Genomic DNA, 57188 nt, shown 5'->3' with positions numbered 1-57188 from the left:
ATCCGGCTACCTGCGCCGGATGACGCCGGGCTGACGGTGGGGCCGGTCCTGTCGGTGGAGGAGCGGATTCTGATCGTGGCGAAGGACCATCCGCTCGCCGGACGGGAGCCGGTGACCTACAACGATGTCGCGGACTATGCGACGCTTGATGTGCCGACCGCGCCGAGGGAGGTGCTCGACGAACTCTTCCCTCCGCGGGCGCCGGACGGGCGGCCGATTCGACGGATCGTCACGGTGAACACGGTCGGCGAGGCGTTGACGCACGTCGCCATGGGCACGGTGGTGTATCCGAGCGTCGAGTCGATCCTGCGTTACTACCAGCATCCTGACGTGGTGTTCGTGCCGATCGCCGGGGCCCCTCCGTCGAGGGCGGGGCTGGTGTGGCGGACGGGGCGGCTCTCCCTTGCCGCGCAGGCATTTGCCGACGTCGCGGCCGAGGAGTTGCCTCGGCTCCTCGGCGACGACGCCTGACCTATCCGCCGGCGCCGGTTCCGGCACCAGGCAGGCGGTCACGGCACGGACTACCAGTACACCGGCTACGCCAAAACGGCTGAAGAATCATGACACTCGATGTCGGGTTTCTGGTCGAGCATGGTTTCACCGGTCGGCGTCGACCGGGTCCCACGAACAGACAAGGACCTCCATGCGCGAAACGGCAGAAGATCTCAAGCAGCTCCAGGCTCTCCTTGACGCCTCGCTCTCCGCTCCACTTCGCACCTCCGCTCGATCATCAACGCCGAGCGCACACTGACCGCCGAGCAGCTCGTCCGGGTCCTCACCGGTATGTGCACCCTCGCCCTGGCCACCGTGACGGCCAAGGGCGAACCGCGGATCAGCGGTGTGGACGGGCACTTCCTGCACGGAAGGTGGCACTTCGGCACGGCGCGCGGCGCTGCCAAGGCTCGCCATCTCGCCACGCGGTCTGCCGTCAGCGCCGCGCACATGCGCGGTGAGGACCTGGGCGTGTTCACGCACGGCACGGTCGAGATTCTCAACCCTCGGGGCGGCGAACCGGCCGCGGATTGGCCGGACCTGCTCGCCTACCTCAAAGACTTCTACGGTGACGACTCCTTCGACTGGGACAAGGAGGTGGTCTACTACCGGCTGCATCCGCACTGGATGACCGTCTACGCCTCCGATGTCGCGAAGCTCACCGCGGCGTCCCGGTCCTGATCCACGTCAGCTCACGCGGGTTTACAGCGCCCCGTTCTTCCGAAAGGTGCGTGTCCGGGTGTAGGGGCGGAAGCCCATGCTCCGGTAGAGGATCTGCGGCACGGGATAGGCGTTGTCGCCGCGGGGGTAGACGATGGCGGTTTCGCCGCCTTCCTTGGCCAGCGCGTGGAGGGCAGCGGTGCAGACGGCCCGGGCCAGGCCGAGGCGGCGGAAGCCGGGATGGGTGCCGACAGGTTCGATGAGGCCGACCCGGTGGAGATCGTCATGCCAGATCAAGCAGTTGGCGGCGAAACGGCCGTCGGGGGCCTCGATGACCCAGTCCAGTTCGGACCGATAGGGCCAGGCGGCCATCACATCGCGGTAGGACTCGAGTGTCGCGCGGGTGGAGTTCCACGCTGCCCGGTGGACCGCGACCCGCCTGTCCAGATCCTCCTCGCCGCGCACGGCGCGTGCGGTGAATCCCTCCGGCAGCACCGGCTGGGGCAGGCCGGTCAGGTCGCGGGAGTGGTAGGCGAAGAAGGGGGCTTCGTCCTGGGGCTCGTACCCGTGCCGCAGCAGGGCGGTGCGCAGGGCGGATTGGGTGTCCAACGGGTTGATCTCGCGGGGGCGGTCACCGGCCAGGTGGTCGAACCAGTTCAAGATCTCCGATAGCAACGGAGAATGCGCCGGGTCGACTTCGAGCCGTAGGCCGTCGGGGAGTTGGGCCCAGGCCCAGGCGACCACCTTGCCCTGGGATTCCCAGAGCGCGATGGGCCAGCCGGCCTGCTGTGTCGTGTGCAACCGATCCCAGGCCAGGTCACCGACGTGGTGTGCGCTGGAGGTCGACCACAGGCTTTGTGTCAGGTCCTGCATCGCACGCAGGTCGGCGGGCCCTGTGTAGCGGCGCATGATGATGGTCATGGTTGCCCTCACGTGCAAGTCGATGTGGCGTCCACGTTCTGGCAAGCAGACCTAGGGCATCGACGAACTGGATGTCCACCGAATTACGTACGCGCTTCGAGCCGGCAGGCGAGGCTGGGGTGGGCGCCGAGGTAGCCGCCTAGGTAGCCGCCGGCCAGATCGGCGAGCGTCTGGGCTTTCCGTACCACGGGGTGATGTCAGGAGCTGCGCGGGGCTACCAGGCCGGATTCGTAGGCGAGGACCACGAGTTGGGCGCGGTCACGGGCATGGAGTTTGGCCATGGCCCGGTTGATGTGGGTTTTCGCGGTCAGTGAGCTGATCACCATACGGTCGGCGATCTGGTTGTTGGACAGGCCGTGCGCGACCAGGGCGACGGCCTCGCGTTCCCGGGTGGTCAGCTCTTCCAGCCCCGTGCCGGCGCCGGTGTGCGGCGGCTGGGTGACGTACCGGTCGATGAGCTTGCGGGTGATCGACGGTGCGAGCAGGGCGTCGCCACGTGCGGCGACGCGTACGGCGTGCAGGAAGTCTTCCGGCACGATGTCCTTGACGAGGAATCCGGCCGCGCCGGCGCGCAGCGCGTTGAAGACGTATTCGTCCAGGCCGTAGTTGGTCAGGATGACGACGTGCACCCCGGCCAGGGCCGGGTCCGCGGCGATGCGCCGGGTCAGCTCGATGCCGTCGATGACCGGCATCTGGATGTCGATGAGCGCGACATCGGGCCGGTGCTCCCTGGCCAGAGCCAGGCCCTCCCTCCCGTCGCCGGCCTCGGCCACCACCTCGATGTCGTCCTCGAGGTCGAGGAGTGCGCGGAATCCGCTGCGCAGGAGCGGCTGGTCGTCCACCAGCAGGACCCGGATCATGACGTCCGGTCCACGGGAAGCTCGGCCTGGACGGTGAAGCCGCCCCCGGCGCGCGGTGCCGCCCGGAGGCGACCGCCGAGGGCGGTGACGCGTTCGTGCATTCCGAGCAGTCCGACGCCGGGCGCAGGAACGGTGTGCGGTGCGGCTTCGCCGTCGTCGTCGATGCGTATCGCGAGGACGTCGGAACGGTAGTCGATCAGGACGGACGCCGTCTCGGCGGCGGCGTGACGGGTGATGTTGGTGAGCGACTCCTGAACGATCCGGTAGACGGTCCGGTCCACCGCGGCCGGCACGTCATGTCGTCGCCCTTCGATGGTCAGCGTCGCGTCCAGGCCGGTCGTCCGAGCCCGTTCCACCAGTTCCGCAACGTCGTCGAGCCCACGCGGCAGGATCGTGTCGTCGTCGCGCAACGCCTCCAGGGTGGCCCGCAGTTCCCGGGCCGCCTCACGACCGGCCTCCCGGATCGTCAGCAGCGCCTCCGGCACCTGTTCGCCCCGTTTGCGGGCCACGTGTACCGCGACTTCGGCCTGCACCTTGATGACCGAGATCTGGTGGGTGAGCGAATCGTGCAACTCCCGCGCGATGTGCAGCCGCTCTTCGGCGGCGCGGTGCCGCGCGGTCTCCTCCCTGGTCCGCTCGGCTTCCTCCGCCCGCCGCTCGGCCTGCCGCAACGCCTCACCCGCGGCGCCGGCGGCGATCAACCAGGCCAGCTCAAGGGCGCCTCGGGCCTGCGCGAACGCCTCGCCGGGGTCGTGCAGGCCCGAGACCAGGGCCGCGAGGGGGAGAACGGCCAGCATCGTCACGCTCGCCACCACCGTGATGGTGCGGTGTCCCGCCCGCACGGCCGCGTACACCGCGAACAGGTACGCGACGGCAGGCACGTCGAAACCGGCCGCCTGGTACCCCACCGCGCACAGTCCGGTGACGGCCAGGACGGGAACCGGAGCCCGGCGGCGCGCGGCCAGCCCCAGGCCGCCGGCCGTCAGAAGCGCGTAGCCGAGCAGGTCGAGGTTGGTGGTGGCGTGCTGTCCGGACAGTCCGGTGACCAGCAGCGTCGCCGCCACGCCGACGGCGATCGCCCAGTCTGTGACACCCGCCCGGACAGTGAACCGTCCTGTCCTCATGGGCGCACCCTAGCCGGATGCGCGCGCGGGCGACTCCTGCGCGAGGATGATCGGCCGCCTACCGCACACGCAGTACCTTCGCGGCTCCTACGGCGGCCGTGGCAACCGACTACGGCATCGGCGGTGGTGCGAATTGTCTGCCTCCGCCGGACGACCGGCGGCGGGTCCGGCGGACATGATCGGGCGACGTCCAGTCGTCAGAGGAGAAGGAGCACCCTCGTGTCAGTCCGATCTGTGCTTGCCGTGGCCGCAGCCGTCCTGCTCGGAGGTGTCGTGCTCGGAGGTGTCGTGCTCGCCACACCGGCGGCCGCGCATGTCTTGGTCCAGCCGGATCCCGCCAGTGCTTACGCCTTGACCGCCGGGCGTGCGTGGTCCTTGGTGGCCGCGCTGGTGGGGCTGGCCGGCGTGGTCATCGGCGGGCTGGCTCTGGCCCGCTCCGCCGGGCGTACCGGCACCGGCACCGGGAGAAGGGGAGCCATCGTGGCCCTGGTGGCGGGGCTGGCCGGCGCGGTCGGCGGCGGGCTGGTGGTGGCCGCCGCCGACGGTGGCCCCGGCACCGGCTACGGGATAGTCGGGGGCTACGTGGCCCTGGTGGTAGGGCTGCTCGCCATGGTCCTGGGCGGGCTCGTGCTGACCCGCTCCCGCCGCACCGGCTGAGCGACCCTGCTCCGGAAATGGACTGTGATACGTCGATCACACAGACCGGGGTGGGGTTGGTTGATCTCGGTTTGGGGCTTGCCGCGCCCGTACGGAGTGGTGACGTAGGCGAGCGCGGCATCCAGTTCGCCGGCGATGCCGATCAGGTGCCGCCTCTCGATCGACGCCGGCAGGAACGCGGCCTGCCCGCAGAAGGCGGCGACTCTCAGGATGACACTGCGTAGCGGGCGGCGATCGCGGCGGCGCGGTCGCGCAGGGAGTTGCGCAACCACTGCGGGGCCAGCGCTTCCGCGTTCGTGGTGAGTTGCCACAGTGCCCATTCGGCGTGTCTCGGATCTTGGAAGGTCACCTCCAGCCGCAGCCAGCCGTCTGGGTCGGCTTCTTCGGCGTGGACGGCCAGCGCGGTGCCCACCAGGTCCTCCCGCCGCGCCGGGTCCACCCGTACCAGCACGGAGACTTGGTCGCCGCCGGTCCGAAACCGCGTGCTGCGCTCCTGCCAGGCCCGGTCCAGATCGACCCGGTCTGGTCGCTGTGCGGGTTCGGCGAGTTTCTCGGCGGCCAAGACCCGGGACAGGCGGTAGGTGCGGTCCGCGCCAGCCCTCGTGGCCAGCAGGTAGCCCCGGTCGCGTACGGTGACCAGGCCGATCGGGTCCACCGTGCGCCACTGCGGGGCCTGGTCCACCGCCGCGTAGTGGATGCGCAGCTTGTGTCCGGCGAACACCGCACGCAGGATCTCGGCGACTATGGCGTCAGGCACCTCCTCAGCGACCAGCCGGCGCGAGAGGAGGTCGGTCTCCGGGTCGATGAGCAATCGCTCGGCCGCGCCCGCCGCGGTGTCCCGATAGCTTTCGGGTAACGCGTCAACCACCTTGAGCATCGCCGAAGCGAGCGCCGAGCCGAGGCCGAATGCCTGCGCGCCGCGCCGCGACCCGGCGACCAGCAGGGCAAGGGCCTCGTCGTGGTTCAGCCCGGTGAGCTCGGTCCGGAAACCGGGCAACAACGTGAAACCGCCGTGCCGGCCGCGTTCGGCGTAGACCGGGACGCCGGCTGCGGACAGCGCCTCGATGTCGCGCAGCACGGTGCGGGTGGATACCTCCAGCTCGCGGGCCAGCGCCGCCGCGGACAGCCGGCCGTGCTGCCGCAGCAGCAGCACCAGCGAGACCAACCGGTCGGCGCGCATACGAAAACTCTACAGAGATATACGACACAGGATGTCGTCATTTCCCGGGAGGCTTGTCCACATCACCGAACAGATGGCGGCTACCGAGCCGGTACGTGATGTCGACGAATCGAATGGAGCTGATGTGGCAATGGAGCGAACGGCGGTCAACCCGTGGGCGTGGTCGGTGGAGATGGGGTACAACCAGGGTGAGATCGTCTCCGAGCACACCCGGACCCTGTACTGCGCCGGGCAGACCGCGATGAGCGACGACGGCAAGCCCCAGCATGCCGATGACATGGCGGCGCAGTTGGCGCTGAGCCTCGACAACCTGGAGGCCGTGCTCGGCGAGGCCGGCATGTCCCTCGCGAACCTCGTCCGGCTCAACGTCTACACCACCGACGTCGATCGGCTCTTCGAGCACTACGGCGTGCTGGCGTCGCGGTTGGGCGCCGCCGGGGTGGCGCCGTCCACCACGATGCTCGGGGTGACACGACTGGCGATCCCCGACCTGATGGTCGAGCTTGAGGGGACCGCCGTCGCTTGATGCGACCCGCTGCCGATCGAACCGGCACGAGTAGTCGGCAGCCCTCGCCCGAGCCCGGATCGCCTGCGAGCACCACCCCGAGCTCGCCCCGACCACCGAGCTACGCCAGCTCCAGTACGCCGAGGATGACCGCCAAGGGGTCGGCAAGCGCTCGCGCCGCGAACTCGCCGCCGAGTACGCCCGCCGCTACACCACCGAGATCCTCGACCGCGCCGACCGCACGCCGATCGTGTCGGAGCTGCCGAGCAGCGGAACCGCAGCGTTGCTGTGTCGAACGCGACTTCGACGCCTGCCACCGCTCGTTGATCGCCCAGCGGCTGACCGAGCAGCACCACGTCACGATCGAGCGCTGTTGACGGCGATGTCGATGCGCCCGTGCCGGTTCACGCAGGCGTCGGCGAAGGACTTGACCTCGTTCTCCTTCGACACGTCCGCAGCCTCTCCCCCAGGGGCAGGAGAGGTTCGATAGGGCGTCCTTCGAAATGGCGGCTTAATGGATTGAGTTTTCCGTTCCACCTGGCCGCCGGCCGGCGGTTCGATGCCGTGCTCCGGCACCGAACCGCCGGTCAGGCGCTCCCAGTTCGTCCCGGCCGGTCGGATCGGCGACGTGAGCCGAGGTCAGATCCGGGTCATGGTGGATTCGTAGCCGCCTCCGCCGGGGTAGACCCAGGCGCCGGTGACGGTGGTGCCGTCGGCGCTGAACATGCCTTCGTAGTAGGCGGGGCTGCCCTTCGCGCCGCCCCAGATGGTCAACTTGTCGCCGGTCAGCTCGTACACGTAGTCGAGGGTGTTTCCGGTCGAGTCGTAGAAGCGCGACACCACGTCCGCGCCGGCCGGCTCGCCGAACGGGCGCAGGTTGCCGATCACTTCCAGACCGGTGACAGGCTGGCCGAACTGGGTGAGCTCGACGTGCTGGAGCAGGAAGAAGCCACCGGGCATCCACTCGTACCGCACGGTTCCCTCGGCGCCGCCGGTGACCGCCCAGGTGCCGACCAGGCGATCCAGGGCCTTCACATCGGCGCTCGGCTGGTAGGTCTCCGTCATCTCGGACATCTCATTCTCCTTGTCGCTTTGGTGACTGCTTGCAGGTACCTCGGAGCCCGCTTGCGAGCTTCGACACGATCCGGGTGTGTTTCAGATCACATCGCGGCCGTGTCGAGAGCCCAGATTCGGCTCCGAGGTAGCGGCAGGAACCCACCCCTCAAGGAGGAAGTCATGGCCACCACCGCAGCCACCACCCCGGACACCACCGGCGTCCCCGCCGTCCGCCGCTCGACCGGCCACCTGTTGCTCGCCGGCGCTCTGGCCGGGCCGGTGTTCTTCACCTCGGCGACCATCCAGATGCTCACCCGCGAGGGCTTCGACATCACCCGCCATCCGATCAGCCAGCTCTCCACCGGCGACCTCGGCTGGATCCAGATCGCCACGTTCGTGCTCGCCGGCCTCGGCGGCCTGGCACTGGCGGGCGGTGTCAGGCGCACCGTCACCGAGGGGATCGGCCGGCGGGCGCTGCCCATCCTCGTCGGGATCTTCGGGGCCGGGATGATCGCCGCGGGCGTGTTCATCATGGATCCGGAAAAGGGCTTTCCCGCCGGAACTCCCGACACGCCGGTGGCTCAGATGTCCTGGCACAGCATCACGCACTCGGCCGCGGCCGCCGTCTCCTTCACCGCGCTGGCCATCGCCGCCATCGTGCTGGCCGTCCGATGCGCCCGCCGCCGGGCCGTGCCGGCGGCCATCGGCAACGGCGCCGCCGCGCTCGTCCTGCTGCTGCCCATGTCGCCCGATCACATGAGCATCCAGATCGCCGTCAACGGGCTGGTCGCCTTCACCTGGACGACCGTCCTGGCCCTGTCCCTGCGCCGCTCCGCCTGACTTCGCGTACGCTGTCCCGAACGTCCGGAAGAGGGTCCACCATGAAGTACTTGCTGCTCAGCCACACCCCGGCCGCGGCCTGGGACGCCGCGACCGCTGACACCCCGTCGGAGGAGGCGCTGGCGGCGTTCGCCGCCTACCAGAAGTTCGAGCAGGAACTGATCGCCACCGGCGAGTTCGTCAGCAGCGAGGGTCTCGGCCACCCCGCGGTCACCACCACGGTCCGCAGGACCGCTGACGGCGTGGTGGCGACCGACGGGCCGTTCGCCGAACTGAAGGAGGTCCTGGCCAGCTTCGCCGTCATCGACGTGGCCAGCCAGGAACGAGCCGTGGAGATCGTCTCGCGGATCGTCGAGGTGCTGGGTGAGCCGATCGAGATCCGGCCGATCATGGGCGAGGACTTCACGGGGTGACCGATCATGCCGAACCGGCGGCCAGCTGGGCGGCGGGAAAGGCGCACGCGAGCATGAACGCCGACATCGAGCACCTGCTGCGCGTCGAGGCGCCACAGGTGCTCGGCGCGCTGGTACGGCGTTTCGGCCGCTTCGACGTCGCCGAGGACGCCGTACAGGAGGCATTGCTCACCGCGAGCCGCGTCTGGCCGGCCGACGGCGTGCCGGACAACCCACGCAGCTGGCTGATTCGCATCGGCTATCGGCGGATGGTCGATCTGCTCCGCGCCGACCAGTCCCGGCGCCGGCGTGAGCAGGAGGCCGGCGTCGCCGAGCTGGCCATGTGGGAACCGGGTCGGGGGCCAGGCGCCGCTCGGGAGACCGACGACAGCCTCGCCCTGCTGCTGCTCTGCTGCCACCCGGCACTGAGCGCCGCCTCCCAGGTGGCGCTCACGCTGCGGGCCGTGGGCGGCCTCACGACCGCCGAGATCGCGCATGCCCATGGAATCCCGGAGAACACCATGGGCACCCGGATCAGCCGCGCCAAGCAGCGGCTGGCCCGCGCCGGCGCCCGCTTCACCCCGCCGACCGACGCCGACCGCGACAGCCGGATGGCCGCCGCGATGCAGGTGCTCTACCTGATCTTCAACGAGGGCTACACCGCCTCCACCGGCGACTGGCTCGTCCGCGTCGACCTGACCAGCGAGGCCATCCGGCTGACCCGCATGCTCCACGCCTCCGTGCCCGCCGACGTCGAGGTCACCGGCCTGCTCGCGCTGATGCTGCTCACCGAGGCCCGTCGTCCCGCCCGCACCAGCGGCCACGACGAGCTGGTGCCGTTGGATGAGCAGGACCGGACGCGATGGGACCGCGACCTCATCCGCGAGGGCACCGAGCTGATCGACAGCGTCTGGGACCGCCGCGAGGTCGGCCCTTACCAGCTGCAGGCGGCGATCGCGGCCGTGCACGCCGCGGCGACCTCGCCGCAACAGACCGACTGGCCGCAGATCGCGGCGCTCTACCTGTGGCTCGAACGGCTCAACCCCATCCCGCCGGTACGGCTGAGCCGGGTGGTCGCCGTGGCCAAGGCGTACGGGCCGGTTCGAGGACTGGCCCTGCTCGACGATCTCAACCGCCGCTTCCAGCTCGGCCGGGACCCGCTGATCCGGCAACGCGAACGCGCGGTGCGCGCGCACCTGCTCCGGATGACCGGCGACGCGGCCGGCGCGGCAAGTCTGTACCGTGAGGCGGCTTCCCTGACCGGCAACCTGGTCGAGCAGCGATATCTCCTCGACCAGGCCGACCGTCTGGGCTGAGAACGCGGGCGTGGTGCGCTCGGCTTGCCCCTGTCGCCGACGACGGCCTCTCGCCGGCCCCTCGGCACCGCCTCGACTCCCGAACGACGGCGGCAAGTGGAAGAAAGTCAACCATTCCCCGCCGGTGAGCCGCACCTCACGGGTGAAGTCGTGCAGATGGCACCAGCGCGACGAACAACTCCTGGGTGCGCGCGTCCCGGCAGCCGTCGAAGGTTCTCTGCACCGCCTTGGTGATCGAGTCTCGGTCAGGTCGATCGACATGACCTCCCCCTCTCTCCGGTGGTGACGGCCGGCCCCGTCGCGGCGAGACGCCAGGGCTGCAGGTCGAGATCCAGCGCTCGGTCGGTGCCTGGTCCGCGGCGGGGCTGGCGGCGTTCGGCCAGGTCGACAACATCGTGGCCCGGCTGCGGCGCGGGTTGACACCGCTGTTCCGACAGCACGTCCAGCCCTACGGCGAGGTACGGCTGGACGTCGCCAAGCGTCTGCCGCTGGGCGGCGGCGCGGCTGCTGCGCAGTTGGGCGGACCGGAGTAGTTCACGATCGTGTCGTTGTCCGATGCTGATGCGCTGCCACGCTGCCGCATCTGGTGGCTGGAGTTCGGTCCCCGGGGGTCGCCCAGTGCGGCGGGTCGACGCAGCGCAGGCTCTTGGTACAGCGGCCGTAGTCAGGCCTTCTCACGACTCCCTCTCCGCTGCCAGGCTTTGGAGTGCCAGGACGGCGATGTCGTCACCGAACGCCACGATCAGCCGACCACCCGACGCGACGGCGACGTGCGACACCGCGCCCGGCAGGTCCGCTTGCTGTAGTTGACGGCCGCTGTCCGGGTCCCAGACCCGGACGGTGCGATCCGCTCCCCCGGTCACCACGACCGGGCGGCCGTCCAGTTCTGCCACGACCACGGCCAGCACTGCCGCCGTGTGTCCCATGAGGGGATCGCGGACCAGTCGTCCGCTGTTCAGGTCCCAGACCCGGACGGTGCGATCCGCGCTGCCGGTCACCACGACCGGGACGCCGTCCAGGGTGCCGAGCGCGGCAGCGTTCACCGCCCCGTTGTGACCGGTGTTCACCGCTCCGCTGTGACCGGTGTCCGGCTGGCAGACCTTGCGGCCGCTGGACAGCCACCACACCCGTAACTCGGGTGTGTCGAATCCGTGTCCGGCGGTGACCGCTACCGGGCGGCCTCGTAGCGAGCCGACGGCTACGGCGGTGACATGGGTGTAATCATCACCTCGCCCGGTGACGGACGTGCACATGGAGCCGTTGTCCAGGAACCACACGCGCGCTTCGTTGTACCCTCCTCCGGTCACCACCACGGGGCGGTCGTCCAGGTGGCCGGTGGCGACTGCGGTGATGTGGCCGTGGTGGTCCTGCTTGTAGTGCGGGGTCCGGAAGGTGATGTCCACGTCCTGACCGCCGGGCAGGCGCAGCAGCCGCGGCTGGAACCGCCGGTTACAGTTGATCACCGCGACGGGGGTGCCGTGGAGGTCGGCCAGGGCGAGCCGGATCTGTCCTTTCCCGGTGGGGATGGCGGGTCCTACCGGAGTGCCGTCGGCCAGGTCGGTGACGCACACATAGCCCTCGCCCCGTCTGGCGTCTTTGGTGGGGTCGTCGTGGTGAGCCGTGACGATGACCTCGCGGCCGTTGACCTTCCCGACCGTCAGGGTGGTGATGTCGCCAGGCAGGCTGCGTGGCCGCTCGGCAACGGGTGCGGCACACGCGGCGGCCAGGTCCCAGGCCTGCACCACGGGCGAGTGGAAGCCGCTGGTGACGGCGATCGGACGGCCGTCGGCCTCGGCCACGCGAACAGCATCGGGTCTTCCGCGCCCCGGCGGCAAGGGGGCGCACAACGGCTCACCCGTGGACGGGTCCAGCACGCGCAGGCGCCCATCACGGCCGAGGGCGACCAGGATCGGGCGGCCATGAAGTTCAGCGGCCGCGAGCGACCGGCCGCGCCAGGCCAGCACGCCATCGGGCAGCAGTTCGCGGATGAGTGTTCCATCGCGTAGGTCCCGGACTTCGACCGGGCCGTCGTAGCCGCCGCCACCGCAGACCACGACGGGGCGACCGTCGAGGGACAGGGCGAGCAGGCTTTCCGGCTTGCCGGACGTCTCGATCGGTGCCGCGACCTCCGTCCCGTCGAGGGGATCCCACACCCGCACGAGGCCGTCGTCGTCACCGGTGACCGCGACCGCGCGGCCGTCCAGGGTCGTCGAGGCGATCGAGATCACCCTCGTGCCGTTGTGCGCCTCAAACGGGCTGCCCAGCGGGCGCCCCGCGAGCAGGTCCCAGACCCTCGCCGCCGATCCGCCGGAGATCGCGACCGGACGCCCCGCCACCGTGGTGACAGCGAGAGGATCGCTCTTGCTTCCTTCGGTGACGAACGGCGAGCCGACGCGCCGCCCGGAGTCGAGGTCCATCACCCACACACTCACCCGCACGAGGCCGCCGACGATGCTGTACCCGCTGACGATCAGCGATCGACGACCGTCGAGCACCCCGGTCTCCAGGGCTTCGACCCCTCCGTCGTCGAATGCGGGCCTGCCGACGCATCTGCCCGACAGCAGATCCCAGGTCCAACCCTCACTGCCCCGGGACGCGACGGTCACCATGGCCTGGCCCGGCGGCCCGCCGGCGGCCATCGCCCAGACGCCGGCCGACCCCAGTTTTTCGTGGTCCGGCAGATCGGCCGACCACAGCAGCGCGCCCTCCAGCGACGTGCCCGTTGCCCACTCGACCCGGTACGGAGCCTCCGCGCCGCACTCGTCCGGTACCTCAGCGAGCCGTCGGCACAAGTCACCGGCCTGCCACCGTGCGGCGTCCACGACCAGAACCTGGCGCCGCGCGGCGGGCGGCAGGTCACGATGCCGGCCAACGGACGTGCGGTAAACCGCCGCAGCCAACCGCGCCTCGGTCCCCACTGCTCGCGACGCGAGCGCCAGCACCTCATCCGGGTCAGCGTGGATCAAGAAACGTGCATCACCCAGCATCTCCTCAGCTGATGCTTCCTCCGAGGAATCCCTACCACCATGGCCAGGTAAGCGATGATCATCAACAGACACGGCCAGCAGGCTAACACCGCCCTGCGCACACAGCGGCTTCATCTGTTGGGGTTGAGGTGGCGGTAGATGGTGGCGCGGCTGATTCTGTACAAGATCACGATCATCGTGAGCCCACTCGGGCATCTGCGCACTGTCCGGCTAAGACCATGAGCACGCCGAGCGGCCCGCCTGCAAGCCGTCAGGCCCCCCGGAAGAACTGCCTGCCTGTCCATCAACAAAGGGGACCGCGGACTTGGCCGCCGGTCCCCCTTGTTGGGTGAGATCCACTCCACTGGACTCACCGGTCGCCCCGCTGCCTGTCCGTGTCACAAGATCAAGCCGCAGGAACCACGTGTGATAACGACTCCGCTATTACAACGCGTTACCCTCAACATTAGCGAACTGCGATTCCATTTCTGGACAGCTCTGTACGATGGTTTACGTTTTTTTACAATCCTCAACAGAGTTAGACGGTTTTGCGTCACGAGATCTTGCATAGAGCTGCACCCTGTTCTCCCAGGGGTCTCTGGTGCGTTGTAGTCGCGTGGCAACAGCGCGTCCGATGAGGCATGATACGGACTATCGCTTTGCTTCACGTTGGGCTCCACCCCGACGGAAGGCGATGAAAAGTCCTGTCCGTGTCACCCCGGGGGTTTTCGCAACCCCCGGGGCCAGAAGATTTCGAGAGGAACTCCGTGCCCGACGCCGGCCTTGCCGCGCCCAGAGGAGAGCCCGACTCTCCACGCCCAGGCTATGAATACCGCCTGGGCCTGTTCTCGATCTTCACCACCACATTCGTGGGCCTGGTCGGTCATGGTAATGACCCCCACCATGCGCTCGCCATGACCATCATCGTCTGCGCCGCGGGGGCAGAAATCATCCGGCGCCTTCCCGGCCCCGATGACGATGACAGAGGGGGGCCGCGGTGGGCATGACCCCCTCCCCAGAGCGGGACGGAGAGAACCGCAGCGTGTCAGAGGAGTACCTGTCTCTGAGCTCCGCAACCATCGCCTCCTACAGTGCTGAAATTCTCGCCGAGAAAATTGCGGAGGCATCACGCAGACGGTTGGAGATGCGCGCCCGCCTCGCTATGGAACTGGCGGGCATCGCCAACCAAGCAGGCTCGCTGCCCATGCTTGCGGAGCGGATGGGGGTGAGCGAGGTCGAGCTGGCCCGAGTCATCACCCTCCAGTTAGTCAGAGACAACAATGCCTTCCTCGTGTCGTTCCTTCTCTTGTGCGGCACCGAAAAGCGCACCATCGACGCGATCCTCGCCCAGTTCCAGGCGCTTGATCTGACAGAGAAGGCGCATGTGCGTCTTGTCAATGAACGCTACAAGCGCAAAGATCGCGCGCTTGAGCAGGAACGTGAGAAGGAACGCGAGGAGCAGGCTCGGATATTCGCCAAACGAGTAAGGGCTCGGGCGGTCGTTGAGCCCGCGATCGCTGATGTTGCTGGGCGCGATTCCAAGCCGAACCCCCTTGACGCGCAGACCGAGGAGGAATTCGTCGACACGATGAGGCGCTACCGGGTGTGGGCCAAAAACCCGAGCCTCAGGGAGATGTCTCAGTCGTGCGGGCAGAAGATCTCGCACTCCACTTTCCGGAACATGCTTAACGCCCAGACTGTGCCCCGAAAGTTGGACCTCGTGGACACCTTCGTCACAGTCCTTGGCGGAACCCAAGAAGACAGGATGCGCTGGGCCACGGCCTGGCGTCACTTCACTGTCCCCGCTCCCCAACAGGTGAACGTCGAGCCACCAGTCCTCCGCCTCACCGGAAGCTGATCCCCTCGCAGCCAGGGTCTCGCTCCACTGGCTGGTGCGAGGCCCTGGCTGTGGCGCAGGTCTACAGCACTATGGCCCGGAGGAGGACCCGGACAGAATCAACGCACGTCAGGTGTGCTGGGCGGCCCCACCCGGAGGTGAGGGCCACCCAGCACGGCGGGCCGTACCCGCCGGGGGAAGATTCAGGAGCCACCCCGGGTGCCTACCTGGCGGCTGGGGACATGTTCGGGAGTGGAGGGCCGTCGAGGTGCGTGATGACCCCTGGAAGTCGACGTCGTGGAGCTATGACCGATCGTCGATGTCCCACATCTGCGCCGTCTTGTCGTAACTCTGACCGTGGCGAGTAGGTGGCAGCGGTTCCGTCTCTGCTTAACGCCCTCGTCGCAGGCCGGCTCCGGGGGCGCACGCCACCACCTGGGACTTCCGCTTATTAGTGCCGGGCGGCCTTGTGCGGGGCAGCCTGGGTTCGGGAGCCGTGTAAGGCATCTGACCGGCGACTAAACTCGTGGTGTGTTCGATTCGCCTGACTTCGACACTTCGGCTTATGCAGATTTCGACACAGCGGTGTATGTGCGGCATACGTACAACAGCTGGGACAACGCCGGTTGGCGGTCGCTGCTGGTACAGAGTTTCGACCACGCGTCCGAAGCCGAGCATCTTCCGCTGCCCGCGGTGTCTGACCTGCATATTGTGTTGTGCCTGGCGGGGAACGCGGACGCTCGGCTGTACGCCGGTGGCAGGCCCGCCCAGCGGCGGTGGGTGCCGGGCCACCTGGAGCTCATGGTTCCCGGGCGCGCCACTTCCTTCACTTATCGGGCGACGTCCAAGTTGCGGACCGTTCAGGTGCACGTTCCCTCATCGGCCGTCCGGGAGGCTGCCAGGGGGCTAGGTGGTCGTGAGCCTGACTTCGAGGGGCTGTCCGCCGCCCTACGAGCGGGGGATCCGGTCGTCGAGCAGCTTCTTCGTGCGCTGCCGGGCGCCGGCGGCGCCGGTGACCTGTACGCGGAGTCCGCTGCGGCGTTTCTCTCGACGCACGTGCTGACTCTGGGCAGGGACGTGCGCCTGCCCGGTCCGGAGCATGCCGCCGTCCGGGCGAGCGTCGCCATCATGCGAGATCGCCTGGCGGATTCTCTGACGCTGGCCACGATCGCCGCCGAGGTCCATTTGAGCGTGTACCACTTTGTCCGGGTTTTCCGGCAGGCTACCGGCGAGACACCGCACCGGTACCTCACCCGGTTACGGATCGAGCAGGCGCGGCGGCTGCTGTCCACCACTTCACTCAGCATCGAGCAGATCGCCCCGCGGTGCGGATTCGCCAGTCCGGGCGCGTTGTCGTCGGCATTCCTGCGCCATACGGGTGTCCGCCCCTCGACGTACCGCAAGAACTGATCGATCGACGGCAATCGCCCGCATGTCCGGCGACGTCGGCAGCTTCTACGTTGAGGTGCATGCCGTACTCCTATGGCGTGACCGCACGCTCGCAGGCTACTCCTGACGCCCTCTTCGCGGCGCTCGTCCATGCGGCCACCTGGCCCCGGTGGTCACCGATCGACTCCGCCGATGTCGAGCACGGCGATCCTGAGGATCGGCAGCGGGTCGGTGACACCAGGATCTTCCGCAGCGGCCGCAGCGTCTCCCGGGAGCGGATCGTCGAACTGATCGACAATCGGCGGTTCGTCTACGACATCGTGAGCGGGCCCTTCCGTTCGTACCGGGGGACGATCGATCTCGCCGCGGTGTCCGGCGGGGGCACGCATATCACGTGGTCTGCCATCTTCAACCCCAAGGTGCCGCTTTCGGGTGGTTTCTGGCAGTGGTACCTGACCCGCTTCATGCAACGCATGGCCGACGGTCTCGCCGCATACGCGAAGGCCACCGATGCATGATCAGCACCTCCCCGCGGCGGCGGCGACATCCGGGACGCAACGCGTTCCCCGCGGCGGCCGGCAGCCGTTCCTCGACCACCCCAGACAGTGAAGGGACACCCGATGTCCACGACGAGAGCACGCTCCATCCGCGGCCGGAAGTGGTGGGCGCTGTGGGGGCTGATGGCAGTGTCTGCGGTCGGCTTCGCCGTCGGGTCGGTACCGCCGTACCTGACCGGAGACGCGGCCGACGCCCCGTTGCCGCTCAACCCGGAGGTGGCGCTGCACTACCTGTCCCTGATGGTGCACGCCGTCCCAGGTGCCCTCGCCCTGGCCCTCGGGCCGTTGCAGTTCGTCAACCGCCTCCGCGTCCGCCGGCCCAAGCTGCACCGCGTCGTCGGCCGGGTATACATGATCTCCGTCGTGATCGCGTCCACCGCGGCCGCGATCAATGCCGCGGTCACGATCAGCGGCTTCGCGGTCCAGGTCGCGTTCTTCATCCTCGTGCTGGCGTGGCTGTACACCCTCGCCATGGCTTACCGGAGCATCCGCCGCGGCGAGGTGCAACTGCACCGGATCTGGATGATCCGTAACTACGCTCTGACGTTCGCCGCGGTCACCCTGCGCGTCTACCTGCTCCTCGGCCTGCAACTGTCCCCCTCGACGGGGTTTGAGGCGATCTACACCACCGCCGTATGGGCGTCCATCCTGGGTAACGTCCTCGTCGCCGAGTACTTCATCGTCCAGCGCATGCTGGCCCCCTTGGTCCGTCGTCAGCGCCGGGACGCCCCACTGGTCTCCACACTGACATGACGCCCTCGCCGGGGAGGCTGTGTCACGGTGAAGGCAACAAGCTCCGCACGCCGCAGACACGTCCGAATGTTGCGGCGAACAGTGGGTCCTACTCCCCGAACAAGCCGCCGATCGAGGCCGGTGGAAGGAGCGAAAGGAGACGTTGTCCAGGTCCGCTCTGGCCAGGTGTCACGAGGCGAGCAGGCGAGGAAGGCCACGATCTTCCCCACTCGGCCCACCCACAGCATCGGTACGCCGTGGAGCAGATGACCTGTGGTGGGTGCGCCCGAGAACCAGAGTTGCCAGGCGTCGAAGTAGCCGAGATCTGCCACGAGCACCAAGTGTAAAGAGCTGACTACGGAAGCGGCCGAAACTCGGGCTTACTCCCCTTGCCTGTCCGGATGCTCCCGGTAGTCCCGCACGGGGACGGGCGCCTTCCTTTCCCGGCAGCCGACCTTGGCGGCCGGCGAGGTGAGGCGAGGCGACCGTCCACCTTTGATGCGGGTGCGTGTCAGCCCAGCCTGACAGGCTGCTTGAGGAAGACGATGCCGTCGATCGTGTCGAGCTGGGCCGGGTCCAGCGGGAAATAGCGGAAATCGTGGGAGATGCGCGGGGTGGGCTTCGTGACGACCTCGGCCAGGCGGCGGGCGTCGATGAGAGAGTGGTCCCACGGGAGCGTGGAGAGGATGCCCTCGACGGTGTCCGGGGGCGGGGTGTTGTCGCCGGCCGTGCCGAGGGCCGAGGCCAGGAAGGCGTACCGGTCGCCCAGGTACGTCCCGATGATCGCCCCCGCGCTCCACCACCCCAGCATCTGGTCGCCGAACGACATGGAGCTCTCGTTGCGCTGCAGGTGGAGGTTGTGCGCGAAGACCAGGGCCGGGCCGCGCTCGGCGACGGCACGCAGGTTGGCGGCCATCATCGCGTCCCGCAGGGCCGACAGCCGGGCCCACCGTGCCGGGGACGCGTCGGCCATCCAGTAGTGGTAGCGAAGCAGGCCGACGGCGGTGCGCCCGTACAGTCCCGCCCGCTCCCTGTCCTCCGCGCTCAGCCGCGGCGCCTGCGTGTCGAGCAGCGCCACCAGGTCGTCGGCGATCAGCCGAAGCCGCTGGGCGTCGGCGGACCGGCCGATCGACTGGGACGGATCCATGGCCGTGGCCTCGTTGGACCACCGGTCGTCCGGGCCGAGCAGCGCGTCGAGGGTTTCCGCGGTACAGGGCAGCGGGCCGTCGAGCAGGGCGTAGAGGGCGGTGAGCGGCTGGCGCGGGCTCGCCGCCCAATACTCCAGCGGGCCGTCGAACCCGAAGAACCGGACCTTTTCGTCATGCTCCTCGTTGTACGCCCGCATCCAGCGCACGAGCTCGCGGTTGGCCGGTGACGCGCCGAAGCCGTGGCTGAAGCCGCGCTCCATGACGTCATCGAGTGTGCCCGCGCCCGTCGTGATGTGGTCGTCCACCACGAGGCCCATGAGACAGTCGCTCTCGACGGCGAACGACCGGTAGCCCTCGTGCTCGACCAGGTGCCGGAAGATCTCGTTGCGCAACTCGCCGAGCTCCCCCACGAAGTGCCTGGCCTCCCCCAGGCCGAGCAGCAGAGGCTTGGCGGGAAGCGACCGGAGGAAGGCCGAGACACCCGCGCCGTCGGCCGGCCGGGCCGTGTCCTTGATATCCATACCTTCAACGGTATCGTTGAACACTCGATGTAAACTTTTCCGCGAAAACCCTGCTCCCGTCGCGGTGAACCTTCAATCGGCGATGCATCCACGAGACGTTCCTGCGCCGATCCGGCGGTGGACTCTCCCCCCATGGGAGAGTCCACCATGAAGGGGTGCAAGACGAACTTCTCACCATCGGGCGCTTCGCCCGTCTGTGCCGGCTCAGCGTCAAGCAGCTACGGCACTACGACGAGATGGGGCTGTTGGCTCCGGTCCGCGTGGACGCCGACTCCGGCTACCGCTATTACGCACCTGAACAGGCACGTGACGCCCTGACCATCGCCCTGCTCCGCGAGATGGATCTCCCGCTGGCTGTGATCGCCCAGGCGCTGGCGGCCGAACCTGGGGCGAGGGCGCAGATTCTGCGCGCCGAGCGGGACCGGCTGGCCGAGCGGATCAGCAGGGACCGGGCACGACTGGAGATGCTGGGACGGCTGGCGGAGGGCGGCCTGCCCGGCTATGACGTGACGATGAGCAGAGAGCCGGAGCGACGGCTGGCAGTGGTGCGGGCGCTGTGCACCCCTGCGGAGATCGGGGGGAAGGTCGAGGAGTGCGCAGGCCGGCTGCTGCCCGTGCTCGGCAAGGCGGGAATCGCATGGGAGCCGCCGCTGTGGGCGCTGTATCCGCTGGATCTGGAAGAACGGATGGAGATCACCGTCGGCGTGCATACGCCGCGGGGGGACGAAACGCCCGGCCTGGAGTTCGAGGCGCTGCCCGGCGGGCCCGTCGCCGAGACCGTGCACGTCGGGCCCTACACCCAGCTGCCCTTGGCCTACAACGCTCTCTTCTCCGCCATCCACGAGCGCGGGCTGCGGCCCCGAGCCCCCGTACGTGAGGTCTACCTCGCCGGACCGGCAGAGGCACCGCAAGAAGAACTGACGACCCGGCTGATCATCCCCGTCCAGGAAAGCATGGCATGACCACGGTGACAGGCATCGACGCCCGCGGTACGCAGCACTGCGAGACGACAGCTCTGGGGGTGCTGCTGCGGCACCAGGGGCTCGATCTGTCCGAGCCCATGCTCTTCGGCCTCGGCTCCGGCCTGTCCTTCGTCTACTGGGACGGCAGGAACATGGACTTCCCCTTCCTCGGCGGACGGGTCAAGCCTTTCGACCTCACCAGAAACCTGGCCACCGGACTCGGGCTGGAACTCCTGGTCCAGGAGACGACCTCGCCCCGCAGGGCCTGGGAGAACGTGGTGGCCGCGATCGACGCCGGTGACCCCGTCGGACTGCAGCTCGACAGCTACCACCTGGAGTACTTCGGGTCGAAGGTGCACTTCGGCGGTCACATCGTCGCCATGTACGGCTACGACGACCGCGACGCCTACCTGGTGGACACCGACCGGCAGGGCGGAGCCGTGTCCACCAGCCTGACCAGTCTCGCCCAGGCCAGGGCCGCGCGCGGCCCGATGACCGCCAGGCACCGGTCCTTCACCCTGAACGCTCCGAGGAACCCGCCCTCCCCACGGGACCAGATCATTCCCGCCATCACCGCCTGCGCGGACGCCTTCCTCAACCCGCCCATCGCCAACCTCGGCCACCGAGGCATCGAGAAGGCCGGCAAGCTGGTGCGCGCATGGCTTCAGCGCACCGGCGACCCGCAGCGGGACCTGCCGCAGGCTGCCCTCCTGATGGAGCAGGCCGGCACCGGCGGCGCCCTGTTCCGCAACCTCTACCGCGACTTCCTCGGCGAATGCGCCCACCTGCTCGACAGCGGCCACCTGCGCACCGGCCACGGCCTGTACACCGAGGCGGCCACCCTCTGGACGGAAACCGCAGCACTGATCACCGAAGCCGGTGAATCAGGCGATGCGCAGTGCCTCGAACAGGCGGGCGCCATCCTCTGCGATCTTTCACGCATAGAGCGCGAGGCCATGCGGGCGCTGAGCCGCCTGGGGAGTGAGCCCCCAGGCGCGATCCAGCCCTGAGGGTCTTCAGCGGATCGACGCGCTCACCGGAGCGGCGATTCTCTCCTGGCGCCTGGAGCCGGTAGCGGCGGCGCTCACGTGCCGGCCGCGGACGTGTCGGCGGCGGTCCAGCTGCTCAGCAGCCGCAGGGCCTGGGCGGTGGCGGAGCCGGGTTCGACGTTGTAGACGCACAGGGTCTGGTCGGGGTCGCCGGGAGGCTGGAAGGACTCATAGGCGAAGTGGAGATCGCCGGCCACGGGGTGGCGGTAGTGCTTGGTGCCGTGGGTGCGGCGCAGGACGGGCGTGACGGGAGCGCAGAAAGTCGGCGATCTCGCTCCTACGGTTCATGTTTCCAGTGTGGGCCTGACGCGTCCGGCGTACTCCCCGCCGGGTGGCCCTGCTGGTACCTGCCCGCTCAGGGCCCGCCCAAGCACCGTCGGCGGACCTCACAGGTGATGTGCTGGAGGTGCGGGCGGCGGCTGCCGGCCGGACCGCCTCTTGATCTCCATTCGATAGGAGTGCTCCATGTCCACGGAAATCCTTGCCAAGCCCCTGACCGGCCGCGTTGCGGTCGTCACCGGCGCCTCCAGCGGCATCGGCGAGGCCGCGGCCGAACACCTGGCGGGGCTCGGCGCGCGCGTCGCCGTCCTGGCCCGGCGCGCGGACCGGCTGGGCGAACTGGTCTCCCGGATCGAGCGGAACGGCGGCACCGCCCTGGCGGTCGCCGTCGACGTCACCGACGCCGCGGCGGTGCGCTCGGCCGCCGGCCGGGTGGCGGCCGAGCTGGGCGACGCCGACCTGCTGTTCAACAACGCGGGTGTCATGCTGCCCGCACCGATCGAGGAGTTGGCCACCGACCAGTGGCAGCGCCAGATCGATCTGAACATCACCGGGCTGATGAACGTCATCGGCGCGTTCACCCCGCAGTTGGTCAGGGCCGCCGGCGAGCGTGGCGTGGCCGACATGATCAACACTTCGTCGATCGCGGCGCAGAACATCTTCCCCAACTTCGCCGTCTACTCGGGCACCAAGGCGTACGTCACCCATCTGTCCCGTCATCTGCGTGCCGAGTTGGGTGCCAGGAACGTGCGGGTGTCGGCGCTGGAACCGGGCATCGTCGGTACCGAGCTGCAGAGCCATGTCACCGACGAGGGCGCCCTCGCGTGGCTGGCGGGCTCCAAGGAGACGATGGAGTGGCTCACCCCGCGGGACATCGCCGAGACCGTCGGCTTCATCGCCACACTGCCGCCGCGCGTGAACCTCCAGCAGGTCACGATCATGCCCACCGGTCAGCCCAGCTGACGCCCGGGGCCGCCACGCCGACCCGTACCGCCTGCTGAGCCGGACGGTCCGGCCGGGCACGGCGGTGAAGCGGTCGGCGGGCCGGGACGTGCCCGGCCGCCTCACAGGTCGGCCGCCGCGCGGCTCAGGAAGGACTCGTAGGCGTCGACCGCCGCTCCGGTCAGCGGCGCCCCGTGGCTGAAACCGACCGCGGAAACGCCGCGGGCAAGCGCGTGACAGCCCCAGGGAGGATCCGTCACAGAGCGTCGCGTATCCCGAGAATGTATGTCGCGGTGAGTGCGACGGCACGATCTTCGTCGTGTGACAGATCCGCGAGGGCTCGGGACGCGATGGTTCCCGGGATGTCCGCGAGCGCCTGCGTCAGCCGCCGGCGGGCGGGCGATCCGACGCCGCCGCGGGCGAGGCGATCAACGAGCCCGGTGGCGATCTGATCCGCCGACGCGGGACGGCTCGCCAGCGCGCTCAGGGCGTCGGCGGCATCGACGTCATTCGTTCCCTCGACGACGACATCGATGAGCGCCGGGATCGCGTCGGCCACTCCCCGTGCCCCGAGTGCCAGCGCCGCGTACCTGCGGACCACGGTGTCGGGGTTCGCGAGGGCGTCCCGCAGCAGTGCGGTCGCCTCATCGTCCGGGATCTCGGCGATGGACTGGACGGCGCGTTCGCGCACCTCGGCCACCGGTGAGCCGAGACCTTCCGCCAGCAGCGCCAGTCCGTCATCGCCCGACTGCGCCAAAGCCCATCGGAGGGCTCCGGCGACGTACGGGTCCGTCTCGCTCAGCGCCGCCTCGACCAGTGCTTCCACTGGCACCGGAACCTCTTCGACGGAGGACAGGGCCGCGCGCTGGCGCTTACCGGCGCTTTTCGCCCCCAACGCCTGCAGGAGGGCGACAAGCTGGAGCACGTCCTCCCAGTCTGCGGGTTCCACGGCGTCGATCCGACGCAGTCGCGTGAGCAATTCCGTCTCAGCCGCGATGCGCTCTCGCGTCTGGCGGATGAGGTCGTCGACGAGCTCCGAGGGCGTGAAGCCGGGATCATCGAGCGCGCGCCCGACGTCACGCAGCGACAGCCCCAAGGACCGCAGGCTCTCGATATGGAAGATCCGCCGAATGTCCTCGCTGGAGTACTCCCGATAGCCTGCGCCGCTACGACCCGTGGGCCGCACCAGGCCGAGCGAGTCGTAATGCCGGAGCATACGGGCGCTGACCCCGGACCGACGTGCCACATCACCGATCAACACGGCCTGTCACTCCCCCTTGCCGGTGCCGCCGAGGGCAACGACTCGCTTGGCCTCCTCGATCGCGAACTCGAAGCCGGCATCCGGGTCGCGCAACAGCCGTTCCGTGGCGATCGCGTGCGCGCGCACCCGCGGGTCGGGATCCGTCATCGCGGCGCGCAGCGTGGGCACCATCGTCTCACCGAGCGCCACCAGCGCCCGGCTGAGGCTCAGCTGCGTCTCACGTTCGCCGCGCCCGAGCTGTGTCGCCAACACCGCGGCCAACTCGGGCTCTTCACCCTCGGGCACGAGCACGACCGCCGCCCGCCAAGCGCTCCGCGCCACCTCATCGTCGGCGTCGGACAGCAGCGCCCGGGTGATCGCCGGCCACGCCTGCCGATCCCCGATCTTGGACAGCGTGTGCAGCGCCTGGCTTCGCGCCTGCGCACGCTCCGAGCGGAGCTCGCCGAGAAGCTGGGGAATCGTCGTGGACGCCGAGTGGCGGGTGAGTGCCCACGTCAGCATGTCCCGCACGTAGAATTCGGGCTCGATCGCGCATCGTTCGATGAGCTTGCCGACGAACCGCGGGTCAGGGGTCGTACCGACCGCCATCGCCGCCCGCAGCCGCACCGACGAGCGGCTGTCCTCCAGCCCCTGCAAAACTCGCATCGCGTCCGTATCCGTGTCCTGTTGCCGCATGGTCATCGGCACCTCCTCGGCAACAGTGAAGACCTTGTCACCGTGTCAAGGTCAAGCGGGGACGAACCGCTCTCAGAGCCGGTCCCCGGTCAGGGTGTCGACGGTCTCCGCCAGACGCCGCGCCTCGTCCCGATCCACGGTGAGGCCGATGGGCCTGCCCTTCCGCCAGGCCGTGAGCGGCTCGGCCGGCGGCCGGTCGACGAGCGCGGCGATCGGCGGCACGGCCTTGGCCACCGGTTGGGCGAACAGCGAGCTGTTCGCGGACCGGGGGCTCGACGTGCCGCTCGAAGAGATCGCGCGCTCCGCCGGAGTGAGCAGTGGCGGCGACGGTCAGGGCGACCCGCGAGGTGGCGCCGGGCGCCTGGCGGCGCCACCTCGCCCTCACCCTGGACGGCCTGCGCGCCGTCGCCGCCCGGCCCCTCCCCGCCCCGCCGATGTCCACCGCGCAGACCCGCGCCGCGCTGCGGGAATGCTGAGGGAGCTTCGAACCGGCGAGGTACGGCACCCGCCTCGCCGCACTCGGCCGGAGGTGGACCCCGCCCCTTCGAGCCACAACCGCGCGCTCAACCGACGGCGGCGCCGAACCACTTGGGCAGCCGGGCGAGCAGATCTTGCTGATCTTCACCGACCCACGCCACGTGGCCGTCCGGCCGCAGCAGCACCGCGGGCACGTCGAGCTCGTCGCTGCCGTCGACGACGTGGTCGATCCGATCCGCCCAGCCCGCCACCGAGAGCCGGCCGGTCCGGTCGAGCAGCAGTCCGCGACCGCCGTGCGTCAGCTCGTACAGGCGCCCCCGCTTCAGCTTCACGTCCCGCATCCGCCGGCCGAGCAGTTCGTGCCCCTCGCCGAAGTCGTAGCGGATCCCGATCGCAATGATCTTCTCGATCAGGTACCGGTTCACGTCCTCGAAGTCCATCAGTTCGGCCACCAGCCGGCGTACCGCCCGGGGCCCCGGCTCGGTGGACAGCAGTTCCATCTGCGCGCGGGTGTTGGCCAGCACGTCGGCGGCCACCGGGTGCCGTTCGCTCTGATAGCTGTCCAGCAGCCCTTCCGGCGCCCAGCCGCCGACCTCGGCCGCCAGTTTCCAGCCGAGGTTGAACGCGTCCTGGATGCCGAGGCCGAGCCCCTGCCCGCCCACCGGCGGGTGGATGTGCGCCGCGTCGCCGGCCAGCAGCACCCTGCCGACCCGGTAGCGCTCGGCCTGCCGGGTGCTGTCGCCGAAGCGGGAGAGCCAGCGTGGTGAGTGCACGCCCAGGTCGGTGCCGGCGACCACCTGGAGCTGCCGCCTGACCTCCTCAAGGGTCGGCGGGACCGAGCGGTCCTCGGCCACTCCCTCGGCGGGCACGCCAACGCGGTACACCCCGTCCCCGAGGGGTATGGCGCCGAACCGCAACTGGGTCTTGCGGACTTCGGCCACCACGGCGGCCAGCGTCTCCGGCGGCGCGGTCAGCTCCATCTCGCCCAGCAGCGTGTCGACCCTGCTGGGCTCGCCGGGGAAGCCGACGCCGAGCAGCTTGCGCACCGTACTGCGGCCGCCGTCGCAGCCGACGAGGTAGCGCGAGCGCAACCGCGTACCGTCGGCGAGCTCGGCGGTCACCCCGTCCGCGTCCTGGCTCAGCCCGACCAGTTCGCAGCCGCGGCGGATCTCGGCGCCGACCTCGGTGGCGTGCTCGGCCAGCAGGCGATCGGTGGTGGTCTGCGGGATGCCGAGGACGTACGCATGCGCGGTGTCCAGCCGCTCCGGGGACGGCTTGCTGATGCCGGCGAAGAAGCCGCCGAGCGGGTACTGCCGGCCGAGCGCGAGGAACCGATCCAGCAGACCGCGCTGGTCCATCACCTCGATGCTGCGCGCGTGCAGGCCGAGCGCGCGGACAATCCCGGTCGGCTCCGCGTCCCTCTCCAGCACGACCACCCGCACGCCGTGCAGCCGCAGCTCGGCCGCCAGCATCAAGCCGGTCGGTCCGCCACCGGCAATGATCACGTCCATCATGATCCCCCCATTCGACGAGGTTGCGTTTCGGCCGGCCGCCCCGCGCAGTCCGGGGCGCGCGCACGCAGCCGCACCGCGAGTCCCTGAACTGCGCAGGTGCCGGCTTCGGCTGGAGATTCTGCAGCACGCCCCGGGTCTTGCCGCAAGCCCCCCGGTTCGCTATACCTTGAAAGTGGCAGGGAGTGGATGACCTCCTTGCCTTTGCCTTTTGGCGTCCGGTGTGGCCGGACAAGCTCCTCCCGACGCGGTGACGCGCCGCGTACGGCGATGCCACCGCCTGCCGAACACCCCTGAGGCCCTCCCCCCTCGTCGCGAGCGCTCTTGCGGTTCACCCAGCTAGACTTGCCATATGCAAGCCAGGATGGGAAAGGGGCGGTGATGGAATCCGAGCAGGGCAAGGCGGAGAGAATCCTGGTGGTGGGTGCCGGCGCGACCGGGGGATTCTTCGGAGGGCGGCTCGCCGAGGCCGGCCGGGACGTCACCTTCCTGGTGCGCCCCCGCCGAGCCGCCACACTGCGTGAACGAGGGCTGCGCATCATCGGTCTCGGTGAGCGGACGCTGATCGAACCCCGGCTGATCACTGCGGGAGAGATCAGCCATGCCTATGACGTCGTCCTGTTGTCGGTGAAGGGCACCGGGCTGGCGCAGGCGATCGAAGACCTGGCGCCTGCCGTCGGCCGGGGAACCTCGATCGTGCCCTTCCTCAACGGCATGGCGCACCTCGACGCGCTCAACGCGCGGTTCGGCGCGGACGCGGTGCTGGGCGGGGTCGTCAAGGTCGCCACGATCGTCGACGCGGCCGGGGACATCGTCCGGCTCGCTCCGATGGCGGACCTCGTCATCGGGGAGCAGTACGGCCGGCCGACCCCGCGAGTACAGGAGGTCTGCGGGCTGCTGTCCGCCGAGGGCATCGACACCGCCGTCACGGCGGACATCGTCACGGCCATGTGGCACAAGTGGGTCTTCATCGTCACCGTCGGCGCGTTGACCTGCTTGGCCCGCGGCTCGGTCGGGGAGATCGCCGACGTCCCCGGCGGCACGGATCTGGGCCCCGCCATCCTCGCCGAGGCGGCGGCGGTGTCGGCCGCGGCCGGTCACCCCCTCCCTGCCGACCAGCTCGCCTGGATCACCGAGACGGTCACGCAGCGGGGTTCCGGTTTCACGTCGTCGATGTACCGCGACGTCGTCGCCGGGCTGCCCACGGAGGTCGAGCACGTGTTCGGCGACCTCGTGGGACGCGCCCGGACTCTGTCGGTGGACACTCCGCTGCTCGACCTGGCCACCGTCCAACTGCGTGTGCACCAGCACCGGACCGCGACGGCTCCGTGACGGCTCCGTGACGACGCCCGGGCCGGTCGCCCCGTCACACCGCGTATCGCTCGATCGCCGCCTCGTTCCAGGTGATCCCGAGCCCGGGTCCGGCCGCCGTGACGTGCCCGTCGACCGGCCGGCACGGGTCCTGGAGGATCGCGCCCGCGAGGTCGAGGTACTCCATCCAGCCGCCGGTGGGCGTCACGGCCATGGCGTGCGCGCTCGCTTCGACGAAAAGATGGCTGGACACGGGCAGTGAGGCCGCGTGCGCCTGACCCGCCGCGAGCATCCAGCCGGTGAAACCGCCGATCTTCATGAGGTCGAACATGGCGAAGTCGCTCGCCGACGCCGCGATCGCCGCCCGGCAGCCCTCGGGGAACCACCAGTTCTCACCGGTCTGGATCCTCGCCCGGGTCGCCCGCCGTACGAAGGAATGGCCGGCCAGGTCCTCGGCGGCGACGGGTTCCTCCACCCAGTAGAGATCGAAGTCGCGTAGGCGCCGGATGCGCCGGCACGCCTCCGGCGGGTCGAGCGCCTGGGTGTAGTCGACCATCAGCTCGACGTCGTCGCCCACGATCTCCCGCACCCGCCGGACGACCGCCACGTCATGGTCCGCGTCCGGGTAACCGATCTTGATCTTGACGGCCTGGAACCCGGATTCCACGGATTCCCGGAGGGCCGCCTCGTCGCGCGGCAGGTCGACCATGCCGTAGCTGTCGTAGGCCCGCAACGCGACCGGGGCACCTCCCAGAAGGGTGGCGACGGGCTGGTCGACTGTCTTGCCGAAAGCATCCCAGAGTGCCATCTCGATCCCGGACAGGACCATGCCGAGCAAGCCCTGGGTGCCGAGTAGCCGGAATTCCCGCCGCATGTCGTGCATGTAGCGCGTGGGCGCGATGGACCTTCCGGCCAGCCCCGAGGCCACTTCACCGACGATCGCGGTCATGGCCGGCAGCATCAGCCTGCTGTACGCGAAAAGGTACGCGTGTCCGACGACGCCGCTCTCGGTGACCACGTCGAGCAGCAGGAGCGGAGCCGTGGGAATCGATCCGGACGCGGTACGCAGGGGGCGGGCCATCGGAACGTCCACCGACCGCGCCCGGACCGTCGAGACCAACGGAAGCGTCATCATGCGACGTTCACCCCCCAGGCCGGAACGCGGCCCTCCTCGTCGGCCCGGAACCTGAGCGACGACCGCGCTCATCCGGGCGAGCCGGAAGCGGCCCCCGCCACCTCCTGGCTTGCATCTGAAAAGTATAAGGCGCGGCGTCCCAGGTGGCGATTAGCAAGCCAGGCGAGTTCGATCGACGTGTCATGGCGTGAGCCACGGCGCGGAGACCGGCGGGTCAGTGCCCGTGGACCGACCGCAGGACGGCTTTGACCGCCCGGTCGATCCGGAGCGCGGCCTCGGAAGGGTCGGGCCGGCCGATGTCCAGCCAGGTCATGACGCCTTCGATGGCGACGGTCAGGGAGAGTTGCGCGGCCCACGTCGCCCATGCCGGGTCGGTGATCACCTCGGCCACGCTCCGGTGGACCGCCTCCGCCATCTCCGCGCGCAGCTCGGCGATCTCCTGCCGGAACTCCGGCTCCCTGGCGGCCTGGTGGAAGAGCAGCCGGAACGCGGCGGGCTCGGTGGACGCCCAGTTCACCAGGGCATGGACGGCGGTATCCGTGAGCTCGTCACCGACGGCCCCGGCCAGGTGGTCGGCGGCCCGTCTCATCGCCGCGCGGTACAGATCGGCCTTGGAGTCGAAGTGGCGATAGATGATCATGCGGCTGATCCCGGCCGCGTCGGCGATGTCGTCCAGGCTCGTCCCGGCATGGCCGGCACGGGCGAAGATCGGGGTGGCCGCGGCGAGTATCTGCTCGCGGCGCTGCGCCCGGGGCAGTTTCGGCGCCGAAGCCTCGCGGCCGCCCATCGACCGCCTCCATCCTGTTACATCGTCGTATACATTCCTAGTATATATGCCAATGTAACAAGGAGGCGAGATGTCGAACTCCGCGCGCTTTCGGGAGGAAGACAGCCTGCGGTTCCCCGCCGGGTTTCTCTGGGGTGCGTCCACCGCGGGCTTCCTCATGGACGGCGCTCCGCTCGCGGACGGGGCCGGGCCGTCCATCCAGCACACCTTCGCCAGGACCCCCGGCAACAGACCCTCGGGCGGGTCCCTGGACCACGGAGTCGATCACTATCGGCGCTTCCGCGAGGACATCGCCCTGGCCAGGGAGATCGGCCTGCAGGCGTTCCGGTTCTCGATCTCCTGGCCGCGCGTCCTGCCCGAGGGGACCGGGACGGCGAACCCGCGAGGTCTCGACCACTACGACGCGCTCGTCGACGCGCTCCTGCACGCCGGGATCACGCCCTTCCCCTACCTCTACTACTGGGACCTGCCGGCGGCATTACAAGATCGCGGAGGGTGGGCGAACCGCGACTGCGCCGACTGGTTCGCCGACTACGCCGCCTGCGTGTACGACCGGCTGGGCGACCGCGTCCCCCGCTGGCTCACTGTCTGCGAGCCGTGGTCGATCGTGCACCTGGGCCACCTCGTCGGCGAGGACGGCCCCGGCGTCCGAGACCTTCGTACCGCGTTGCGTGTCGGCCACCACCTCCTGCTCGGGCACGGCCGCGCCGTCCAGGCGTTCCGGGCGACCGAGGCCAGCGGCGAGATCGGCGTCAGCACCGTGATGACCGACATCCGCCCGGCGTCGGCCCGCCGGCCCGATCGCGACGCGGCCCGGCGAGCCGACGTCTACTTCAACCGGCTCTACCTCGACCCCATCCTGCTCGGCGCCTACCCCGAAGACCTCCCCGAGCGCCTGCGGCGGGACTGGCCGCCGGTGGCCGAGGGCGATCTGGCCACCATCTCCACCCCGATCGACTTCCTCGGCGTCGTCTACTACCTGCGCCTGACCGTCGCCGACCCGGAACCCGGCGGCCGGGCCGCCGCCGGCGAACTCCCCGAAGGTCTCGGGATCGCCGAGCTGGCGGCGATCGACCGCCAGGAGACCGTTCTGGCCGACATGCTGAACGTGCGTGTGGCCGACCCCGCCGGGGCGGTCACCGACACGGGATGGGAAATTGCCCCCGACGGCCTGACCGGCGTCCTGTGCGCCATCCGCGACCGCTACGGCGATCTGCCCCTCTACGTGGCCGAGAACGGCGCCGCCTTCCCCGACACCGTCGAGGCCGACGGCACCATCGACGACACCGCCCGCCGTTCGTACATCCATGACCATCTGCAGGCCGCGCACCAGGCCATCCGCGCCGGCGTCGATCTTCGCGGCTGGAGCGTGTGGGCGCTGCTGGACGACCCCGACAACCGCTTCGGACTGATCCACGTCGACCACGAAACCCAGCACAGGACCATCAAATCCTCCGGGTACTGGTACCGCGACGTGATCGCGGTCAACGGCCTCACCCCGGCCACCGGCCGGGAGACGACATGAGACCTGGGAAGACGAACTCTCTACCGCCGATCAGGCACGTCCCGTACGTCCTTCAGCACAAAGCCATGGGCGACCAGATCCGCCTCGACCTCCTGCCACTCACGAAAACGCAACGTCAAACCCCCTGTTTGCCCCGGGCGACCTCGATGGACCCCAGAGAGTACGGGCCTTGAGAAGCCGTCTCATGGCCTCATGGCGTCCGGGAATCCGGTCCAGCGCAGGTCGGCCGGGAGGTGGCTCAGGTCGTTGAACACCACGAGGGTCGGCGGCAGGCCGGGGCGGTAGTCGATGACCGTCAGTGCGGCGTTGGCGCTGTTCAGGCCGAGCCAGCGGGAAGGCGGCGCGTCCAGGGCGTGCCGCACCAGCCATGCGATCTGGTAGGCGTGCGTCACCAGGACCTCGTGCGTCTCGGGCCGGGTTCCTGTCGCGGTTGGGTCGGGGGAATTCGCGAACCGGGTGACCAGGGCCTCGGCGAGCTTCTGGCCCGCGGCCGCCTCGGCGAGCTTCTGGCCCGCGGCCGCCTCGGCGTCGTCGTAGCCGTCGAAGAAGCCGGCCCAGGATGGGGGTGTTTCGGCCGCCTGGGGAACGTAGGGCACATGGTCGATGAGTTCGGCGGCCTCGGCGACGGGCGCGTTCGGCAGGTGCCGGGCTAGTTCGTGCGCGCTGGCCGCGGCGCGCGGCAGCGGAGAGTGCCACACGGTGTCGACCGGTAGGCCCGCGAGCCGTTCGCCCAGCAGGCCCGCCTGCCGGCGACCGATGTCGGTGAGGTTCCCGAATGCGTCGGCCGCGCCGTGGCGTGCCAGGTAGAGGTGTCGCGTGGTCATGAGCAGTTCGGGGCGGTGCCCGTCTCCTGTTCGATCCGTGGGTGACGTGGGTGACGTGGCTGACGGGTGACGTGGGTGACGTGGGTGTGGGTGCGGCTCTCGGGTGATGGCTCCCCGGCCGGAGAGGCAGCGGAGTCGGTCACGCATAGGCCGCCGTGACGGTGCCGGTGGTGCCGTCGAGGGTGACGATGCTGTCGTCGTGGAGTCTGCTCGTCGCGTTCGGGATGCCGAGGACCGCGGGGATGCCGTGCTCGCGAGCGACGATCGCGGCGTGGGAGAGCACGCCTCCGGTTTCGGTGATGACGCCGGCCGCGATGCGCAGCAGCGGCGTCCAGGCGGGGTCGGTGAAGGGGCAGACGATGATGTCGCCGGGGTGCGCGCGCGTGAAGTCGCGGGGACCGCGGATGATCCTCGCGGTGCCGGTCACGACCCCGTGGCTGCCGGGTGTACCGGTCAGCGTGGGCGCGGCGGCCGGGGTGTGGCCGGCAGGCGAAGGCCATGCCGGGGGTGCGGCGGCCGGGGTGTGGTCGGCAGGCGAAGGCCATGCCGGGGGTGCGGCGGTGACCGGCCGTGCCTGCAGGATCCAGGTACGGCCGTCGGCGATCGCCCACTCGACGTCCTGTGGTCCACCGCGTGCGGCGGCGATCTCCCTGCCCAGCTCGGCGAGCAGTTCTGCGGTCGCGTCGTCGATCGTCGGCCGGTTGCGGGCACTGGTGGGCACGTCGGACCTGACGAGCTGCCCGCCGCGCCGGTCGAGGCGGGTCCGTTTGCGCGCGACCGTGCGGGTGACCGACCCGTCCTCGGCGATGCGGTAGGCGTCAGGGGTGACCGTGCCGCCGACGACGCTGGGGCCGAGCCCCCAGGACGCCTCGATGCGGATCGCGTCGCGCGGGTCCGCGGGGGTGAACATGACCCCGGACACCTCGGCGTCCAGATGGCGTTGCACGAGGACGGCCATGACGAGATCGTCGAAGGGCCTGCCGCCACGGCCGGAGTCACCCCGATAGTCGACGGCGCGTGAAGTGAACAGCGACGCCCAGCAGGCGCGGACGGCGTCGGTGACCGCGCCGGCTCCGCGTACGGCGAGAAAGCTGTCGTGCTGACCGGCCGCCGACGCCTGGCCGGTGTCCTCATGCGCGGCGGATGATCTCACCGCGACGGGCGGATCGCCGAGCTCGCCGAGCGCGCGTCCGAGCGCGGCGATCAGGGTGGCGTGGACCGGGCGGGCCTCGATCGCCCGCCGCAAGTCGTCGAGACGGTCCGGCTCGCCGGCGAACCGCTCGAAGTCCAGGTCGCGGACGGCGGTGCGGTAGGCGGCGAACGACACGACGAAGCCGTCGGGAACCGGCAGTCCCGCGCGAAGCAGCGCGCCGAGCGCACCGGCCTTGCCGCCGCACGTATCGGCGGCAGCCGACATGAGGGGTACGATCACCCACCCCGCCTTTCAACGAAAGATTGACAACAATTTCTTGATTGTGGATCATAAACGTCATGTCACGCAAGCAGGACATCACTCACACCGGGCGCGCAGACCACGCCCAGGCCGACCGCGAGCGCGACGCGAGCGAACGCCTTCTGCGCCTGGGCGCGGACGCGCTCGAAGCCCGTCCGTGGCGCCCCCCGCCGGCCCCGCCGTCGGCGGTCGACCTCGTCCAGTTCGCCGTCTGGCGCAACGCCGACCTGGACCCGGAGCACGTCCTGAGCGCGCTGGCCCTCCTGCCCGCCGCACGCGCCGAAGTCGAAGGACTCGAATCCGCCCTGCTGTTCATCGCCCGCAGCGCCGGACTGACCTGGGCGCAGATGGCGAACGCGATGGGATTCAACTCCCCCCAGGCGTGCCAGCAGCACTACAACCGCCTGACTGCGCGACAGGACGCCGGCTCGTGACCCGCGACTCTCCGCCCGGCCTGCTGTCCCTGCACGCGGTGCGCATGCTCGGGTTCGCGGACACCCCGGTGATCGCGCGGCGGTTCGGGCTCGACGCGGCCCAGACCGAAGAGCTGCTGCTCGACGCCGAGGCGCGCGGCTGGGCCGGGTACGCCGCCTTCGCCGGCACCGCGGGCTGGTCGCTGACCGAAACGGGCCGGGCCGAGAACGAGCGCCAGCTCGCGGCCGAGCTCGCACGCGTCGGCGGCGCCGACGAGGTCCGGGACGTCTACCGCGAGTTCCTCCCGCTGAACGCCCTCCTGCTACGAGCCTGCACCGACTGGCAACTCCGGCCCACCGCCGGCGACCGGCTCGCCGCCAACGACCACCGCGATCCCGCCTGGGACGCCAGGGTCCTCGACGAACTCGCCGGCATCTCCCGCGCACTCACGCCACTGGCCGATCGGCTCGGCGGCGTCCTGACCCGGTTTCGTGGATACGACACCCGATTCACCGCGGCCCTGGCGCGCGCCCAAGCCGGGGAAGGCGCCTGGGTGGACCGCACCGACGCCGACTCCTGCCACAGCGTCTGGTTCCAGCTCCACGAAGACCTCATCGCCACGCTCGGCCTCGACCGGCACACGCATCCTTGACCTGGTCGCCGCGAGGTCGGCCCCCTCTGGAACGCCATCGAGATTCCATGGCATTCCTATCAGCATTACAGCTATTCGGAGGAGGTTTTGTCACCGGCGTCGTTCACACTTGGCGGCGGCTCCTTCTTCCCCCGTTGGAGGTTGCGATGGTGAGGCGCCGATCACCGGCACCGAGACGGAACACGCGGCGGCGCCGTGCCGGCACAGGCGTTGTGTTATGGCCGTTCGCGCTGCTCGCGGTGGTGTTCATGATCCCGCTTGCGGTCGACTTCCTGGCCTCGGCATGGCCGGCCGTGGTCGTGGCCGCCGTGCTGGTGCTCGGCGTCGGGGCGGCCGTCGTGGTGGGGGTGCGCCGGGTCGGGGCGCGGTATCGCGTGGAGGCGTTGCGGCGGGCCGGGGTGGACGCCCTCGACCCGGCGCTGTTCGAGGAACTCGCCGCCGAGTTGCTGCGCCGGGACGGGTTCCGTCAGGTTCGTGTCGTCGGTGGCGCCGGAGACGGCGGAGTGGACGTGCTGGGCGTCGCGCCGGACGGCCGGCCGTACGCGATCCAGTGCAAGTACTACAGCAGGCCGCTCGGGCCGGGCGGCGTCCGTGACTTCGTCGGGGCGTTGCAGGCCAGGAGGTACCGCGAGCACCAAGGGGTGCTGGTGATCTCCAACCGGCTCACCGCGGCGGCCATGCGGGCGGCGCGTGAGCACGACCTGGTCGTCATCGACCGGGACCGGCTGGCCGACTGGCTGCTGGACGCCTACCGGCTCGGGTCCGCCGGCCGGGCGCCGGTGTGGGCGGCCCGCCTGCGGCCTCCGTCGCCATGGGGGTGAGGCGACCGGAAGCCGCCCGGGGAGGCGCCGTACGGGCGAGGCCGGCGTGGCAGGCGATGCCCGTCCAGTGCCGTGCGACCGGACGCCCGAAGTCCCGGATGATGTTCTGGCCGCCTGCGGATGATCCGCATGTCGTAGTCGGCGGGCAGTACATACCAGTCGGTACAGAACATGTCTGGAGGGGGTGCGCGGACTCCTGTGACGCGGACGGTGAAGGGATCGCGTTCGCCGGCGGGCCACACCGTCCGCGTCGCCGGATGTCTCCCGGTGGGCGTCCGGGTCAACGGGGACGAACTCCGAGCGGAGCGCCCGCGGGCACGCGGGTCCGGCGGGGGGACGCCGAACCCGGTGGCTCGCGGCCGGTCACGACGTCGAAGGAATCACCGAACCCTTGTACTTGTCCTCGATGAACTTCTTGACCTCCGGACCGGCCAGCAACTCGGCCAGCTTCTTGACCCGGGGGTCGTTCTCCTGGCCCTTCCGCACCACCAGGCCGTTGGCGTACGGGTTGCCCTCGGCCTTCTCCAGCACCAGCGCGTCGGTGGCCGGCGTGAGATCGGCCTCCAGGGCGTAGTTGCCGTTGATGACGGCGGCGTCCACGTCGTCGAGGGACCGCGGGAGCTGCGCCGCCTCCAGCGGCTTGAACTGGAGGTTCTTCGGGTTGTCCGCCACGTCGCGCTCGGTGGCGGCGGTGCCGACGCCCGGCTTCAGCGTGATCACGCCGTTGTCCTCCAGCAGCTTGAGCGCCCGGCCGAGGTTGGTGGCGTCGTTCGGCAGCGCGACCGTGCCGCCGCTGGGCAGTTCGGCCGCGCTCTTCACCTTCTTGGAGTAGAGGCCGAGCGGCTCCAGGTGCACGGCCTGCACGAACGTGAGCTCCTGCCCGCCCTTGGACTTCAGGAAGTCGGCGAGGTAGGGCCGGTGCTGGAAGTAGTTGGCGTCGAGCCGGCTCTCCTGGAGCTGGACGTTCGGCTGCACGTAGTCGGTGAACTCCACGATGTCCAGCTTGAGCCCCGCCTTGGCGGCCAGGTTGTCGCTGACGTACTTGAGGATCTCCGCGTGCGGCACCGGGCTCACCCCGACCTTCAGCGGGGCGTCCGGCGCGGCGGTCGCCGGGCTCGCCGTGGAATCCGATCCGCCACACGCCGTCAGTGTCAACGCCAGCGCGGCGGCGGCCACCGCCGCGAATATTCTGCGCACTCCGAACATCTCCTATCTATGGGACAGCCTGCGCGCGACGACGTCGCCGAGGCTCTGGACAAGCTGGACGATCACGATGAGCAGCACGACCGTGACGATCATCACGGCCGTCTCGAACCGCTGGTAGCCGTACCGGATGGCGAGGTCGCCGAGGCCGCCGCCGCCGATCGCCCCGGCCATCGCCGAGTAGCCGATCAGCGCCACGACGCTGACGGTGAGCCCGGCGACCAGCCCGGGCAGCGCTTCGGGCAACAGCACCTTCACCACGACGGTGGTCCGCCGCGCCCCCATGGCCTGCGCGGCCTCCACCAGCTCGCGGCCCACGCCGCGCAGCGCCGTCTCCACCAGGCGGGCGTAGAACGGCACCGCCCCGAGGGTCAGCGGGACGATGGCCGCCACGGTGCCGATCGTCGTACCGGTCACCAGCCGGGTGAACGGCAGGATCGCCACCAGCAGCACGATGAACGGCAGCGACCGGCCGACGTTGACGACCGCGCCGAGCACGGCCTTGACGGCGGGCAGCGGGGTCAGTCCGCCCCGGTCGGTGGTGACCAGCAGCACCCCGAGGGGCAGGCCGAGCAGCGCCGTCAGCAGCGTGGACCAGAAGACCATCTGTGCGGTCTCCGCCGTGGCCTGCCACAGCGCGGGAAGCAGTTCGTCGAAGGTCATCGGCTCTCCTGGCGCTGGTGGTCTGCGGCAGCGGGCTGTTCGGACGCCGGCCCGGCCTCCCCCGAAGCGGTCTCCCCGGACGCGGGCTCGACGAGCAGGCCGCGTTCGCGCAGGTGGGCGAGGGAGGCTTCGGCCTCCGAGCCGGTGACGCGCAGCCGCAGGCGGCCCACGGTGATCCCGCGCAGCTCCTCCAGCGAGCCGCCGAGGATGTCGACGTCCACGTCGAACCGGCGCACCAGGCCGGACAGCACCGCCTCGCCGGCCTGCCCGGCGGCGAAGGTCACCGTGACGCTGCCCGGCGGAGCCGGCTCGGGGAGCGGGAAGAGCTCGGGGGTGAGCAGCGAGCCGGGGCGGGCGATGAGATCGTGCACCCGTCCGGACTCCAGCACCCTGCCGGCGCCCATGACGGCGGCCGAGTCGCACACGCTCTTGATGACCTGCATCTCGTGCGTGATGAGCAGGATCGTCAGGCCCAGGTCGGCGTTCAACCGGCGGAGCAGGGCGAGGATCGACTGCGTGGTGCCGGGGTCGAGGGCGCTGGTGGCCTCGTCGGACAGCAGCACCTTGGGCCGGCCGGCGAGTGCCCGGGCGATGCCGACGCGCTGCTTCTGCCCGCCGGACAACTGCGCGGGGTACGCGTCGGCCTTGTCGGCCAGCCCGACCAGCTCCAGCAACTCCGCGACCCGTGCCCGGCGGTCCGCCCTGGGCACCTTGGCCACTTCCAGGGGGAAGGCGACGTTCGCGGCGACCGTACGGGACGACAACAGCGCGAAGTGCTGGTGGATCATCCCGATCCGTTGCCTGGCCCGGCGCAGCTCGGCGCCGCCGAGGCCGGTGAGGTCCTGGCCGTCCACGGTCACGACGCCGCTGGTGGGCCGCTCCAGCAGGTTGACGCAGCGGAGGAGCGTGCTCTTACCGGCGCCGCTCTGCCCGAGCACGCCGAAGATCTCGCCCTCGCGCACGTCGAGGTCGACACCGTCGAGCGCCACCACGCCGGTGCTGTACACCTTGCGAAGGGCAGATACATGTATCACAGGTAGATTATAGAGGAATCGGACCTGTTGGACAAATCGAACTCCTCTCCCCCAGCACGCCGCCGCCTCCGGCGCAGGGCACAGGCGGCTCCTCGCGTACCAGATCTCCGCGCGCGGTCAAGGGTCAAGGCGTGACCGTACGGACTTCGTCTGGGTTCCCGTGACCCCGCGGACCCGGCCGCACCCGCGTCCTCGCATACGCCCAGCTCGGCCCGCGCACGGCGGCTGCCCTGCCGGAGAGTGTCGGCTTACCTGATCGACGATCTTTCCTCCGAGGCGTTGTGCTGTTGCACGAAGAATGGCAAAGTCGTTCATGGATGGGGCGCAGGATGGATTTCGCCCGAGGTATCCCGGCGATATGGACGGGGAGGCCCGCACTGCGGGAGAAATTTGTTTTCGAGTCGTGTCACAATGCTGCCCACATTAGAAGAGGCCGGGCATGGTGCTGAGGAGAGAAGACATCCTCAAGCTCTACGAAATGGCCGCCGGCACCATTGCGTATCAGCATACGATCGACTTCCTGCGGGAACGCTACAAAAGCTCCCCCCAGGACGGGGCGGACGGCCGGTTCTTCCGGGTGGATCTGGTCCTGAAGAATCGACAGGGCGGGAAACACACCGAGACCGTCCGGCTGTACTTCGAGAAGCAGAACCTCTACCTGCGCGGCTGGGCGATCGACGCGGGGCGGCCGTTCGTGGCCGCGTGGGGCAGCGACGAGGCCCACGACCCGGGCGCACTGCCCACCGAGGTGACCTGGCGGGAGGAATACAAATTCGTCCGCTCGGATTACGGCCAGGGGCAGGACGTCGACGGATCCACGTTCTCCAGGAAGACCCTCTTCGAGCAAGTGAGAATACTCCACGACTATCTGCGCGCCGTCACCGACGGCAAAGAAGGCAAGCTCCCGAACGCGCAGCTCGCCTTCCGCCTGATCGCCAGAATGCTGGCCGAGATGGCCCGCTTCGACGCCTACTGCCAGGAGTTCCGGAAAAACTGGACCCAGGGGATAAGACAGGACGTGCGCCCCGCCTCACAGTACGAATGGAGCGACGGCAAGAAAATCCCCCCGTTCAAAGAGGCGATCAAGGACTGGAGCAAGTACAGCAGGAGAGCCGGCGACAAATCCACCGGCAAACCACCCGACGAATCCTTCGTGTTCACATATGACGGGCTGAACATCACCGCGGATCAGGCGGCCGAAGTCCTGGGGGACGAGGGGGCCAGGTGGAGAGAGTCGTGAGAGAGTCACAGGACGAGCCACGAACCGGTACCCGGGCCCGCACGCAGGCCGAGGGGAACGATCCAGTGGATCTGGACGCGCTCAGGACGCACCTGGACGGCCTCGGAGACCCACCGGTCCTCGACGCGGCGGACACCGTACTGCCCGCCCGGTTGAGGGACATGCTCGCCACCTTCACCGGCCGGAGGATCACGGGCGGGGCCGGCTCCGGACGGCCGGAGATCGACGGGCACCACACCACGCTGACGCTGACCCTCACCTGCGCCGCGCAGGCGTGGCCCGCCGACGCGACCGCGGCCACCACGGTGAGCGGCGTCACGGTGACCGTGACCGCGGACGGCGTCGTCACCTGCACGCTCAGCGGTGCGTTCGACGGGATCACGGTGGTGGTCACGCTGACCGCCGACGAGGACGACGAACTGACCGCGGCGGTACGGTCGCCCGACTCCGGCGCGTTCTCGCTGGACGCGCTCGTCGGACGACTGGGCGGCGACGACCTGCGCGGACCGGTGCGGAGCGGACTGAGTGACCTGGGGCTCACCTTCGGACAGGTCGCCGGCTTCGACTACCGCCTGGAGCGGAACCCGGAGGCCGAACCGGTCACCTACCCGGTGACATCCGTCGCGGTCGCCGCCGTGCTCACGGTCGGCGACCTCACCATGGACATCCGGCTGTGGCTGCCGGACCTGTACGTCACCGGCGGCCTGCACGAGCACACGCCGATCGGCATCCCGGCACTGCTGGGCTCCTTCGGGCTCCCGGCCGTCGACGTGCCGGCCGGCCTCGACGTCAGCGAACTGGACTTCACCGCCGGCCTGGGCGACATCTACCAGGTCGGCATGACGCTCACGGGCGACTGGCAGGTCGGCCCCTTCACGCTCACGAGCCTGTCCCTGGAGATCTCCTACGACACCGTCGAGAAGTTCGTGGCCCGGTTCGCGGGCACGGTGACGATCGGGCCGTCGATCACCATCGGCGTCAGCGCGGCCATGCCCACCGGCAAGGGCGGCGGCTGGGCCTTCGAAGGCGGCATACTGGCCGACGACGCCGTCACGGTGCGGGCGCTGACCGACGCGCTCCACCTGACCGGCGTACCCAAGCCCGTGGAAAGCCTGGAACTCACCAGCCTCTGGCTCTCCCACACCACCGGCACCGACCGGTTCGATTTCACCTGCCGCGGCGACCTCGCGCTCACGGACGACGTCACGCTGTCGATCGGCGCGACCGTCACCCAGGACGACACCGGCACCCGGTACGGCGGCACACTGTCGATCGACGGCTTCGAGCTGGACCTCGTCTTCGACACCCACAGCGGCCTGGACGCCTTCGCCGCCACCTACAGCGGCGGCAGCAAGGGCGCCACGGTGGTCCCGCACGACTGGGTGGCCGCCTTCTCCGCCGAACTCGCCTCGATGATCCCCGACAGTCTGCGCATCGATCTGACCGACGCCAAGTTCGTCCGGGTGAAACGCCCCGACGGGCCAGCGTGCTTCTGCGTCGGCTTCGATCTCTCCGCCGACATCGACCTCTCCCAGCTTCCGCTGGTCGGCGGGTTCCTGTCCTCCGCGGGGACGCTCGGCGTCGACAACCTCCAGGTCCTCTACAGCTCCGACGCCCTCGACGCCACGACCGCCGCCGCGGTCAACACCCTGCTCGGCGGCAACGGCGTACTGCCCCTGCCGGGCGCGGGCCTGCAGAAGGGACTGGCCGCCGTCGCCGAACTGCGGATCGGCACGGGCACCACACCGGTGGCGCTCGGCCTGCCCGCCCCCGCCGGCCCCCCGTCCACCCCGCAGTCCTGGGCGGCCCCGGCCGTCCTTGCGGACCGCCCGGCGTCGCCGGGCTCCACCAGTGTCTGGGTGCAGGTGCAGAAACAGCTCGGTGTGCTCCAGGTCAACCGGGTCGGCTTGCTCTACCAGGAACACGCGCTGTTGTTCGCGCTCGACGCCGCGATAACGCTCGGCCCGCTGAAGCTCTCCCTCGACGGCCTGGCGGTCGGCTCTCCGCTGGAGAAGTTCGCCCCGACGTTCAGCCTCTCCGGGCTCGGCCTGGACTACAGCGCCCCGTCGGTGAAGATCTCCGGAGCCCTGCTGCGCATCGTGCCCCCACCGGCCAGGGTGGCCTTCGAGTACGACGGCGCCGCGGTCGTCTCCGCCGAGAAGTTCTCCCTCGCCGCCGTCGGCTCGTACGCGCAACTGGCCACGGGTGAGCCGTCGCTGTTCGTCTTCGCGCAACTGGAAGTCCCGATGGGCGGCCCGCCGCCGGTGGAGATCACCGGCCTGATGGCGGGGTTCGGGTTCAACCGCGAGCTGACCCTGCCCACCGTGCGGGAGGTGCCGGGCTTCCCCTTCCTCGTGCTCAACGACCAGGGCGGACAGGACGCCACGCAGGTCCTCGACGTGCTGGAAGGCCGCCGGCCGGCCGTGACCGGAGACCAGCCGCGGACGTGGGTCAGCCCCAGACAGGGCAGCTACTGGCTGGCCGCCGGGATCGAGCTCACCCTCTTCGAGGTCGCGACGTCCAAGGTGGTCCTGGCCGCGGAGTTCGGCCAGGACCTGATCTTCGCCCTCCTGGGCACGGCCACGCTGCGACTGCCGCTGAAGGACGAGTCGTCGGCCACCTACGTCTACGCCGAACTCGGCCTGGAGGCGGCACTACGCCCCACCGAGGGCACCTTCGAGGTGCAGGCCCAGTTGTCGCCCGCGTCCTACGTGCTGACCCCCGACTGTCACCTGACCGGTGGATTCGCCGCCTCGGTCTGGTTCGGCGACAACCCCAACGCCGGGCAGTTCGTCATCACCCTCGGCGGCTACCACCCTGCGTTCGACCGCCCCTCCTACTACCCCGACGTACCCCGGCTGGGTATCAACTGGGCCGTCAGCAGCTCCGTGTCCATCACCGCCGGCGCCTACCTGGCCGTGACACCGTCATGCGGCATGGCAGGGGCCGCGCTCAGCGTCGTGTACCACTCCGGGAGTTTCAAGGCGTGGTTCACGGCCCAGGCCGACCTCCTGATCTCCTGGCGGCCGTTCTTCTTCACCGCCCGCATCGCGGTCAGCATCGGCGCCTCCTACCGCGTCGACTTCCTGTTCATCCACAAGACGGTCAGCGTCTCCGTCGGCGCCGAGCTCGAACTGTGGGGACCGCCGACCGGCGGATCGGTCACCGCGCACTTCCTGTGCTTCTCCAAGACCATCAGTTTCGGAGCCGGTCGCGGCGGCGCGCAGGCCACACCGCTGGAGTGGTCCGCGTTCAGCAGCATGCTGCCCGACCGCGACCACATGGTCACCGTCTCGCCGGTGAGCGGACTGGACAGGACCATCCCGGACACCGGCGACGGCACCGGCGGCAGCGGGAAGCGGTGGCTGGTACGAGCCCGCGACCTGTGCTTCGTCACCCAGTCCGCCGCCCCCGCCAGCCACCTCAGGATCGGCGACACTCCACTGGAGCCCGCCCAACCAGGCGACGGGCCGAGCATCGACATCCGCCCCATGAACCGGACCGGCCTCGCCGGAGTGCACCGCGTGACCGTGTCGCACGACGGCCACCCCGTCGAGGACTGGACTCTCACCGTCCGCACCCACAACCTGCCCGCGTCCCTGTGGGGAGCCCCACCGGCCCCGTTCAGCCACACACCCGGCGCACCCAGCGCCGACGTCGTCCCCGGCCAACCGGTCGGATACACGGTGCAGGCGCCCCGGCCCGTCCTCGCCGGCTCCCGCGGGGTCTTCCCCCTCAGCAAGTACGACGCCGAGGAGATCCCGCCCGGCCTCTCACCACTCCCCCAGCACCCCGGCCTCAACGACGACTACCTCTGCGCGCCCGACCCCTCCGCCCTCCAGCTCCTCGGCGAGGCCGCGACGGACCCGCCGAGAACCCACCGGGATCAGGTGTACGCGGCCCTGGCCGACGCCCGGCTCTACACCGGTGACAACGACAGCCTCACCGGGCTGGCGGCCGGCGCGGGCCACCTCTACAGCCGGCCACCGATGATCCAGGAAACGGGGAGCCCCAGATGAGCCCAGGCCGGATCCACTCCGCGCGCGACACCATCCCGCTGGGGGACATCGAGCTCCACGACGACTACCTGCCCGGTCTCCAGGCCGGCGACTATTCCGTCAAGGTCACCCACGACCTGCGGACCGGAACCGGCTCCGGCGCGTCGTCGATCATCGACGGCGGGCAGTTCCAGGCCGTGCAGCAGTTCACCGTCCGCGGCCCCCAGGTGTCGATCGACACCGGCGCCGTCGTCGCCACCCAGCCTCCTGACGGCGCCGTCGGCCGGTTCGCCGAGGTGCTCCCGCACGTGGTGCTCGGCGACCCCATGCTGCCGTGGGAACGCGCGATGGACGGCGCCCCGGCCGGCACCCCCTGGCTGGCGCTGCTGGTCCTCACCGACGACCAGCTCACCGGGGCCGCCACCGACCCGACCCGGACGATCTCCGCCACCGTACGGGACTTCCTCACCCCGGACCCAGCCGTCCTCAAACCCGGCATGACCCTGGAAGCCGACATCGACCAGGACACGCCCTGCCGCTACATCCAGGTCACCGCCGAGGACTTCCAGGCGGTGGCGCCCCGGCTGGAGGAGCTGAGGTTCCTGGCGCACTGCCGCGGCGCCAACACCGGCGACCGGCCCATCCTCGGCATCGACGAGGACGGACTGTTCTCCGTGATCGTCGCGGGCCGCTTCCCGGCCGCCGCCCCACCCGACTCCGCGACCGGCGCCAAGAACATCGTGCACCTCGTCTCCCTCGAAGGCCACCAGAAGATCCTGGTGGACAACCCCGACTTCACCGGCCACACCTCGGTCGCGCTGCTCTCCCTGTACAGCTGGTCCCTGTGGTGTCACGCCGACCCCCAGGCCGACTTCCGCGAACTCGCCGAAGGTCTGACCCGCCGCCCGCACTCCACCGAGACGGCGCCGCGCGAGGAGATGTGGCTCAGACTGACCTCCCCCTACCCGGACACGGACGACACCGCCGACCCCCGGCGGCAGGTCGCCCGGCGGCTCGACGACGGCTACGTCCCCCTGCCCTACGTGACCCGCTCCGGCGAGACCACCTACGGCTGGTACCGCGGACCGCTCACCCCGGTCGTGCCCGCCACCACCCCCCAGGCGGCCGGCGCCACGTCGGCGGACGAACTCATCGGCTACGACCCGGCATGGGGAACCTTCGACCTGTCGCTGGCAGCCGCCTTCGAGACCGGCCGGGCACTCGCCCTGGCGGACTCCGCCTTCGCCCAGCACCTCACGGCCCTGAAACGCGGGGGCCGGACCCTGGTCGACGCCCTCTACCATCAGGCGACCAGCACACACCTCCCGGCGGGCGGCGGGCCGGCGGCGGCAACCGCCCGCGCGGCGTTCGGCGCCATGCTCGACGGCCACCTGCTGACCGTCCTCGGCGCACCACCACCCGACGCCACCGGGACCTGGTCACCACCCGCCCCCGCCGCGCCACCCGGCGACCAGGCGAAAGCCCTCGCGGACTTCCTCGACTCCGCGCAGACCCGGTCCGCCATCACCGACGCGCTCGGCGAGGCCCCCCTCAAGGACGACCTGGCCCCGGTCGCGAACTGGCTGGGGCAGCGGCTGCTGCTCAACGGCGTACCGTTCACCCAACTGGTCGCCGACGAGCGGATGCTGCCACCGGAGTCGCTGCGCTTCTTCCACCTCGACCCGAACTGGCTGGACGCGCTGGTCTCCGGCGCCCTCAGCATCGGCGCGCAGTCCAGCCGCGACACCCTCCAGGACCAGATCATGGGCGACGCCGTCCGCGCCGCCGCCGCCCAGGAGGCCGCCGCCCACCGCGACACCCAACGCGGCATCACCCGCCCCCGCCCCACCCGCGGCGGGTCCCGCGCGACGGCGGCACCAGGGCGGATCTCGGGTTTCCTGCTCCGCTCCGCGATCGTCTCCGGCTGGCCGAACCTGGTCGTCCGAGGCTACGACCCCACCGGCCAACTGCTGCCGGTGCTGCGGATGGACCACCTCTCCCCGACGGTGCTGCTGTGCCTGTTCGACGGGATCCCCGACACGGTCGAGCTACGGGAACCGCACGAAGGCTTCCGGTTCGGCGTCGACGACGACGGCCTCATCCCGCTGCGCCACCTGCTGCCGCCCACGCTGGGAGACCCGTTCCCCTACGTGACGTTCCGCGTCCTGGACCACCTGCGGACCGGCACCGGCCTCGTCCTCGACCTCGGTTCGCTCGTCCCCGCACTCGGCCAGGCCCTCGACACCGCGCACGGCACCCCTGTCGGCCCCCTGGGACCCGCCGACCTGGCCTTGCAGATGGTCAGGGTGCCCGAGGCGATCTGCTTCAACGGCCCCGCGGACCAGACGGAAGAGAAGTGAGCATGCGCCCCACCCTCGTCGTCCCCGTCACCCTGGACGCGCTGGTGATCACCACGGCCGTCAAGGGCGAGAACGCCTTCCGCATCTGGACACAGAGCTACACGGCCCTCCAGGGCTACGGCACCCCCGAACCGGACGAGGGCGACCGGCAGGTCGAAGCCCCACGGTTCACCGACACCGGAGTCCACCTGCACTGGACGCTGCCCCGCGGCCTGCGCCACGGCGTCCAGGACCCGCAGACCGGAGAAGTACGGTTCCCACCGGTCCCCAACCGATGGCTGCTCACCCGTTTCAGCGGGACGACCAGCCGCCAGGTGAAAGCGTGGGTGATCGAGAGCGACTGCCCGCACAGTACGTACGCCCGGCAGCACGGCCACGACGACTCACACTCCAGCGACTTCGTCATCGCCGCGGACACCGTGAACGCCTGGCAGGCCAGCACCGACCCCTACCGCAGCGCAGCCCGGCCGAGAAACCCGGAACCCGGCTCCTACCAGGTGCCCATCGGGCTCGCCTTCCCCATCCAGGACGCCCAGTCCTGGACCGAACGCGCGGCCGGCGACCCGCTGTACCTGACCGCCATCGGCGCCGCCAACCCGTACTTCCCCAGCTACACCCCGCACAACAGCAACATCTTCTCCTTCGTCGACGACCTCGCCGACCTCACCGCCGCGACCACCCTCGGCTACCACGTCATCGGCTGGTACTCCCGCCCCGACGCCGACATCCTCGCCGCGCCGCCGCAGGACACCTCCTACGCCGGCCTCCTCGCCCACCTGGACTGGCAGGATCCGCGGCTGACCGGCGACGCCGACCACGACGCCGCCGTCGAACCGGCCACGCGCAGCCTCTACGCCGGCCACGCGCTGACCGTCACCTGGGACCCGGGCGCCTCCGCGGCGCCCGCCACCGACCCGCTGCGGCAGATCCGGGACAACGGCAAACTCGACGCCGCCATCGCCAACACCACCGAGGACGCCTTCGTGGCACTCGCCGGCCGCGCACTGGACGGCACCACCGCCACGCCCACCGCCGCCGACATGCAACTCCTGCGCGCCTTCCTGTACGACCTGCTGCCGCTGGCCGAGGAGAAGGGCGGGGACGAGCGGGTACGCCGCAGTATCCACAACGCGTGGTTCGGCGCCTCCTCCGGAGGCTACTCCTGGACGGTGACGCCCTCCGCCACGACGGGTGACACACCCCAGCCCGTCACCACGCCGGACTGGCTCGACACCCTCAACGACGACCAGCGCCGGCTCGACGCGCAACTCGGCGAACTGGCCTCGCTCCAGTGGCGGCTGAACGCGCTGTGGCTCAAGAACGGCATCTGCGCACAATCGCTCATGCCCCCGGACGACGCGCCGGAGCAGCAGCAGATGGAGGACGAACTCGACCCCGGCAGGGACGGTTCCCTCGCCCAGACGGTGCGCCGCAAGACCACCGAGGCCCGCGACCAGGCGGCCAAGGTGCCCCAGCCGGACACCTCCCACGCCGACCCGCAGGACGCGCTGCTCGCCGGGATCGACGCCTTCGCCCAGGCGAAGGGCCTGGCACCGGGGGCGACGCTCAAAGCACTCCCCCAGCCTCCGTACTGGCAGAGCAACAACCCCGTCATCACCCTGTCGGGGATCACGCCCCCGCCCGACGCCACCGTCTCCGACGAGCCGCTCCTCGTCCGGCCGGTCACCGACGACCTGTCCACGCTGATCAGCAGTGTCACGGTGCGCGACACGCCGATCACCGCGACGCCCGGACAGGGTCCCATGCCCGGCGTCCCCATCCAGGCCGCGCTACCGGAGACCGCCGGCGAACTCCTCGCCGAGTACTTCCTGCTCGACCCGGGCAACGCCCCAGCCCTGGCCGCCGCCACCGGCCTGCCCGCCGACGAGGTCACCGCCACCCTCACCGCGCACCGGCCCGCCGACTACACCGGCACCCTGCCGGCACTCGGCCTCGTCCCCTGGCAGCAGCCCTGGCAGCCGCTGTTCATGGAGTGGCGGGCATACTACGTGCCCATCCCGTACGCCGTGGGCACGCAGCGCTGCTGGACCTTCGACGGCACGGACTACCGTTTCACCCCCGGCGAAGCGGTCGTGGACCCGGCCACGGTCGAGATCAGGGGCATCTCGGGTCTGGGCCCGCATCCCCGGGAGCTGTTCGCCTCCCGGCTGAAGAAGTTCGTCGCCGACCACGGCACCGCCGACCAGCGCGCGCAACTGGAGGACTGGCTGACGGCGATCGGCGACTGGGGATTCCTCGCCCAGGAGCTGACCGGCTTCAACGAACGCCTCGCCGCACGCGACACCCGCGCCTTCCGCCGCCCCACACCCGGCGACCCCGGCTTCCCGCAGATCGCCGAACTCGCCGGATACCCCGACGCGGCCACCGCGGACGGCCTGCCCGCCCGGTACCGCGGTCGCGTCACCACCGCCCCCTATCTTCCCCAGGGCGCCAGCGCGCCCTTCCAGGAGACCCGGCAAGGGCAGATCTACCTCCGGCAGCTCTTCCTGTACGACAAGTTCGGCCGCGTCCTCGACGTCGTCAACCCCGACCCCGAAGGCGGCGGGCTGCACGACTACCGGAACTTCCCGCTCGTCATCGACGACGCGCTCGCCACCGAGACCTCCCTGCTCCCGTCCATCGCGTCGGTCGCCCAGCTACCGCCACGCCCCCTGCAACCGGCCCGGCTGGACTTCGACCTCCTCGACGGCATGACCGGCAGCCGCGTCGTCGGCACCGACGCCGAACTCAACCCCGTAGGCGGCTGGGTGCTGCCCAACCACCTCGACCACAGCCTGCTGCTCTACGACCCCACCGGGCGGCTGCTGGGCACCTACCGGCTGCTCGTCACCCAGGACGGCCGCCTCGGGCAGTGGGAGCCGCCACCGGACGGCGGCGTCACCACGCTCGACCAGGTCGCGGCACTCGCGCCCGTCGTCGCCGGCCTGATCCGCTCGCCGCGGCTCGCGCCGGAGGCCGGTTTCACCGCCTTCCTCGACGTCATCGACTCGACCCTGTGGACCAGCGACCCGCTGGGCACCCGCGCCGACCAGAACCTCTCCGTCCTCATCGGCCGGCCGCTGGCACTCGTGCCGGCACAGCTACGGCTGCGCCTCGACGGCGCACCGATCTTCGACACGGGCTGGGCGGCGACACTCAGCCCGCCCCCTCCGAGTTTCACCGGCGACGAGTTCGCGGTCCGGCTGGGCGACCAACTCGCCCGCGACGACGGTCTCATCGGCTACTTCGGCACGGACTCACAGGGCGGGTACCGGTACGACTCCTTCAACAGCGTGGCCACCCCGGACGGACAGCAGGACTACGTCACCCAGATCGGCCCTCTCGGCCCCTGCGCCACCCCGTCGGCCGCCAACTACCTGCAACTGACCTTCGGCGACCCGGCGCCGACCCGAGTCCTCCTGCTGATGGACCCGCGGGCCGGCGTGCACGCCATCACCGGGATCACGCCGGCCGCCGAGATCAGCGTGCCGTCCGGTCATGTGGAGAAGGCACTCGCCCGCATCGAAGCCCTCTTCCGCTTCGGCCCCGTCGTCACCACCCGGTACCCGCAGTCCATCGCCTTCCCGCGGCCGAGCGAGAAACAAGGCGGCTGGTCGTGGCTGCTCCCGGCGCCGGGGAACGCCCCGTGGACGTCGTACCCGCTCACCCCGGCGCTGCCCAACGCCCAGTTTCCGGACGCCCCCACAACGCTCCAGGACGGCCTGCTGCGGTTCACCGCCGACCTGGAAGAACACACCGACCCCAGCTGACTGCGAGGTGCCGCCACGCATGACCGACCCCATGCTCCTCGACTACCGTCTTTCGACCAGCCCCAGCCCCCTGCAGGCCAGCAGTTCCGGCACTCCCAGCCTGGGCCGCATCACCATCGCCGTCTTCCCCGGCGACCAGACGGCCTACTGCGACACGATCAAGATCGCCGTCCCCGGCCCCGGAGCGGCAGCCGAAGGCGCCTACTTCAGCGAGCCGCCGGACTGGTCGTGCAGCAGCACCACATGGGAAATCGGCAGCACCTATCCCAGCAGCGACGACGACCTCGACGGGAAACAACCCACGTACTACCAGGTAGCGTTCCGCACCGTCGAGGACGACGACAACCTCGTCGACTATCCGCTCAACTTCGGCGTCGACGGCACACTCGGCACCACGACCGGCACGCTCACCTGCACCGTCGGCGAAAGATCCGGCACCGACGACGACACATCCCGCTTCACACTCAAGAAAGGCTCGCTGAACTTGGCCGTCGAAACGCAGACCTTCTACCTGTACAACTTCATGGCCGGCGACCCGGACCGGCCCACCGTTCCGCGGACGAAATTCTCCAGCGGCGCGCAGATCTACCTCACCTGGGAAAGCAACGGCACCTTCTTCCAGCTCTACAACGGCGACGGAACGATCCTGTACGAAGGCACCGACACCTCCTACCTCGTCTCGGCGGGAAGCGTCAGCAACGACACCACCTTCACCCTCGTCGCGACCCTCACCTCGGGCGCGGCACAGCCGGCCAACGGCTTCGAACCCATCTACCGGTACGCCACCATCACCGTCACCATCGACAACCCCGTCCTCAACGGCCTCACCGTCCTGGGCGACGCCGGCGTCAACGGCGACCTCACCACCGGAGGCGAGCTCAGCGCCGAAGGGAACTTCAGCGCCAGAGGGACGGTCACCGCCGAAGGGGACCTCACCGCCAACGGGGCGGTCACCGCAAACGGGGCGGTCACCGCAAACGGGGCGGTCACCGCCCACGGGCTGCTCTCGGCCCTCAACGACCTCCTCGTCTCCTCCGACACCTACGGACCGAAGATCCAGACGTCCTACGACGGAGCGAACGTCTACATCAGCGGCATCGTCAGCGGAACCTGCCAATTCGAAGACCTCTACACGGCCAACCTGACCGCCTACGACAAGATCTCCTCCCGCGACGAGATGGACGCCCCCGCCCTGAGAGTCTCCGGCGACCTCCAGGTCGACGGCAGCGTCACCGCGCGTAACATCTAGCCCGGCGACGATCGACTCCCGCCCGGGTCCAACGCCTCCAGCCGCCGCCGAAGCTCGGCGCGCTCCACCGCGTTCCCGGAAAGCTCGATGGCCCGCTCGTAGGCGCGCACGGCCCCCGGCACGTCGCCGGCGCGCCGGAGCAGTTCGGCGTGCGTGGCGTGCAGCGGCTGGTACGACTCGAGCGCGGGATCGCCCAGCAACGGTCCGAGCCCCTCCAGACCGGCGCCGGCGCCATAAGCGAACCCGACCGCCGCCACCCGGTTGAGTTCGACCACGGGCGAGGGCGCGAGCTCGCCGAGCGCGGCGTACAGGTCCGCGATCCGCGCCCAGTGCGCCGGATCGTCGCCGGACGCCTGGAGGTGGAGTGCGGCGATCGCGGCCTGAAGCTGGTAGGGGCCGGGGCGGCCGAGCCGGACCGCGCGCTCAAGCGCGCGCGTCCCCTCGCCGATCCGGCGCCGGTCCCACCGGGAACGGTCCTGCTCGGGCAGGGCGACGTAACCTCCGTGTCCGTCGACGCGGGCGGCGCGCCGGGCGTCGTGCAGCGACATCAGGCTCAGCAACCCCCACGCCTCGGGCTCACCGGGCATCAGGTCGCACAGCAGCCGTCCCAGGCGGATGGCCTCGTCACACAACTCGCCCCGCACCAGACGGTCACCCTCGCCGGCGGAGTAACCCTCGTTGAAGATCAGATACACGACACCGAGGACACCGCGCACCCGATCGGGGAACTCCTCCGCCGGGGGCACCCGGTACGGAATGCGGGCGTCCGCGATCTTGCGCTTGGCGCGGACGATGCGCTTGCCCATCGTCGGCTCCGCGACCAGGAAGGCCCGGGCGATCTCCCCGGTCGTCAGGCCGCCGATCGTGCGCAACGTCAACGCCACCCGGGCCGGCATGTCCAGCGCCGGATGACAGCACGTGAAGATCAGCCGCAACCGGTCGTCCTCGATCGCACCCGCCTCACCCGCCGAAGGATGCTCCTGCCCTTCGAGGCGCAGCAACGCGGCCAGACGCTCGGCACGGCCGGCGACCGCCTGGTCACGGCGCAGCCGGTCGATCGCCCGCCGCCGCGCCGCCACCGTGATCCACGCCCCCGGATTACCGGGAACCCCGTCCCGCGGCCAAGTCGACAGCGCCGCTTCGAAGGCGTCCTGCAACGAGTCCTCGGCGAGCTGGAAATCGCCCGCATACCTGATCAGCGTGGCCAGCACGGCGGCCCGCTCCTCGCGGAAGACCCGCGCGGCCACCGCTACGGCCACCGCGCCGGCCTCTCTGTTAGCCTCCCTGCCGGCCTCTCTGCCGGCCTCCCTGTCAGGCGCCGCGTCGGCCGAGCCCGCCCCCCGCCCGTTCGACCCGGTCACGGTCATGCCCGGCCGGAAGCCGGGATCTCGCTCACATCCATGATCGGCCGCACCTCCACCGAGCCGCGCAGCGCGGTGGGCATCCGCGCCGCATGGCGCAGCGCCTCGTCGAGGTCGGCGCACCTCAGGACGTAGTAGCCCGCGAGGATCTCCTTGGTCGTCGCGAACGGCCCGTCGGTGAGCTCGGTCCTCCCCGCACGCACCCGGACGGTTGTGGCGGCGGACACCGGATACAGGGGACCGTGGGCCACGAGCAGCCCGGCACCGCGAAGGCTCTCGGTCAGTTCGAGCCAGAGCGGCATGTCGGCCCATCGCTCCTCCGGCCGCTCGTCCTCATCGCGCTCCGGCGTGTACAGCAACACCATGTAGTCCGGCATCGGATCTTCCTCACTCGGATTCGCCGCAGGCCGCGGCGTCATCAGTACGACGCAGCACCACACGCGATTCGGACGGCCCGGCCGTCATCCGAGCGTACGTCCTGCCGGCCCCGGCCAAGCCGCCGGCCGTACCGAAGGCGAATCCCCCTCCGCGAAGTTTTCCAGCCCCCCGTGTCCAAACCGGCACGGGTGCCGCGTCGGTTCAGCGGGACCGCCGACAGCGGCCCGCGAAACTGTGGAGGATCACATGAACCCTGAAATCCGTCAACCCGCGACGACATCCGGAACGGGCTGCACCGCATCGGCCGCGGCCGAGGAGCGCGCCGTACTCGCCGTGTTCGACTCGACGTCCACCGCCTGGTCGGACGGCGACGCCGACGCCTTCGCCGACCGGTACGGCGAAGACGCCACGGTGATCCTGCCTGGAGCCCGCCTGCGGGGCAGGGAGGACATCCGTTCGAGCATGGGCGACGCGTTCGCCGGACCGCTGAAGGGGTCGCGGCGCGTCCACACGCCTCAGAGCGTGCGGTTCCTCGGCGCGGACGTGGCCATCGTGGTCACCAGGAGCGCCACGCTGTCCCCCGGTGAGACGAGCCCCGCCGCCGACCGGTGGGAACTGGCGACCTGGACGCTCTCACGACACGACGGCCGGTGGCTCGTCCAGGCGTACCACAGTTGCTTCGCCGGTTGATCTCCGGCGAGAGACGGCTGTGAGGTTCGTCCCCCGTCTGACGTGAGCGAGGCCCCGGCACGGCACCTGACCGCAGCCGCAGGCGGATGTCCTACCGTGGACAGATGCCGGACGATCGGTGAGGCGATACCTTCCCGTCATGGAGTGGGCTGGATGGCGGCTCGGCGGAAAGGGCGCCGTCGACGTGGCGGTGGCGGCCGTCGTGGCGCTGACCATCGGGTACGCCATCGTCGATCCGCCGGGGCCGTCGTCGTGGTGGCCGACCTGGTCGGCCTGGCCGGTCGCGGTCGTCGTGAGCTTTCCGATCGTGCTCCGGCGGCGCCTGCCGCGGACCATGCTCGGCCTGGCGTGCGCCGCGGGCGTGCTGGCGACCCTGGCCGGAGCCGTCGCACCGGGCGTGATCTGGCTGACTTTCGCACCGACCGTGCTCGTCCTGTACCTGGCCGCCTCCACCACCTCGGTCGCCTGGTCGGCGGCGGGCCTGGCAGCCTGCCTGTCCGCCGCCGTGACAGCGGTCCTGATCTTCTACGCGCAGGTGCTCCCGGACTTCAGGCCCGCGCCCGCGCCCAGCGAGATGCCGCCGTACTGGCCGGTCGAGATCGGGGCGATCGGCGTGCTCCTGACCACCGGATGGGCCGTCGGAACGACTGTCCGATGGAAGCGGGACAAGACCGCTCGCCACCTGCACCACCTCTCGGAGGCCGCGGTGGCCGACGAACGCAGGCGCATCGCCCGGGAGCTGCACGACGTCATCGGCCACAGCATGAGCCTGATCGCCGTCAAGGCCACCGTCGCCAACCACGTCGCCGACGCCCGCCCGCAGGAGGTACGCGCCGCGCTGTCCGTCATCGAGCAGACCAGCCGAAGCACGCTCACCGAGATCCACCGCGTGCTCGGCCTCCTGCGCTCCGACGACGATCCCCAGCAGGCCCACACGCCCGTTCCCGGTATGGCGGACCTGCCCGAACTGGCCGCCCACGCCCGCGCGGCCGGAGTCGAGGTGGACCTGACCGTCCGCGAGGAGGCCGCGATACCCCCCGCGGTCGCGTTGTCGGTGTACCGGATCGTGCAACAGGCTCTGACCAACGTCATCACCCACGCGGCCCCCACCCGCTGCTCGGTCACCGTGGACGTCGACAACCGGGAAGCCCGTATCGAGATCGTCGACGACGGTCCCCGCCACGGCCGCCCACCCCGGGCGCACCACGGGGGACACGGGGGACACGGGGGACACGGGGGACACGGGGGACACGGCCTGATCGGTATGCGCGAGCGGGCCAGGATGTACGGAGGCACGTTCAGCGCGGGGCACCGGGCCGAAGGGGGCTTCCGGGTGTCGGCCCGGCTGCCCTACGACCGGAACGGGTCCGTGACGTGAGCACCGGCGACGTGAGCATCGACGCCGCGCCGCACAACCCGGCGCCGCCCGTCCGGGTCCTGCTCGCCGAGGACCAGGTGCTGGTCCGCGACAGCCTCAAGGTGCTCATCGACACCACTCCGGGCATGGCCACCGTGGGCGAGGCGGGCACCGGCGCGGAAGCGGTGCTCCTGGCCCGCCGGTGCCGGCCCGACGTCGTCCTCATGGACGTGCGCATGCCCGACATGGACGGCATCGAGGCGACCAGACGCATCTGCGCCGACTCCGCGGGCGTCCGCGTGCTGATCCTCACCACGTTCGACGTGGACGAGTACGTGTACGCGGCGCTGCGGGCCGGCGCAAGCGGCTTCCTGATCAAGAACGCCACGGCGGCCGAGCTCCTGGCCGCCATCCGGGTCGTCGCCTCCGGCGAGGCACTGCTGGCGCCCACCGTGACCCGCCGGCTGATCGGCGAGTTCCTGCGAGGTCCGCACTCCGCCCCGGCCGGGCGCGACCTCTCCGGCATCACCCAGCGCGAACGCGACGTGCTCACCCTCGTCGGCAGGGGAATGTCCAATGCCGAGATCGCCGGGCACCTGCACCTCACCGTCGGCACGGTCAAGACCCACATCGGCCGCCTCCTGGCCAAACTGCCCGCCCGCGACCGGGCCCAGCTCGTCATCGCCGCCTACGAAGGCGGCCTGGTCACCACCCCGCCGGCAAAGTGATCAACGGTCCGGGGTGAGGCGTTCCCCCATGGTTCCGAGATGAACACTTAAGCAACCACTTGACTATCTGCCCCTGGGCGTCGATAGTTAAGTACATGCCTAACCATTCTGGGTCGTTGGACCGCGTGTTCCAGGCGCTGGCCGACCAGACCCGCCGCGACATCGTGGCCCGGCTGGTACGCGGCCCGGCCTCGGTGGGCCAGCTCGCCCACCCCCTGGCCATGTCGCTTCCGGCCGTGATGCAGCACCTCCAGGTGCTGGAAGCCTGCGGCCTGATCAGAACGGAAAAGGTGGGCAGGGTCCGCACCTGCCGGATCGAGCCCCAGGTGCTGCGCACGGCCGAGGAGTGGATCGTGCGCCAGCGCACCTCCTGGGAGCAACGCCTCGACCGGCTCGACGACCTCCTCGCAGAACAACCACCAGAACACGGGAGCACCCCATGACCGTCACCCACGCCACCTTCACCCTCGAACGCACCTACCAGGCGCCGCCCGCCAGAGTGTTCGCCGCCTGGGCCGACCCCGCCGCCAAGGCCCGCTGGTTCGCCACCCCCGGCGGGGAACACGAACTCGACTTCCGCGTCGGCGGCCGCGAGACCAACCGCGCCAGGCCCGACGGCACCGACAAGGTCCTGACCTTCGAGTCCTGGTACCGGGACATCGTCACCGGCCACCGCATCATCTACACCTCCACCCTGTACGACGGCGCCGAACTCGCCACCGTCTCGCTGACCACCGTGGAGTTCACCCCCGCCGACGGCGCGACGCTGCTCACCCTCACCGAGCACGGCACATTCCTCGACGGCCGGGAAGACCCCGACTGGCGGCGACAGGGCACCGGCGACTGGCTCGACGCGCTCGGCGCCGACCTGCGGCGCGACGAACCATGACGAGCGACCGCCGCGGCCTTGTCCTCGGCGTCCCCGGCGTCCTCGGCGTCCTCGGCGTCCTCGGCGTCCCCGGCGTCCTCGGCGTCCTCGGCGTCCTCGGCGTCCCCGGCGTCCCCGGCCCGGCCCTGATCAGCCGGCGCCCAGGCTGTTTACCATGCCACACGGTAATACCCCCGGCGCATGACCCGGATAAAACAACCAGGAAATGAGCTTTCGTACCGCCCCACCCGCCGGCACGGTGAGACCGGTGAGACATAACAACGCTTTTCTGTCTACAGTGATGTCCCCGAACCGGGCGATACGCCATACCCGGCACAAATCAGCGAGCCTTGCCAATCATCGGCCGAATTCCATGCGCGGCAAAAAGCGGTCACGGACATTGTCAGGAGGAGGATGACGGCAGACACTCAAGGGCACGAAGCACGATCCCGCCCAATGGAGGCGCAATGAACAGACCCGTCACCGGAAAACCCCGGCGCGCGAAACTCACGGTCCGCCGCCTGTTGTCCGCCGCCGTCGGGATGCTCGCCGTGGCGTTCCTCGCCGTACCACCCGCCACCGCTCTGGCATTGCCCACTCCCCAGGCCCTGGTGTCGAACCTCGACCTTGAGTGCTTCAAGACCAGCTCATACCAGCCGCCGGCCGTCACGCTCACGCTGCGGCACCTCAACCCCGTGCTCAGAAGCCTGCCGACCGAACAGGTCACCCTCGGCCCGCGCGAGCAACTGTGCGTCCCGGTCGCCAAGAACAACGTGATCCCACCGCCCGGCGTCCTCGACTTCGTCAGGTTCGTCGACCTGGCGTGTTACCAGATCAGAGGCGCCTCGGCGGACACGAGGCTCGTGCTCAGCCACCTCAACCCGGTGCTGCAGGACCTGCCACGGCAGGAGATCGCCATGAACGTGGCGCAGCAACTGTGCGTCCCGGTCGCCAAGAACAACGTGGTCCCGCCCGCGGAGGTGCTGTCGCTCATCGCGCACATCGACCTCAAGTGTTACGCCATCACGCCGAACACCGCGATGAACCGGCGGCTGAGC

General features: G+C 70.1%; 52 protein-coding genes and 1 pseudogene (2 of these 53 only partly in view). 31 read left to right on the top strand and 22 right to left on the bottom strand.

The window, feature by feature from the left end:
- Together QSK26_RS32195 and QSK26_RS32190 are read left to right on the top strand one after the other, a co-directional pair.
- Positions 1-471, top strand: partial view of a LysR family transcriptional regulator gene (locus QSK26_RS32195; protein ID WP_285779068.1) — the 3' portion only. Its footprint begins 453 nt before the window's first position; 471 of the gene's 924 nt are visible here — the last part of the coding sequence; its start codon lies beyond the left edge, outside the window; the stop codon is at positions 469-471.
- 312 nt (positions 472-783) lie between these two features.
- Complete coding sequence (locus QSK26_RS32190; protein ID WP_285779067.1) at positions 784-1173, top strand: pyridoxamine 5'-phosphate oxidase family protein; 390 nt, start codon at positions 784-786, stop codon at positions 1171-1173.
- Positions 1174-1194: 21 nt separating this feature from the next.
- Here QSK26_RS32190 and QSK26_RS32185 read toward each other — a convergent pair whose 3' ends face one another.
- From QSK26_RS32185 to QSK26_RS32175, 3 genes are all read right to left on the bottom strand, one after another.
- Positions 1195-2073 (bottom strand): GNAT family N-acetyltransferase, encoded by an 879-nt coding sequence (locus tag QSK26_RS32185; protein ID WP_285779066.1) that lies wholly within the window; start codon positions 2071-2073, stop codon positions 1195-1197.
- A gap of 197 nt (positions 2074-2270) precedes the next feature.
- Positions 2271-2933: a response regulator gene (locus tag QSK26_RS32180; protein WP_285779065.1), complete on the bottom strand. Its 663-nt coding sequence runs from the start codon at positions 2931-2933 to the stop codon at positions 2271-2273.
- The gene (locus tag QSK26_RS32175; RefSeq protein WP_285779064.1) at positions 2930-4057 is read right to left on the bottom strand and encodes a sensor histidine kinase; all 1128 of its coding nucleotides are present in this window, start codon (positions 4055-4057) and stop codon (positions 2930-2932) included. Before QSK26_RS32175 ends, QSK26_RS32180 begins: the two co-directional genes overlap by 4 nt.
- 219 nt (positions 4058-4276) lie before the next feature.
- Between QSK26_RS32175 and QSK26_RS32170 the strand changes: the two genes are divergently transcribed.
- Positions 4277-4714, top strand: a complete 438-nt coding sequence (locus QSK26_RS32170) for a DUF6223 family protein (RefSeq protein ID WP_285779063.1) — start codon at positions 4277-4279, stop codon at positions 4712-4714.
- Between the two features lie 205 nt (positions 4715-4919).
- On the opposite strand, the gene QSK26_RS32165 is transcribed toward QSK26_RS32170, so the two are convergent.
- On the bottom strand, positions 4920-5894 hold the full coding sequence (locus tag QSK26_RS32165; RefSeq protein WP_285779062.1) for a helix-turn-helix transcriptional regulator: 975 nt from the start codon (positions 5892-5894) through the stop codon (positions 4920-4922).
- Between the two features lie 130 nt (positions 5895-6024).
- Here QSK26_RS32165 and QSK26_RS32160 point away from each other — a divergent pair, with 130 nt between their 5' ends.
- Positions 6025-6420, top strand: a complete 396-nt coding sequence (locus QSK26_RS32160; protein WP_285779086.1) for a RidA family protein — start codon at positions 6025-6027, stop codon at positions 6418-6420.
- 618 nt (positions 6421-7038) lie between these two features.
- On the opposite strand, the gene QSK26_RS32155 is transcribed toward QSK26_RS32160, so the two are convergent.
- Entirely contained in the window at positions 7039-7473 is a 435-nt protein-coding gene (locus QSK26_RS32155; RefSeq protein WP_285779061.1) for a hypothetical protein, read from the bottom strand.
- Between the two features lie 162 nt (positions 7474-7635).
- On the opposite strand from QSK26_RS32155, the gene QSK26_RS32150 reads away from it, so the two are divergent.
- Genes QSK26_RS32150 through QSK26_RS32140 form a run of 3 tightly spaced genes read left to right on the top strand, consistent with a single transcriptional unit; the run spans position 7636 to position 10003 of the window.
- The gene (locus QSK26_RS32150) at positions 7636-8295 is read left to right on the top strand and encodes a DUF998 domain-containing protein (protein ID WP_285779060.1); all 660 of its coding nucleotides are present in this window, start codon (positions 7636-7638) and stop codon (positions 8293-8295) included.
- A gap of 41 nt (positions 8296-8336) precedes the next feature.
- On the top strand, positions 8337-8708 hold the full coding sequence (locus QSK26_RS32145; protein ID WP_285779059.1) for a YciI family protein: 372 nt from the start codon (positions 8337-8339) through the stop codon (positions 8706-8708).
- Complete coding sequence (locus QSK26_RS32140) at positions 8705-10003, top strand: RNA polymerase sigma factor (protein WP_502888768.1); 1299 nt, start codon at positions 8705-8707, stop codon at positions 10001-10003. The genes QSK26_RS32145 and QSK26_RS32140 overlap by 4 nt, the downstream gene beginning before the upstream one ends.
- A 674-nt stretch (positions 10004-10677) precedes the next feature.
- Here the strand turns inward: QSK26_RS32140 and QSK26_RS32135 are convergent.
- A complete protein-coding gene (locus tag QSK26_RS32135; RefSeq protein WP_285779058.1) occupies positions 10678-12990 on the bottom strand; it encodes a WD40 repeat domain-containing protein in 2313 nt (770 codons plus the stop codon).
- A 1021-nt stretch (positions 12991-14011) separates the two neighbouring features.
- Here QSK26_RS32135 and QSK26_RS32130 point away from each other — a divergent pair.
- The 4 genes from QSK26_RS32130 to QSK26_RS32115 all read left to right on the top strand — a co-directional run bounded on the left by QSK26_RS32130 (position 14012) and on the right by QSK26_RS32115 (position 17505).
- Entirely contained in the window at positions 14012-14827 is an 816-nt protein-coding gene (locus QSK26_RS32130) for a hypothetical protein (protein WP_285779057.1), read from the top strand.
- A gap of 510 nt (positions 14828-15337) precedes the next feature.
- Positions 15338-16216: an AraC family transcriptional regulator gene (locus QSK26_RS32125; RefSeq protein ID WP_285779056.1), complete on the top strand. Its 879-nt coding sequence runs from the start codon at positions 15338-15340 to the stop codon at positions 16214-16216.
- 59 nt (positions 16217-16275) lie between these two features.
- Positions 16276-16713, top strand: a complete 438-nt coding sequence (locus tag QSK26_RS32120; RefSeq protein ID WP_285779055.1) for an SRPBCC family protein — start codon at positions 16276-16278, stop codon at positions 16711-16713.
- Between the two features lie 102 nt (positions 16714-16815).
- A complete protein-coding gene (locus QSK26_RS32115; RefSeq protein ID WP_285779054.1) occupies positions 16816-17505 on the top strand; it encodes a DUF2306 domain-containing protein in 690 nt (229 codons plus the stop codon).
- Between the two features lie 490 nt (positions 17506-17995).
- Here the strand turns inward: QSK26_RS32115 and QSK26_RS32110 are convergent, their stop codons facing one another.
- The gene (locus QSK26_RS32110; RefSeq protein ID WP_285779053.1) at positions 17996-19153 is read right to left on the bottom strand and encodes an erythromycin esterase family protein; all 1158 of its coding nucleotides are present in this window, start codon (positions 19151-19153) and stop codon (positions 17996-17998) included.
- Positions 19154-19308: 155 nt separating this feature from the next.
- Here QSK26_RS32110 and QSK26_RS32105 point away from each other — a divergent pair, with 155 nt between their 5' ends.
- Both QSK26_RS32105 and QSK26_RS32100 read left to right on the top strand, forming a co-directional pair.
- The gene (locus tag QSK26_RS32105; RefSeq protein ID WP_285779052.1) at positions 19309-20115 is read left to right on the top strand and encodes a MerR family transcriptional regulator; all 807 of its coding nucleotides are present in this window, start codon (positions 19309-19311) and stop codon (positions 20113-20115) included.
- The gene (locus tag QSK26_RS32100) at positions 20112-21125 is read left to right on the top strand and encodes a BtrH N-terminal domain-containing protein (RefSeq protein ID WP_285779051.1); all 1014 of its coding nucleotides are present in this window, start codon (positions 20112-20114) and stop codon (positions 21123-21125) included. The genes QSK26_RS32105 and QSK26_RS32100 overlap by 4 nt, the downstream gene beginning before the upstream one ends.
- Positions 21126-21199: 74 nt before the next feature.
- Here the strand turns inward: QSK26_RS32100 and QSK26_RS32095 are convergent.
- Positions 21200-21403, bottom strand: a pseudogene (locus QSK26_RS32095) (MmyB family transcriptional regulator); the annotation flags it as partial.
- A gap of 226 nt (positions 21404-21629) precedes the next feature.
- Between QSK26_RS32095 and QSK26_RS32090 the strand changes: the two are divergent.
- Positions 21630-22406, top strand: coding sequence for an SDR family oxidoreductase (locus tag QSK26_RS32090; RefSeq protein WP_285779050.1), 777 nt, complete (start codon positions 21630-21632; stop codon positions 22404-22406).
- Positions 22407-22507: 101 nt separating this feature from the next.
- Here the strand turns inward: QSK26_RS32090 and QSK26_RS32085 are convergent, their stop codons facing one another.
- The 4 genes from QSK26_RS32085 to QSK26_RS32070 form a co-directional block, all read right to left on the bottom strand.
- Positions 22508-22645 carry a hypothetical protein gene (locus QSK26_RS32085; RefSeq protein ID WP_285779049.1) on the bottom strand — a complete coding sequence of 46 codons (138 nt, stop codon included), beginning with the start codon at positions 22643-22645 and terminating at the stop codon, positions 22508-22510.
- Positions 22642-23646 (bottom strand): HEAT repeat domain-containing protein, encoded by a 1005-nt coding sequence (locus tag QSK26_RS32080; protein ID WP_285779048.1) that lies wholly within the window; start codon positions 23644-23646, stop codon positions 22642-22644. Before QSK26_RS32080 ends, QSK26_RS32085 begins: the two co-directional genes overlap by 4 nt.
- Positions 23647-23652: 6 nt before the next feature.
- Positions 23653-24327, bottom strand: coding sequence for a HEAT repeat domain-containing protein (locus tag QSK26_RS32075; protein WP_285779047.1), 675 nt, complete (start codon positions 24325-24327; stop codon positions 23653-23655).
- 66 nt (positions 24328-24393) lie between these two features.
- Positions 24394-24555 (bottom strand): hypothetical protein, encoded by a 162-nt coding sequence (locus tag QSK26_RS32070; protein ID WP_285779046.1) that lies wholly within the window; start codon positions 24553-24555, stop codon positions 24394-24396.
- Between the two features lie 83 nt (positions 24556-24638).
- Between QSK26_RS32070 and QSK26_RS32065 the strand changes: the two genes are divergently transcribed.
- On the top strand, positions 24639-24797 hold the full coding sequence (locus QSK26_RS32065) for a hypothetical protein (protein WP_285779045.1): 159 nt from the start codon (positions 24639-24641) through the stop codon (positions 24795-24797).
- A gap of 87 nt (positions 24798-24884) precedes the next feature.
- On the opposite strand, the gene rox is transcribed toward QSK26_RS32065, so the two are convergent.
- Entirely contained in the window at positions 24885-26312 is a 1428-nt protein-coding gene (gene rox / locus QSK26_RS32060; RefSeq protein WP_285779044.1) for a rifampin monooxygenase, read from the bottom strand.
- A 378-nt stretch (positions 26313-26690) separates the two neighbouring features.
- Between rox and QSK26_RS32055 the strand changes: the two genes are divergently transcribed.
- A complete protein-coding gene (locus QSK26_RS32055) occupies positions 26691-27641 on the top strand; it encodes a ketopantoate reductase family protein (RefSeq protein ID WP_285779043.1) in 951 nt (316 codons plus the stop codon).
- 34 nt (positions 27642-27675) lie between these two features.
- Here QSK26_RS32055 and QSK26_RS32050 read toward each other — a convergent pair whose 3' ends face one another.
- Complete coding sequence (locus QSK26_RS32050) at positions 27676-28752, bottom strand: enolase C-terminal domain-like protein (RefSeq protein WP_285779042.1); 1077 nt, start codon at positions 28750-28752, stop codon at positions 27676-27678.
- Positions 28753-28969: 217 nt separating this feature from the next.
- Positions 28970-29542 (bottom strand): TetR/AcrR family transcriptional regulator, encoded by a 573-nt coding sequence (locus QSK26_RS32045; RefSeq protein WP_285779041.1) that lies wholly within the window; start codon positions 29540-29542, stop codon positions 28970-28972.
- A 70-nt stretch (positions 29543-29612) separates the two neighbouring features.
- Here QSK26_RS32045 and QSK26_RS32040 point away from each other — a divergent pair, with 70 nt between their 5' ends.
- The gene (locus QSK26_RS32040) at positions 29613-31067 is read left to right on the top strand and encodes a glycoside hydrolase family 1 protein (protein ID WP_285779040.1); all 1455 of its coding nucleotides are present in this window, start codon (positions 29613-29615) and stop codon (positions 31065-31067) included.
- 182 nt (positions 31068-31249) lie between these two features.
- On the opposite strand, the gene QSK26_RS32035 is transcribed toward QSK26_RS32040, so the two are convergent.
- Together QSK26_RS32035 and QSK26_RS32030 are read right to left on the bottom strand one after the other, a co-directional pair.
- On the bottom strand, positions 31250-31891 hold the full coding sequence (locus QSK26_RS32035; RefSeq protein WP_285779039.1) for a histidine phosphatase family protein: 642 nt from the start codon (positions 31889-31891) through the stop codon (positions 31250-31252).
- 139 nt (positions 31892-32030) lie between these two features.
- Positions 32031-33323, bottom strand: a complete 1293-nt coding sequence (locus tag QSK26_RS32030) for a PEP/pyruvate-binding domain-containing protein (protein WP_285779038.1) — start codon at positions 33321-33323, stop codon at positions 32031-32033.
- A 59-nt stretch (positions 33324-33382) separates the two neighbouring features.
- Here QSK26_RS32030 and QSK26_RS32025 point away from each other — a divergent pair, with 59 nt between their 5' ends.
- The 3 genes from QSK26_RS32025 (at position 33383) to QSK26_RS32015 (ending at position 35231) form a co-directional block, all read left to right on the top strand.
- Entirely contained in the window at positions 33383-33778 is a 396-nt protein-coding gene (locus QSK26_RS32025; RefSeq protein ID WP_285779037.1) for a DNA-binding protein, read from the top strand.
- Positions 33775-34410, top strand: a complete 636-nt coding sequence (locus QSK26_RS32020; RefSeq protein WP_285779036.1) for a transcriptional regulator — start codon at positions 33775-33777, stop codon at positions 34408-34410. The genes QSK26_RS32025 and QSK26_RS32020 overlap by 4 nt, the downstream gene beginning before the upstream one ends.
- A 248-nt stretch (positions 34411-34658) precedes the next feature.
- Positions 34659-35231, top strand: a complete 573-nt coding sequence (locus tag QSK26_RS32015; protein ID WP_285779035.1) for a restriction endonuclease — start codon at positions 34659-34661, stop codon at positions 35229-35231.
- A gap of 363 nt (positions 35232-35594) precedes the next feature.
- On the opposite strand, the gene QSK26_RS32010 is transcribed toward QSK26_RS32015, so the two are convergent.
- From QSK26_RS32010 to QSK26_RS32000, 3 genes are read right to left on the bottom strand one after another with little or no spacing between them, the layout of a single operon-like run.
- Positions 35595-36437: a MetQ/NlpA family ABC transporter substrate-binding protein gene (locus tag QSK26_RS32010; protein WP_502888767.1), complete on the bottom strand. Its 843-nt coding sequence runs from the start codon at positions 36435-36437 to the stop codon at positions 35595-35597.
- Between the two features lie 3 nt (positions 36438-36440).
- Positions 36441-37097 (bottom strand): methionine ABC transporter permease, encoded by a 657-nt coding sequence (locus tag QSK26_RS32005; protein ID WP_285779033.1) that lies wholly within the window; start codon positions 37095-37097, stop codon positions 36441-36443.
- Positions 37094-38131 (bottom strand): methionine ABC transporter ATP-binding protein, encoded by a 1038-nt coding sequence (locus QSK26_RS32000; protein WP_285779032.1) that lies wholly within the window; start codon positions 38129-38131, stop codon positions 37094-37096. The genes QSK26_RS32005 and QSK26_RS32000 overlap by 4 nt, the downstream gene beginning before the upstream one ends.
- A 439-nt stretch (positions 38132-38570) precedes the next feature.
- On the opposite strand from QSK26_RS32000, the gene QSK26_RS31995 reads away from it, so the two are divergent.
- From QSK26_RS31995 to QSK26_RS31975, 5 genes are read left to right on the top strand one after another with little or no spacing between them, the layout of a single operon-like run.
- Positions 38571-39371 carry a ribosome-inactivating family protein gene (locus tag QSK26_RS31995; protein WP_285779031.1) on the top strand — a complete coding sequence of 267 codons (801 nt, stop codon included), beginning with the start codon at positions 38571-38573 and terminating at the stop codon, positions 39369-39371.
- Positions 39368-43390 carry a DUF6603 domain-containing protein gene (locus QSK26_RS31990; RefSeq protein ID WP_285779030.1) on the top strand — a complete coding sequence of 1341 codons (4023 nt, stop codon included), beginning with the start codon at positions 39368-39370 and terminating at the stop codon, positions 43388-43390. The genes QSK26_RS31995 and QSK26_RS31990 overlap by 4 nt, the downstream gene beginning before the upstream one ends.
- On the top strand, positions 43387-45729 hold the full coding sequence (locus QSK26_RS31985; protein WP_285779029.1) for a hypothetical protein: 2343 nt from the start codon (positions 43387-43389) through the stop codon (positions 45727-45729). The genes QSK26_RS31990 and QSK26_RS31985 overlap by 4 nt, the downstream gene beginning before the upstream one ends.
- 2 nt (positions 45730-45731) lie before the next feature.
- The gene (locus tag QSK26_RS31980; protein ID WP_285779028.1) at positions 45732-49499 is read left to right on the top strand and encodes a hypothetical protein; all 3768 of its coding nucleotides are present in this window, start codon (positions 45732-45734) and stop codon (positions 49497-49499) included.
- A gap of 19 nt (positions 49500-49518) precedes the next feature.
- The gene (locus tag QSK26_RS31975; protein WP_285779027.1) at positions 49519-50748 is read left to right on the top strand and encodes a hypothetical protein; all 1230 of its coding nucleotides are present in this window, start codon (positions 49519-49521) and stop codon (positions 50746-50748) included.
- Here the strand turns inward: QSK26_RS31975 and QSK26_RS31970 are convergent.
- Complete coding sequence (locus tag QSK26_RS31970) at positions 50745-52007, bottom strand: RNA polymerase sigma factor (RefSeq protein ID WP_285779026.1); 1263 nt, start codon at positions 52005-52007, stop codon at positions 50745-50747. The two genes, QSK26_RS31975 and QSK26_RS31970, sit on opposite strands and share 4 nt — an antisense overlap.
- A 104-nt stretch (positions 52008-52111) precedes the next feature.
- A complete protein-coding gene (locus QSK26_RS31965) occupies positions 52112-52486 on the bottom strand; it encodes a YciI family protein (RefSeq protein WP_285779025.1) in 375 nt (124 codons plus the stop codon).
- 247 nt (positions 52487-52733) lie between these two features.
- On the opposite strand from QSK26_RS31965, the gene QSK26_RS31960 reads away from it, so the two are divergent.
- The 6 genes from QSK26_RS31960 to QSK26_RS31935 form a co-directional block, all read left to right on the top strand.
- The gene (locus tag QSK26_RS31960) at positions 52734-53177 is read left to right on the top strand and encodes an SgcJ/EcaC family oxidoreductase (protein WP_285779024.1); all 444 of its coding nucleotides are present in this window, start codon (positions 52734-52736) and stop codon (positions 53175-53177) included.
- Between the two features lie 139 nt (positions 53178-53316).
- A complete protein-coding gene (locus QSK26_RS31955; protein WP_285779023.1) occupies positions 53317-54555 on the top strand; it encodes a sensor histidine kinase in 1239 nt (412 codons plus the stop codon).
- Complete coding sequence (locus tag QSK26_RS31950; protein WP_285779022.1) at positions 54552-55262, top strand: response regulator; 711 nt, start codon at positions 54552-54554, stop codon at positions 55260-55262. Before QSK26_RS31955 ends, QSK26_RS31950 begins: the two co-directional genes overlap by 4 nt.
- 125 nt (positions 55263-55387) lie before the next feature.
- A complete protein-coding gene (locus tag QSK26_RS31945; protein WP_352244431.1) occupies positions 55388-55705 on the top strand; it encodes an ArsR/SmtB family transcription factor in 318 nt (105 codons plus the stop codon).
- Complete coding sequence (locus tag QSK26_RS31940) at positions 55702-56151, top strand: SRPBCC domain-containing protein (protein ID WP_285779020.1); 450 nt, start codon at positions 55702-55704, stop codon at positions 56149-56151. The genes QSK26_RS31945 and QSK26_RS31940 overlap by 4 nt, the downstream gene beginning before the upstream one ends.
- A 446-nt stretch (positions 56152-56597) precedes the next feature.
- On the top strand, positions 56598-57188 hold the 5' portion of the coding sequence (locus tag QSK26_RS31935; protein WP_285779019.1) for a hypothetical protein. 309 nt of this gene lie beyond the right edge of the window; 591 of the gene's 900 nt are visible here — the first part of the coding sequence; its start codon is at positions 56598-56600; the stop codon falls past the right edge of the window.

The sequence above is a fragment of the Microtetraspora sp. NBRC 13810 genome, from assembly GCF_030268685.1.
Classification (GTDB): domain Bacteria; phylum Actinomycetota; class Actinomycetes; order Streptosporangiales; family Streptosporangiaceae; genus BSRQ01.
This window is presented reverse-complemented; position numbering and strand designations above follow the sequence as displayed.

Bases quoted from the DNA above. Each gene is read 5' to 3' on its own strand.
- QSK26_RS31985 (WP_285779029.1), top strand. From the start codon at position 43,387: ATGAGCCCAGGCCGGATCCACTCCGCGCGCGACACCATCCCGCTGGGG.
- QSK26_RS32050 (WP_285779042.1), bottom strand. From the start codon at position 28,752: ATGACGCTTCCGTTGGTCTCGACGGTCCGGGCGCGGTCGGTGGACGTT.
- QSK26_RS32015 (WP_285779035.1), top strand. From the start codon at position 34,659: ATGATCCCGCTTGCGGTCGACTTCCTGGCCTCGGCATGGCCGGCCGTG.
- QSK26_RS32160 (WP_285779086.1), top strand. From the start codon at position 6,025: ATGGAGCGAACGGCGGTCAACCCGTGGGCGTGGTCGGTGGAGATGGGG.
- QSK26_RS32025 (WP_285779037.1), top strand. From the start codon at position 33,383: ATGTCACGCAAGCAGGACATCACTCACACCGGGCGCGCAGACCACGCC.
- QSK26_RS32180 (WP_285779065.1), bottom strand. From the start codon at position 2,933: ATGATCCGGGTCCTGCTGGTGGACGACCAGCCGCTCCTGCGCAGCGGA.
- rox (WP_285779044.1), bottom strand. From the start codon at position 26,312: ATGATGGACGTGATCATTGCCGGTGGCGGACCGACCGGCTTGATGCTG.
- QSK26_RS32100 (WP_285779051.1), top strand. From the start codon at position 20,112: ATGACCACGGTGACAGGCATCGACGCCCGCGGTACGCAGCACTGCGAG.
- QSK26_RS32185 (WP_285779066.1), bottom strand. From the start codon at position 2,073: ATGACCATCATCATGCGCCGCTACACAGGGCCCGCCGACCTGCGTGCG.
- QSK26_RS31955 (WP_285779023.1), top strand. From the start codon at position 53,317: ATGGAGTGGGCTGGATGGCGGCTCGGCGGAAAGGGCGCCGTCGACGTG.
- QSK26_RS32055 (WP_285779043.1), top strand. From the start codon at position 26,691: ATGGAATCCGAGCAGGGCAAGGCGGAGAGAATCCTGGTGGTGGGTGCC.
- QSK26_RS32115 (WP_285779054.1), top strand. From the start codon at position 16,816: ATGTCCACGACGAGAGCACGCTCCATCCGCGGCCGGAAGTGGTGGGCG.
- QSK26_RS32005 (WP_285779033.1), bottom strand. From the start codon at position 37,097: ATGACCTTCGACGAACTGCTTCCCGCGCTGTGGCAGGCCACGGCGGAG.
- QSK26_RS31975 (WP_285779027.1), top strand. From the start codon at position 49,519: ATGACCGACCCCATGCTCCTCGACTACCGTCTTTCGACCAGCCCCAGC.
- QSK26_RS32175 (WP_285779064.1), bottom strand. From the start codon at position 4,057: ATGAGGACAGGACGGTTCACTGTCCGGGCGGGTGTCACAGACTGGGCG.
- QSK26_RS32155 (WP_285779061.1), bottom strand. From the start codon at position 7,473: ATGTCCGAGATGACGGAGACCTACCAGCCGAGCGCCGATGTGAAGGCC.
- QSK26_RS32165 (WP_285779062.1), bottom strand. From the start codon at position 5,894: ATGCGCGCCGACCGGTTGGTCTCGCTGGTGCTGCTGCTGCGGCAGCAC.
- QSK26_RS32135 (WP_285779058.1), bottom strand. From the start codon at position 12,990: ATGCTGGGTGATGCACGTTTCTTGATCCACGCTGACCCGGATGAGGTG.
- QSK26_RS32040 (WP_285779040.1), top strand. From the start codon at position 29,613: ATGTCGAACTCCGCGCGCTTTCGGGAGGAAGACAGCCTGCGGTTCCCC.
- QSK26_RS32075 (WP_285779047.1), bottom strand. From the start codon at position 24,327: ATGACCATGCGGCAACAGGACACGGATACGGACGCGATGCGAGTTTTG.
- QSK26_RS32145 (WP_285779059.1), top strand. From the start codon at position 8,337: ATGAAGTACTTGCTGCTCAGCCACACCCCGGCCGCGGCCTGGGACGCC.
- QSK26_RS31965 (WP_285779025.1), bottom strand. From the start codon at position 52,486: ATGCCGGACTACATGGTGTTGCTGTACACGCCGGAGCGCGATGAGGAC.
- QSK26_RS32090 (WP_285779050.1), top strand. From the start codon at position 21,630: ATGTCCACGGAAATCCTTGCCAAGCCCCTGACCGGCCGCGTTGCGGTC.
- QSK26_RS31940 (WP_285779020.1), top strand. From the start codon at position 55,702: ATGACCGTCACCCACGCCACCTTCACCCTCGAACGCACCTACCAGGCG.
- QSK26_RS31995 (WP_285779031.1), top strand. From the start codon at position 38,571: ATGGTGCTGAGGAGAGAAGACATCCTCAAGCTCTACGAAATGGCCGCC.
- QSK26_RS31960 (WP_285779024.1), top strand. From the start codon at position 52,734: ATGAACCCTGAAATCCGTCAACCCGCGACGACATCCGGAACGGGCTGC.
- QSK26_RS31980 (WP_285779028.1), top strand. From the start codon at position 45,732: ATGCGCCCCACCCTCGTCGTCCCCGTCACCCTGGACGCGCTGGTGATC.
- QSK26_RS32035 (WP_285779039.1), bottom strand. From the start codon at position 31,891: ATGACCACGCGACACCTCTACCTGGCACGCCACGGCGCGGCCGACGCA.
- QSK26_RS32120 (WP_285779055.1), top strand. From the start codon at position 16,276: ATGCCGTACTCCTATGGCGTGACCGCACGCTCGCAGGCTACTCCTGAC.
- QSK26_RS32190 (WP_285779067.1), top strand. From the start codon at position 784: ATGTGCACCCTCGCCCTGGCCACCGTGACGGCCAAGGGCGAACCGCGG.
- QSK26_RS32110 (WP_285779053.1), bottom strand. From the start codon at position 19,153: ATGGATATCAAGGACACGGCCCGGCCGGCCGACGGCGCGGGTGTCTCG.
- QSK26_RS32150 (WP_285779060.1), top strand. From the start codon at position 7,636: ATGGCCACCACCGCAGCCACCACCCCGGACACCACCGGCGTCCCCGCC.
- QSK26_RS32010 (WP_502888767.1), bottom strand. From the start codon at position 36,437: ATGTTCGGAGTGCGCAGAATATTCGCGGCGGTGGCCGCCGCCGCGCTG.
- QSK26_RS32045 (WP_285779041.1), bottom strand. From the start codon at position 29,542: ATGGGCGGCCGCGAGGCTTCGGCGCCGAAACTGCCCCGGGCGCAGCGC.